Raw genomic sequence first — 56553 nt, 5'->3', positions numbered from 1 at the left:
CCAGACGGGCCGGGTTGGTCGCGAATCTCGGATCGACTGCCAGTTCAGGAGCATTGATGAAGTCGCAGAGCTTTCTGAACTGGCCGTCATTTCCAACCGCGAGAATCACGTGCCCATCAGCGGTTTCGTAGACGTCATAAGGGACGATATTCGGGTGCCCGTTGCCGCGTCTTTGCGGAACATCGCCTGACGTCAGATAGTTGACGCCTTCATTGATCAGCCAGGCAATCTGAGAATCCACCAGCGCCAGATCGATCTGTTGGCCTTCGCCGGTCAGGTCGCGGTGGCGCAGCGCGGCCAGGATTCCAACAGTCGCATACATCCCGCACATCACGTCGGCGATGCCAACACCCACTTTCATGGGGGCGCCCTCGGGGTCTCCGGTCAGCGACATGATCCCGCCATAGCCTTGCGCCATCAGGTCATAGCCGGGCTTGCTGGCATTCGGCCCGGTTTGACCGTAGCCCGAGATTGAACAGTACACGAGGCTTGGAAACTCTTGCGACAGGGTGGCGTAGTCCAGCCCATACTTGGCCAAGCCGCCCGGTTTGAAGTTCTCGATCAGAATGTCCGCGTGTGACGCCAACCGTCTGATTTCCGCCTGACCCTCGGTCGAGGAGATATTCAGCGCGACGGATTTCTTGTTGCGGTTGGCCGACATGAAATAGGCGCTCAGGTCCGAGCGGTTGCCCTCGGCATCGCTCACGTAGGGCGGCCCCCATTGCCGCGTGTCATCGCCCCCGGTTGCCGGGTTTTCGATCTTGATGACGCTTGCACCCAGATCGCCCAGCAGTTGCGTGCAGGTGGGGCCTGCCAGAATCCGGCTAAGGTCCAGAACCTTGACACCCTTCAACGGGCCTTCAGATGCGGCCATCATAGCCTCCACGCTCAACTTCTGCAGCAATCACCGTAAATGTCTCAGCCTTTACAGCAGCTTCCAGTGCGGTGCGCAACTCTGTCCTGTTATGAACCGTATGGCCATTGCCGCCAAAGGCCCGGCCCATGGCGGCAAAGTCATGATGGCCGAAATCGACGCCCGTGTTGCCCATCTGCCGCTGGCGCTGTTTCAATTCGATCAGGGCAAGGCTGGCATCCACGAAGACCAGAAAGATCGGGTTGCCGCCCATTTCAGCCGCTGTCGACAACTCGCCCGCAACCATAAGGAACCCGGCATCGCCCGAGAAGCTGATCACCGGGCGGTCCGGTTCGGCCAGTTTCAGGCCAATGGCCATCGGAACAGCGCAGCCCATGGTGCAGAGCGCCGAGGATTGGATCAACCCGCGTTCTTCGTTGCACGCCCACATCTGGCTCAGCAGAATGCGATGCGCGCCACTGTCGGCCGTGGCCAACGTTTCAGGCGGCAGGACGGCACGGGTTTCGGCAATGACGGCAGCGGGGCCCCAGTTTTCATCGGTGGGGAAGGCCTTTGCCAGCGCGGCTTTGACCTGCGCGGGTTCGTTGCCCGGCCATGTTTCATGGGCCGGGTTGCCTTTGGCAATTGCCTCCAATGTCTCGCCCGTGTCGGCGACAAGATTCAATCCAGCCTGATGCATGTAGTGGTCGTTGACCACGGCAGAGATATCGATGACGCGCTTTTCTTCCGGATCCCAGATCTCACGCCAGCCGGGGCGCATTTCGATCGGGTCATATCCCAGACACAATACCAGATCCGATTGTTCGATCAGAGGCACAAGATGCTTGTCAGCCAGCGGCGACAGCCCCGCGCCACCCAGACACAGTGGGTGATCCTCGGGCACGACACCCTTGGCCTTGTAGGTCGTCACGAAAGGAATACCAAAATGTTCCAGGAACGCCTGCACGACACTGCGCGAGTCGTCATAGAGGACATCCAGGCCGATGATGGCAATGGGGCGTTCGGCCTCGGCCACCCAGCGGCGGGCCTTTTCCAGGCATTCGCCACCGGGGCTGACCGGCGCAACCTTGGCCAGCCGGCGGCGTTTCACGCCGGTAACAGGCGTGTCGGCAACCGAGATCGGGACATCGATATGAACCGGGCCCGGTCGTGGCTGCATGGCCAATGACACCGCCTTGTCAGCAATGACATCCGCGCCTTTGGCTGTCAGCGTATAAGTGCCTTTGGTGATCGAGCGATAAACCCGGCTGTGATCCATGACCTGATGGGTATAGGTCAACGCTTCGTCGGCATCGACGCATCCGGTCAGAACGACCATCGGCACACGATCCTGCAAAGCGTTCGCCACCACATTGATCCCGTTCATTGCACCCGGACCCAGGGTGGCCACCAGAATCGCAGGTGCTCCGTCGCGATGATGAACGGCTTCGGCCATGAACCCGGCAGAGTTTTCGTGCTTGGTCAGATGAAATGTGATCCCAGCCTTTTCCAGTGCGTCGACCAGCGTCAGCACCTCGCCCCCCGGCATCCCAAAGGCGTGACGACAGCCCGCTTCATAAAGACGTTGGGCCAGAAGATCCGCAGCGCGGGGCGAGGGGTCCTGCATCAGTCATGCTCCGAGAAAACTGTTTCGAAGCAGATTGCGGAGGACGCCTCTGGACGCAAGGCGGTTCACGGCAGTGTGACTATTTGACTGCGCGTTCAGCGATCGATTGAAACGTCGTGTCAAGCTCGGCGGCAATATTCAGCAGGTCTTGCCCACCTTCCGGGGCGTAAGGCGCAAAGACAAAGCTGGGGGTCTTGTAAGACAGGGTCGCCGTCCCGTCCTGGTTCTCGGTTACGTAAAACCGGATCGGAGCCTCGATCATCGCGTGGACCGAGGTCTCCAGAACCCGCACGGCGTAGTCATTGTTGAAGGCTCCGATCACGCGATTTCCGGGAATCGAAATCCCACGTGCTGCCGCCGCTTTGGTCGGGCCCGCCTGTGTCACGACGATCAACCCGTTTTCCTTGATCGCGGCTTTGGTTGCGTCAACCAGTTCTGCATACGGTTTCTGGGTTGGGTATACGGCCCAGCCCTCGGGCGCATTCTGAGCCCACAGAGGTGAAGCGATCAGGCAGAGCAGGGGAATGAGAGCTTTCATCAACGCGTCTCCGGTATCTTGCTTTGACCTGTGTGCCAGACTTGAGGGTTCTGCGCAGTCACGAATCCGTGTTCACCGCGCGCTGCTGCCCCCCGCGTTTCTTCAGCAAGTAGATATCCATGATCCAGCCATGGTCGGCTCGGGCGCGGGCGCGTGTGTCAAGGATCCGCTGCGCGACCTGGTCCAAAGGGCCGCTGATCAGCAGTTCTTCTTTCATGCCCACATAGGCCCCCCACCAGATGTCATACTCTGCCATCCTGAGGGACTGGAACGAGCATTCCCCGTCCAGCATGACGGCGACTTTCGAAGCGGCTTCAGGCCAGCCGTCATCCCGGATACGGCGTCCGGTGGTCACGACATAGGGTGCGCCCAGCTCATTGATCGGGATCGCATGAGCCGCGGTCAAAGCCTGCAAGGCCGTGATGCCCGGGATCACCTTTGTGTTGGGCTTGGGGTCCAGCCGCGCCGCGATTCGCAGCGAACTGTCATACAGGGACGGATCGCCCCAAATCAGCAGCGCAATGTGCTGCGCCTCCGGGTGGGCCGCGATCGCCTCCTGCCAGCGCAGTGCAATGGCGTCATGCCATTCGTCTACGCCGCGCAGATAGCCGTCATCCGCCCGGCGCTTGGGAATGTCAAAATAGGCTATCCTTGGCGGTGTCTCGGTTACCCGATCGATGATGTCCTCTCGCAGCCCGGCCAGATCGGCCTTGTTCTCACCCTTGCGGGGGATCAGGATCAGATCGGCCGACCGGATCGCCTGCGCACCCTGAAAGGTCACGTGATCCGGGTTGCCGGTGCCGATGCCAATCAGGCTCAGGTCAATCATCTTCGCACTCCGCCAGCGGCCCGTAAAGGATCAGGGCCGGAGCTGTGCCGATCTCGGATTTCAGCTGTTCGGCCAGGGCACCGATGGTGGCGCGCGTCAGCTTCTGATCCGGGGTCGAAACCGATTCAGCCATCAGGGCGGGGGTATCCAAAGGCAGGCCGTGTGAATGCAGCGCTTCTGCCAGAAGCGGGAAAGTACGTTTACCCATGAATACGACAGTGGTGGCCTGAGAATCGGCCAGTGCGGTCAGGTTCAGATCGTCCGGCAACGCGCCGCTGACGTCATGTCCCGTTACGAACTGCACCCGCCGTGCGGTCAGACGACGCGTCAGAGGAATGCCAGCGGCAGCTGCGGCGGCCACCGCAGACGGGATGCCGGGAATGATCTCGAATTCAATGCCTGCATCACGAAGGGCAACAAGCTCTTCTTCCAGGCGCCCGAACATGCCGCCATCGCCGGACTTCAGCCGCACGACATGCTGGCCGCTCTGGGCGTAGTCCACAAGCAACCGGCTGACATGGTCCTGCTTGGGGGACGGTCGACCAGCCCGTTTGCCCACGCCAACAAGATCCGCGTCTTCGCGCGCGTGGCTCAATATCGGCCCGCTGCTGAGGTCATCGAACAAAACCGCATCGGCCTTTTGCAGGCGATCCACGGCCTTCAGTGTCAGCAATTCCGGATCACCAGGGCCGGATCCGACGAAAGAGACAAATCCGCTCATTCAGATGCCTCCGCAATCAGGTGAAAGAACGTACCGGTGACATTGCCCCGAACAGAGCCGGTCTGAGGCCCTTCTGCGCCTTCGGCATCGAACACACGGGCCAGCGGCGCGTCAGGCTGATCCACGATCGAGGAATAGTGGAACTCGTGCCCGCGCAGCGCCGTATTCTGTGCAAATCCCGGCATCGGGGCCAAGAGTTCCGCTTTGCGATAGCCCAGGTTGAATTTGCGTTTTTGGTACGACGTCACCAGCCCCAGCAGGCCAGCCATTTCATGCCGCACGCCATCCTTGTCGATCAGCGCATGACCCAGCGCCATATACCCACCGCATTCGCCATGCACAGGCCTTGTTTCCGCGTGCTTGCGCAGACCAGCGAGGAACGTTTGGGCAGCAGCCAACGTCCCGGCATGCAGTTCCGGATAGCCGCCGGGCAGCCAGACCAGATCGGCATCCGCCGCCGGCGCTTCATCGGCCAGAGGCGAGAAGGGCAGGATCTCGGCCCCAGCTGCGCGCCAGCCTTCCAGCAAATGTGGATAGGTAAAAGAAAAAGCCGCGTCCCGTGCCAGTGCAATCCGCTGGGCCGGAGGGCGCGGCAGCGCGTCTGACGATGGCCCAATGGGGCCTGAGGAAGCCGCCCGTTTGATCGCTTCCAAATCCACATGTTCGCGCAGAAATGTAGCATATCCCACAATGGCGCTTTCCAGATCCGGGTGTTCGACGGCCTGGATCAACCCCAGATGCCGCTCGGGGAGGGTCAGATCGCCTCGGCGCGGCAGCACACCCAGAACCGGCAGGCCTGCACGTTCCATCCCCAACCGGGTCAGGCGCTCGTGCCGGGGGCTGGCACAGCGGTTCAGAATGACGCCGGCAAAGGGCAGATCGGGGTTGTACATCCTGAACCCCAGCGCGGTGGCCGCCGCAGATTGCGCCTGACCGCCGACATCCAGCACCAGTACGACCGGCCAACCCATCCGTGCAGCGGTCTCGGCGCTCGACCCATGACCCAACTCACCCGGCTTGGCCACGCCATCGAACAGACCCATCGAACCTTCGGCCACCACGATGTCAGCGCCTTCGGCTTGAGATGAGATCGCGTTCAACAGCGGGTCACCCATCGCCCAACTGTCCAGATTAAACGAAGCCCGCCCAGCCGCTGCTCGGTGGAAGGCGGGGTCAATATAATCCGGTCCGCTCTTGAACGGTTGAACGGTCAGGCCATCCTCGGCCAGCGCGCGCAGCAGGCCCAGCATGACCGTTGTCTTGCCCGTGCCCGAGGACGGTGCGGAGATCAGAAGGCCCGGAGGGTTAATCATCACCATGGCTCCAGCTCGACCAGGGGCTCTCGGCGCTTTGCGGGCGATAGCGGCGGTCATAGGTCTTTGAATACAGGCAGCTTTCGTCGAAGCCTTCACCGGCCAGCGCCGGCCCGACCAGGATCAGCGCGGTGCGCGAGATGCTCTCGTCCAGCGAGTCCTTCAACGTGCCCAGCGTCGCGCGGATGATCCGCTCGTCCGGCCAACTGGCGCGGTACACCACGGCCACGGGGCAATCGGCCCCATAGGCTGGGGTCAGATCGGCAATGACCTTGTCCAGATTGCCGATCGACAGGTGAATGGCAAGTGTCGCCCCTGTGCGTGCGAAATTCTCCAACGTCTCGCCTTCGGGCATGGAAGATGCACGGCCCGGGGTCCGGGTCAGAACCACGGATTGCGCCAGCCCGGGCAGAGTAAGTTCGGTTCCCAAAGCCGCCGCAGCCGCCGCAAAGGACGGAACGCCCGGAGTTACGCTGACCGGGATGCCCATTTCCTTGAGGCGGCGGATCTGTTCCCCCATCGCCGACCAGACCGACAGGTCGCCCGAATGCAGACGGGCCACATCCTGGCCGGCCTGATGTGCGGCCTCGATCTCTGCCATGATCTGATCCAGATCCATTGGCGCGGTGTTCACGATCCTTGCGCCTTCGGGGCAGTGGCCGAGGATTTCTTCCGGAACCAGGGAACCCGCATAAAGGCAAACGGGGCAGGATGCGATGATGTCGCGCCCGCGCAGTGTCAACAGGTCGGCGGCGCCCGGTCCGGCGCCGATGAAATGAACGGTCATGTCTGTCCTCCGATGGCAATGGCGCAGGTCGCCAGCCGGTCGTCTGAAATCTGTCTGGGTGAAAGCAGCCGCGCGCCCGGGCCAAAAAGCTTTCCGGCGGCGGCCAATGCGGATGCTTCGGCCACGCTCCCGGTGCCATAGGTGGCGCGGCTGCGGGTCGAGCAGGTGAGTGCGCGTTGACCGGCCAGGTCGGCGGCGGCAACGAAATGCAGAGGAAGGGACAGTTCTTCGGCAAAAACCGTCAGGGCGGAATGACCTTCCTTGTCGGCAACGGTTGCCAGGGCGGTCACCTCCTGGCTCGCCGCCGCAACATTATACGCGGCGCGCAGGCTGCCGACTGTGGCGGTAGACGAGAACCCCAAACCGGCAACGATCATAGCGTTACGCTCCACTGCACCACCGGATAGGCGGATTTCCAGCCGCGGCGCGGTCCAAGCGGCGCCGACTGCGCGAGTTCGATCCGCAGGAGTTCACCGCCCAGCTTCTCATGCCAATGGGCCAACGTAGCCTCGCTTTCCAAAGTCACTGCATTGGCAACCAGGCGCGTGCCGGGCGGCAGGTGCTGGTGCAGCCAGTGCAGCAGGTCTGGATCAAGCCCCCCTCCGATGAACACCACGTCGGGGAATTCCAGCCCGTCCAAAGCGGCGGGCGCGGTGCCATGGATGACATTCAACCGATCCTGACCCAATGCATCGGCATTCCGACGAATGCGCTCAACCCTGTCAGCACGGGGTTCTATGCTGGTTGCGGTCAGGGTCGGATCACACATCAGCCATTCGATGCTGATCGAGCCGGTGCCCCCTCCGATATCCCACAGATGCTCGCCCCGTTGCGGAGCAAGCGCCGAGAGTGTCAGCGCGCGGATCGGGCGTTTGGTGATCTGCCCGTCCGTCTCGAAGATGGCGTCTGGTTTACCAGACGCCTTGGACAGGGCAGGTCCTGCACCGGAAACCTCCAGACCGACGCAGACCGGATGGTCGAACGTACCCAGCAGCGCCTCGGTCAGCGTGACTGTTCGGGTGTTTTCGCGCGGACCACCTAGGGCCTGCATCACATGCAGGGCCGAGTCGGCAAAGCCTGTCTCGGTCAGATACCGTGCCAGTTCCGCCACCGCCTTTCCGTCACGCAGCAACAGGATCGCGTGCGCTCCCGGTGCCAGATGAGGACGCAAACGGGTCAGTGGCGCGGCGTGCAGGCCGAAGGTCAGTGTGCTTTCCAAAGGCCAGCCGAGCCGGGCAGCGGCCAGCGAGAAGGTGGATTGGCCGGGCAGGGCGGTCCATTCACCGGCATCGAAATTGCGCGCAATGACAGAGCCTGCGCCAAACCAGAACGGATCGCCCGAGGCCAGAACAACGGTCTGCCGGCCACGCAATCCTTTCAGGATCGGCAGCCCATCCGAGAACGGCACAGGCCATTCGACACGTTCCGCCCCAGTTTCAAGCAGCAACGACAGGTGACGGGGCGGCCCCATGATCACTTCGGCCCGGTCCAGCACTTGACGGCCGGATGGCGACAGGCCATCAAACCCACCTTCGCCCAATCCAAGAACGGTCAGCCACGGAGATTCAGACATGACAAACCTCCTGATCCTTGGCGGCACGACCGAGGCCAATGCGCTGGCCAAAGCTGTTTCGGAACAAGGGATTGCGGCTGTGTATTCCTACGCTGGACGGGTCGAAAACCCGCGTCCGCAGCCCTTGCCGGTAAGGGTTGGCGGTTTCGGCGGTCCGGAAGGTCTGGCCGCCTATATCCATGAGAATGCCATCACCCATGTCGTGGACGCGACCCATCCATTTGCGGCCCGGATGAGCCGGAACGTGATTGAAGCATGCACCGCGACGCGGACGCCATTGGCCGCGTTGACACGCGCGGCCTGGGTGTCGCAGCCCGGCGATGTCTGGCGTCACGTGCCCGACATCGCTGCCGCCGTCGACGCATTGTCCGGCGATGCTCAGCGTGTCTTGCTTGCAGTTGGCCGAATGCATCTTGAAGACTTTTTGCCCCAGCCTCAACACAGTTACCTGCTGCGCCTTGTGGATGAGCCCGACACTTTGCCCTTGCCGAACGCAGAGGTGGTCGTCGCCCGAGGGCCGTTTACCGAAGCTGACGACCGGGCGCTGATGCAGCGCCACGGCACGCAGTTGGTCGTATCCAAGAACGCAGGCGGCACGGGCGCGCGCGCCAAGCTGGACGCGGCGCGGGCGCTGGGCCTGCCCGTGCTGATGATCGACCGCCCGGTTCTGCCGAAGCGGACCGAGTTTTCGCAGGTCGCACAGGTTCTGGACTGGCTGCTTCATCCCTGATCCTTATCAGGGGTGAAGCGCGGCGTGTAGACGATCGGTGCGCCGTTGCGTTCGATCACACGGGTGCGGGATGACCCCACGATCACCACGGTCTGCATATCCGCCATGTCGGGCGTGGCTTCGGCCAGTGTCGAAATACGCATCTCTTCATCGGCCCGCGATACGGCGCGGGCGAACAGGATCAGACGTTCGGGCTCACACTCTTCACGCAGGATTTCCAGCGTCTTTACAAAGCCTTCCGGGCGGGACTTCGAGCGTGGATTGTAAAAGGCCATCGAGAAATCCGCCTGTGCAGCAAGGCGCAGGCGTTTCTCGATCAATGACCATGGTTTGAGGTTGTCGCTGAGGTTGATGGCGCAGAAATCATGCCCCATCGGGGCGCCCGCGCGCGCGGATGCAGCCAACATCGCCGTGATCCCCGGCAGCACATCGATCTGAAGATCGCGCCATTCCACGGGGCCGTATTCCAGCGCTTCGAAGACGGCTGCCGCCATGGCAAACACGCCTGGATCACCCGAGGACACAACGACCACGCGTTTGCCTTCTGCGGCCATTTGCAACGCGTGTTGCGAACGGTCGATTTCGACCCGGTTGTCACTGGCATGCAGCGTAAGGCCCGGGCGCTCGGCAATACGCGCCACATATGGGATATAGCCCACAACATCGGTGGCTTCGGCTAGCGCGGCCGTTACTTCCGGCGTTACAAGCGCCTCGTCACCCGGCCCAAGACCGGCAATTTTGACCCAGCCGCTCATGGTCGCCGCCCCTGACCGTGCACGACGATGATCGAGAAATACGGGGTAATCTTCTCGCAGGCTTCAGACAGCTTGGTCACCGTCTGGTTTGGCATCTGCGCATATTCCACGATCCATGCCCGGTCATACAGGCCAGCGGTCTTCAGGGCGCGTTTCACCTTGTCGATGTTGCGCCCGATTTTCATCACGACCAGTGCATCGGTTTGAGCCATGCGTTCAGCCAGCGTGTCTTCGGGCAGAGTGCCAACCAGCACGGTCAGAACGTCATCACCCCAGGTGATCGGGTCTCCTGTCGCTGTCCAGGCGCCGGACATGCCGGTAATGGCGGGTACAACTTCGACCGGCGCGTCTTCGCGCAGGCGACTGTAAAGATGCATGAACGAGCCATAGAAGAACGGATCACCCTCGCACAGAACAACCACGTCCTCACCCTGTTCGGACAGGGCCCTGAGATGCTTGGTGCAGTCTTCGTAGAACGCCGCCAGCAATTCGTTGTAGCGCGGATCTGTGACCGGGATCTCGGTGGTCACGGGATATTCCATAGGGAACTCGATCGCACCTTCGGGGATCATCCCGTTGACGATCTTGCGGGCCTGGCCGCTGCGACCGGGTTTGCGGAAGAACGCCACATGCTTTGCATTGCGCAGCAGGCGATCAGCCCGGACGCTCATCAAATCCGGGTCGCCGGGGCCAAGGCCCACACCGTATATGGTGCCCATCTTCATTCCGCCCGGCTTGCGATGGCGTTGACGGCCGCCACCGTGATGGCGCTGCCGCCCAGACGACCTTTGACAATGCAGGATGGCACCGGTTGCGCCTGCCACAGCGCATCCTTGGATTCCACCGCACCGACAAAGCCTACCGGGCAGCCGATGATCGCGGCAGGGCGCGGGCAATCCGCGTCTTCCAGCATGTTCAGCAAATGGAACAGTGCCGTGGGCGCATTGCCGATGGCGACCAGCGCGCCCTCCAGATGCGGCCGCCACAGCTCCAGCGCAGCGGCGGAACGGGTGTTGCTCATCTCGGCGGCCAGCGGGCGTACGCGTCCATCGTGCAGGGTACAGATCACCTGGTTGTCGGCGGGCAGGCGGAAGCGGGTGACGCCTTCGCTGACCATGCGCGCATCACACAGGATCGGTGCACCGTTTTCCAATGCAGCACGGGCCGTTTGCACGAAGCCGGGCGAGAAATGCACGAACTCTTCCAGCCCGACCATACCCGCGGCGTGGATCATGCGAACGGCAACCTGCTCTTCATCGGCATCAAACCGGGCCAGATCAGCCTCGGACCGGATGGTGGCAAAGCTCTCCTTGTAGATCGCTGCGCCATCGGTTTCGTATGTATAGGGCATCAGGTGAAGTCCATGGTCATGAGTGTTTGGGGGTCAAGCCCGCGCTGGCAGGGCTCATCCCCCGCGCGGCCCTGTTTGACAAGATCAAATCGTCCGTTATCGCCTACCAATGTGATGTCCGCAGAACCCATGCGAGCGCATCCCTTGCTACAGCCTGAAACATGGAGGCGTCCGGAAACCCGCGAAGCCAACGCCCGGGCGATGTCGCGCGTCTCTGCCTGCGCCTGCGGGCAGAACGGCGCGCCGGGGCAGGCGTCGGTGGTCATCAACGGATCGGTTCCATCTTCGACAAAGGCCGGGGCAGGTATCGCCGCCCCGCCTTCCAGCAGGATCAGCCGCCACGGGGTGACGCGCAGGGCGCAAGCACCGCTGTCCTCGATCAGATCATACAGCTTGCGCGCCGGCAGCGACCCAAAAGCCGCGCCGTACAGAGCACCCAGTTCGCAGGGGCCGGGTTGAAGCTTTGCGCCAACAGAACCGGGCGCACAGCCTTGCCATTCCTGTGGAAGGGAGTCGATGACACGCGCCATGCGGCGCCTCTCGGGCGTGTAGGTTTCAGCAAACCACATTGCCAGCGCGATCGCGTGGTCAATGGCGTCAGTCTCGGTCACGCTCCGCCCGGTTTCGCACCCGTCAGCGCGCAGGATCAGGCCGTCTGCACCTGTTTCCAGACGAATATCCGCCGAATCCGACGCCAGCAGACGTTCGGGGCCCGTGTCGATGGCAAAGCCGAATTTTGCGGGCAGGGCCGGCAGCTCCGCAAGCCGGTCGATCAGGTCACGGGTCAGTCGAGCGGTCAAATCGCCCGCCTGATAGAGCGGTGTAACCAGAATATTCCGGCGTATCTCGATACCGGGTTCCGCATCCAGCAGGTTCAGCGCGGCAAGCTCTTTGAGCAGGGGCTGGTGGTCTTCCTCTTCCACGCCCCGCAATTGCAGGTTGGCGCGATTGGTCAAATCGATCGAGCCGTTGCCAAAACGGTCCGCCAGATCGCACAGTCCCAGAGCCTGATCGACGTCCAGACGCGCCAACCGGGGCCTGACCCTGACGACCAGACCGTCACCGGACATCATCGGACGATGGGCGCCCGGGCACCAGCCCTGAACAATCGGAGCACTCATCTCAATCCCTCCAGATCAGCCCGGATGGAATTCCGGCGCGTGTTCCAAAGCCCGGCCTCAAGCAGCGCGCGGAACCGGTCCTGCATGGCTTGATGAGCTTTGGGATTGGCCTCTTGCAGGAACGCGTCCACCTCTTCGTTGCCCAGCGTGGCATCATGGTAGAGGTCAAAAAGATGCGGTGCGACCGTGCCGGACAGATGCGCGAATGAGGCCATATGATCCAGCGTTGCCGCGATTTCAGCCGCCCCCCGGAAACCATGGCGTTGCATCCCGGCGATCCAGTCGGGATTTGCGGCCCGGGCGTGGACGACACGGCTGATTTCTTCGCGCAAAGTACGGGCACGCGGATTTTCGGGGTTGGTGTTGTCCAGATGGTAAAGCTGCGCGGTTCCGCCGGCGATCTTCTTGGCGGCGGCAAAACCCGCCTCGTGTGTGGCATAATCGTTGGCCAGAAGAAGATCGGTTTCGGTCAGGTCCTGCAAGTGGACAAAACTGTCTGCATTTGCAACGCGTTGGGTGATGCCGTCCTTGTCCTGCGCGATGTGTTCGCCTTCCAATGCAAAGGAACTGGCCTCAAGCCACGCCTCGCCGGCCTGTGCACGGGCCTCGTCGGTATACACCTCGGAAAGCTCGGTCATGTTGACGCCATAGCTTCCGGGCGCAGGTCCATAGACACGCGCTGCCGGCTCCTGCCCGGCATAGGGGTTCCAGTCCGTCGCTTCATCGCGCGCGGCCAATGCGCGAACCGCTTGGCCAAACAAAGCAGACAACGTCGGGAATACATCCCGGAACAGGCCCGACACCCGCAATGTCACGTCCAGGCGCGGGCGGCTCAGGTCAGTGATCGGCAGAACCTCGATGCCGGAAACCCGCTCGGACCCTTTGTCCCATACGGGTTTGACACCCAGCAGGTGCAGCGCCATAGCGAATTCTTCGCCGGCGGTGCGCATGGTGGCTGACCCCCACAGATCGACGATCAGCCCCTTCGGGTAATCGCCTTCTTCCTGAAGATGGCGTCGCACCAGTTCCTCGGCCAGTTTCACGCCTTGGGCATAGGCCGCACGGGTCGGGACCGACCGCGGATCGGTGGTGTAAAGGTTCCGCCCGGTAGGCAGAACATCTGACCGACCACGATAGGGTGAACCCGAAGGCCCGGCATCGATCCGTTTGCCCTCGAGCGCTTTGATCAGCGCGTCGCGTTCGGCATGGGCTGACGGGGCCGGATCGAAATTGCCCGTCACCTCGGGCACGCGCCCGAAGATGTGCAGCCCGTCGCCAAACTGGCTTTCCTTGATGTCACAGACAAAGCGGTCGATGCGGGTGATGGCCTCGGCGGTGCAGGTTGCCTGATCGAGGCCGAGATCGCTTTCCAAGCCGATGGCCTGCGCCTCATCTCGGATATCTTCATGCAAGCGGTCACGGCGTTTGGGGTCAAGCCCGTCGGCGTTGGAAAACTCATCCAGCAGCGATTCAAGCCGCACCATCCGATCCGGCGTGCCGCTGTCCTTCATCGGCGGTGGGATGTGGCCCAGCGTGACGGCTCCGATCCGGCGCTTGGCTTGCGCGGCCTCGCCCGGGTCGTTCACGATAAACGGGTATATCACCGGCAGATCGCCGATCAGCGCCTCGGGCCAGCAATCGGCAGACAAGGCGACCGATTTTCCAGGCAACCATTCCAGCGTTCCATGCGCGCCGATATGGATCAGCGCATCCGCACCCAACCCTTTGCGCAGCCACAAATAGAAGGCGACATACCCGTGGCGCGGGGTGCGCGAGAGGTCATGATAGTCGTCATCCCGCAGCTCGGGCGTGCCGCGTTCGGGTTGCTGCGCGACCAGCGCCTTGCCGCGTCGCATGGCGGTGAAATGGAAGGCCCCATCGGCACAGGCCGGATCATCTTGGGGCGCGCCCCATACGGTGTGCAGATCGGTGCGCAGGGTCTCGGGCAATTCCGCAAGCGCATCCAGATAATCCCCGAGCGACCACGAAATCCGGGCGTCCAGAAGAGTGTCGGCAATCGGTTCGCCAGTCGCGATGTCATAGCCTTCTTCATCAAGATCCGACAGCATCGCCTCGGCCGAAGCCAGCGCGTCAAGGCCAACCGCATGCGCCATCTGCCAGTCTTTGCCGGGATAGGTGGACAGGATCAGCGCGGGAATCTGATCTGCCTTGGGTTTGTCATTCAGTGCAAGCCAGCCCGATACACGGTCGATGATCGCTTCGATCCGGTCCGGTTCGGGCCGATGTGCAAAGCGCGCGTATTCCAGATGCGGATCACGTTTGCCTGGTTCCTTGAAAGACGCGATTCCCGCCGAAATCCGCCCATCGACCTCGGGCAGTACCACATGCATGGCCAGATCGGCGGGGGACAGCCCGCGTTCCGCCTCGGCCCAGGCTTTGCGGCGCGAGGTGGCGAGAGCGACCTGAAACACCGGCACTCCTGCCGCGTCCAGAGGCGATGTTCCCGACGCGCCTTTGCCCGAAAATGAAGTGGCGTTGACAATGGCGGATGGGTTCAGCGCAACAACCTGGTCCCGCAACCAGTCGGCGGCTACAGGCGCCTTGAGCGACGGGGCAAACAGGCCCACCGCCTCGAACCCACGGGCGCGCAGGCTGCGGATCAGGGCCGCGATCGGGGCGGTGTCCGCCGAGGTCAGGTAAGCGCGGTAGAAGGTGACAAGGATGCGTTTGGCGTTACCTTCGAACGCGGTTTCCACCGGGATTACGCCCCGATCCGGACACCACGCGCCACATTCGGGCAAGGTCTTGGCGCCCATCACCGGCCCGGCATAAAGCCCCGCCGCCAGCGCCATCTGCGCCAGCGCCGCCTGTGCCGCGACCTCGCCGCCGGTATCGCACAGATGCGCCAGCCGCCGCAGGGTGGAAACGGGCAGGGTGGAATAGTCGTCCAGCCGCGTGTCCTCGCGCCCGTCGGCGGGTAGCACCGCCAGCGCGATGCCTTTGGCCTGTGCCAGCGCCAGCACCTGCTGCAACCCGTAGGACCAGTAGGGAACCCCGCCGATCAGACGGATCAGAATGCCCTTGGCGCCCTCCAACGTCTGTTCGACATAGGTATCGACCGACAGGGGGTGTTTCAGCGCCGTCAGGTTGGCCAGCCGCAACGAGGGCATCCGCCCCTCGGGCCCGCCACCACGATGCCAGCCCGCCGCGAAAGCACCCAGGTCGCTGTCCGAAAAGGACAGCACCACCAGATCCGCCGGGCTCTGGCCCAGATCGGTCGGGGTCTCGGTTTCCTCGAGCCCGTGGCTTTCGCGGAAGACGATGTGCATGGGTCTTACTCGGCAGCCTCACGCACACCCACGAGGATTTCGCGGATTTCCGCTTCTTTGATATCGTCATGCTCGGCGATGACGACCAGACGCGAACGGCGTTCTTCGCCGGGTTCCCACGGACGGTCATACTGGTGCCGTACCCGTGCACCGACCGCCTGAACCAGCAGGCGCATGGGTTTGCCCTGAACGGCAGCATACCCTTTGACCCGCAGGATGTTCAGCTCATTCGCCAGACGCTCGATATTGGCCACCAGTTGGGTCGGATCGGCTTGCTCGGGCAACTCGACGATGATGCTTTCGAAATCGTCATGCTCGTGATCATGGTGGCCGTCGTGATGCGAGGGCCGGGCGTCCATGTCATCCTCGGCGGCGGCTTCCAGACCCAACACGACGCGAACGTCCACGGCACCTTCGGCCACTTCGACCACGGGCAGGGGGCGCGGCGCCACGGCGGCGATGATCTCGCGCGCCTTCGCCACGCCTTCGGGGCCGGCGAGGTCGGGCTTGGTCAGCAGGATGATGTCGGCGCACGAGATCTGATCCTCGAACACTTCGGACAGGGGCGTTTCGTGGTCGATCGAGTCATCGGCCATGCGCTGGGCGTCCACCGCTTCGACATTGGGCGCGAAACGACCGGCGGCCACGGCCTCGGCATCGGCCAGAGCAATAACGCCGTCCACGGTGATCTTGGAACGGATATCGGGCCAGTCGAACGCCTTGAGCAACGGTTTGGGAAGCGCCAGTCCCGAGGTTTCGATCAGGATGTGATCCGGTCGCGGCTCCAGCGCCATCAGGGCCTCGATGGTGGGAATGAAGTCATCTGCCACGGTGCAGCAGATGCAGCCATTGGCCAGTTCCATGATGTTTTCCGCCGGGCAATCCGGGATGGCGCAGGATTTCAGGATGTCGCCATCGACGCCCACATCGCCGAACTCGTTGACCACGACAGCAAGGCGCTTGCCCTGCGGGTTCTGCATCAGGTGACGCACCAAAGTGGTTTTGCCCGAGCCGAGAAAGCCGGTGATCACTGTGACGGGGAGTTTTTCGAGGTTCGACATGTCAGGCTCCAATCGGGGGAATGCGCGAGGCACAGTTCTTGCGAAAATGTTCGGGGCGTTCGCGCCATTTCACCAAGCCATCTTCAGTGGCCAGATACTTGGTCGCACCGTCGACAATGACGTCGACATGATCTGTTTCGCTCAGGTTTTCGTACACGAAGGTCCAACGGCCCGGCCCGCCGCGCAATACGATCGAACAGCCTTGATCGCAGTTTGAAAGGCATTCAACGGCTTTCAGGGTGACACCGTCGGGCAGGTCCGCCTGTTCCAGGGCCTTGTGCAACAAAGCGCCCGGGCGTTGCGCGTCATCTTCGACAGGCAGGCCGCGACGGCAGGTGGTACAGACCAGCAACTCGACTGGTGTGGTCTCGGTCATGTCTCTCATCCCCCCAAATCCTCTTCGCGGGGGACGGGGTTTCATGCGGGCCACGATTGGTCACGGACCCGACACCGGAACACCCCGCCCGGTTTCAACTTCGGTTGTTGGCAGGTCTCCCGGCTTGCGGATGCCAGAGGCGGGCCTCTGTCGGATGTCCCGCCTTCCCGGCCTTTGGGCCAGTGGCATTGGGCATCCTCTCCGTTCACGGTCGCGGGGGCGGCTGCGTTTGGCGGCATGACCGTTGACGCATTCCCTTTTCATCGGCTGTCACCGACACCAACGAAAGGGACATGCGGCACCGCTGGCCTGCTTGTCAAGCGAGTCGCGCGCAACAATGATGCAGAGGAGTAGAAAGCGACCTGTGGGCGTCGATGGGCGGCATGTCGTGCGGGGTTCAGCCTGAGATGGGCCCAGAGACCAACGGTATCTCTGCCAGGGTCGTACACTGTGGTGAGCGGGTGGCTCAAGGGAACCTGTCCCGATGATGGGAAAAGACCACCGAATACCCCGGATCCTCTCGCGCTAATAAATGACGTTGATCATGAGCAGCGAGACGACCAGAAACAGCACAGTCATGATCCCTCCGGACCGCACGAAATCCATCACCTTGTATCCTGCCGGCCCCATGATCAAGGCATTTACCTGATGGGTTGGGATGATGAAGCTGTTCGATGTTGAAATGGCGACGGTCAGGGCAAAGACGGCCGGATTCCCGCCAGCCGCTATCGCAATCGATACCGCCAGAGGCACCAGCAGAACCGTGGCCCCCACATTTGACATGACCAAAGAAAAGGCCGTCGCCAGAATGGCGATGCCGGTTTGCAGCGACCATAGCGGCCAGCCGTCCAGAATTATCATGATCTGCTGGGCGATCCACGCAGCGGTGCCTGTGTTCTGTACGGCTTGTCCCAACGGTATGAGGCAGGCGAGCAGGAAAACGGTGTTCCAGCCGACCGCGCGGTATGCCTCATCCACGCTGAGCACACGGGTCAACATCATGCCCACCGCTCCGGTAAGAAGGCAGAGCGAAAGTCGGACATCCGTGAACAGGATCAACGACAGCGAAATGGCGAAAAATGCCAGGGCCCAGCCGACTTTTTGCGGCCTCAGCTCGTCCTGTGGAAAGTCCGTTGTCACAACGACGAAATCCGGATCTCGTTTGATCCGCATCAGGTTGTCCCATCTGGTATGCGCCACGAGCATGTCGCCCGCCTGAAACTTTTCGAGCCCGATCTGAGTGGATTCGTGATCCTCGGTCTCGACATGGCTCAGCGTCTCTTCGCCGCGGTGAATGGCCAGCAGCGACATCCCGTAGGTCTTGCGAAACAAAAGCTCGCGGGGGCATTTGCCGATCAGCTTGCTGTCGGGCGTGATGACCACCTCGGCCACGCCTGCATTGGTTGGGGCGAACTCTTCGACGAAAACGTCCAAGTCGGGAAGAACGGTCAGCCCGTATTTCTCGGCGAATTTCTCGACCTCCCAACGGCGGCCGACGATGGCCAGCCGACACGGCGCTGCAATTTCCGCTGTCAAAACCTGAACCATCGAGGTTTTGCCGCGATAGAAGGTGGAAATGATGTACAGGTGGTTTTCGTGGTTGATGTCGGCCAGAATCTCGCCGACCAGGGGGCTGTCCTCGGGCACCACGACTTCGAACACATCGGCTTTGAGGCCATAAACCCTTTGCAGGTATTCCTGTGTCCCTTGTCCGGTACCCGTATTGTCAGGCTCTTCAGCCTCGGGCAAAACCCAGCGTCCCAACAGCAAAAAGTAACCAATTCCGGTCAGGATCAGAACCGCACCGATCGGCGTGACCGAAAACAGGCCGAAGGGCTCCATTTTCTGAGAGGTCGGCAGACTGTCATTAGCCGTCAGGATCAGATCGTTCAGCAGGATAAGAGGAGACGACCCGACCATCGTCATTGTGCCGCCCAGAATGGCGCAGAATCCCATCGGCATCAGCAGGCGCGACAGCGGTATACCTGACCGTGAAGATATTCGGCTGACAACGGGAAGAAACAGAGCAGCGGCGCCGACATTCTGCATGAACGAGGAAATGACGCCAACGGTTCCGGAGATGATTGGAACGACCCTGCCTTCCGATTTGCCGCCGTATTTGAGGATAACGGCAGCCACCTTGTTCATGATCCCCGTCTTGTCCAGACCAGCCCCGACGATCATGACCGCTATGATCGAGATTACGGCATTGGATGCGAAGCCGTCGAACAGAAGGGTGACATCCGCCAGATTTCCCAGCCCGGGCGCGTAGCTGAGCAAACCTATGAGAACCAGAACCAATATGGCGGAAAGGTCGATCCTGATGATCTCGGAAACGAACAAGAAAACGGTGAAAGCCAGAAGGGTGCAAACGACCCCCATCTCGAAGGTAAAGGCAATGTGTTCCACAATACGTCCAGAACTTTTTCTTTGTTAGATTCCTAGTTCATCCTTCCCTGCTTGTCATGAAGTTTCGTTTTTCGCTCATCTGGGGACATTATATTTCTCAAGGAATGGCGTTTCGAGCAATGGTAAAGACCTTGTTTGACGAACCGGTCAGATGGAGGCGTTTGCCAATTTGCATGAGGCAGCCCCCGAACCTGGCATGTGGGCGGGATGACTTGGACGCCTGGGAACAAAGGCTGACAGTGAGTTTGAGAAGCTCGCTGAATTCATCAGCGAGAATATCGCTGGTGACGGAACCCTAGAGTGTTGGTTGGACAGGCCAGTCCACTATGATGCCAGCAATACTCCCCAAGGTTCTAGCGACGACTTCCCGTGCGTCGTCACCTCTCGAAGTTTGCGCAACAGAGGAGGCGGGTTGTTGGCGCGGAAACGCACTATCAGGCAACTGAAGATATTGGCGATTGTACGAAGCCATAGGGCAAAGCATAGCTAGGGCATCTGTACGGATTTCGAACGCATGCCCATTTGCCATAATGCGCGGCGCGAGGAATAACGATTTTCCGCAAAGCACGAACTACGCGGTTGCGTGCGACTGAATAAAAGAAATTCTCAATATCTACCTTGCAGAAATACGTGTTGCCGCGGTGTGCGTGTAGGGCTGACACGTGACCGCCGCGTCTCAAATGAAAGTAATAGTCTGGGAATAAATGTGCCTTTTCTACCTGTTGCTTCACATCTTCGCCAATTCGACGCCCAAGGTCAGACGGAGCGAAGACAGGTTTTCCATTGAGGCGGAATGAATGCGTATAGTTCTCGAATTTGACGGGCATAGTTGACGACCTTACTCACAAGTTCTGCAGCTTCGTTGGCTATGCGAAGTAGCAAAAATACTACCAGCAGCCACGGGCGCAGTTTGTGAGCAAGGTGGTTGAGTTTAGACGTTTCTTTCATCGTAACTCTCCTTCATGCATAACCAACGGCAACCCACAGCTTCATTCACACGAAGCCGCCAACTAAGAGATCAAATGGATAATCTCAAAGCTAATACTCAAGTATTCCTAAAGGGTTACTATAGGTATCAGCCAATGTAAGCTGCGGGCTATCGCCGTTGACGAATGGAAGCTAGTTCGCGGTGAAGTTGAGTGCAAGGCCAAAAACAAACTTGTTTTGCGCTACCCATTCAAGATCCGCAGTAGTGTATCGCCCTCAATTAAGTCATCGTTCTTTGCCGCCAGCGCTTTCATCGCAATCTCTTCTGTCACCACGTAGTTCTGTCGTTCAACGCCCAAAGCCGCCAGCAGCCCTGCTTCATCCAGTTTACCTGCCGCAAGCATGTTGAACGCCGTTTCCACCACGCCCCCGCCATTTGCCGCCGCTTCCTTCTTCTGGCTTTTTCGCATGTCGCGTCCGCTGTGCATTTCAGCGTTAAGCAACGGGCTGTACTTGCTGTAGTGCTTGTCCAACATCGCCGTGCTGTTGCCCATTTGTTTGCTCAAAGCGTGTGTGCTGATGCCGCGCTTCAAATCCCGCGTCGCATAATAGTGCCGCAAGCTGTAAAGAGTGCGCGATTTGCCGTCAGCGCCAACTTTCAAACCCAAGTCGTCCAACAGCGCATTAAATGCGCGGTTTAAGCTCGCGATATTTGCAACAGCGCCCAAGCGCGTGGTGAATACATGCTGGTCGCTTTTTGTTGCGATGAGCTGAGCGAAGCTGTCATAGCTGAGAGCAGGGTTCAGCTTGCTTTGCCTGTCCAAGTAGCCTTCCACTGTGTCTCGCGCTACTGCGCTTCTCTTTCGCGTTTTCCCGTCTACGTTCACCACCAAATAGCGCTCGCCGTCGTTTTCCTGCCATTCAATGTTGCGCCAACGTAGCCGCAAAGCCTCTGTACCGTGTCGCACGCCAGTGTTTGCCAGAAACAGCACGTAGTTACGCAGCACTTCGCGCGTCGCTGTCGCCTTCTTGTCCTTTGTCTTTTTGTGCCAAGTCCGCAGCGCAGTATAAATCTTCTTGTACTCAGCGTCCGTGAAGCTGCCTCTGCTTTCGCTTTTAACGCCTTTGTTGAGCAGGGTGGGGCGCATGGATTTTACGATCCAGCCGTGCAGTTCTGCTTCGTCCAGTACTCTGTTCAGTGCCGCATTGTGATTATTGATGCCGCTTTGAGAGAACGGCTTTTTATTCGTCTCAGTACGCCATGCGTCAAACTTGGTCAGCATTGCCAAGTCTATCTTCGCTACATCCGTGTCGCCAAAATACGGGATGAGCCAAATGCGCAATGCTGAGAAGTAATCTTTGTAAGCTTGCTTGCCGCCGCCTTCATCAAGTTCGCGCTGCATTCGCGCAATCGCATACTCAGCTACGTGCTTGAATTTGCGTGTTTGTGCAGGGAGGTTGTTTCTAATGCGCGCCTTGGTCTCGTGGTACAACTCAATTGCGCGTTCTTTGGCTTCCTCTAAGTCGTCTGTCTTTGTGCTTTTCACAACACGTTTGCCGTTGTCCAAAGTCAGCCGCACGTACCAATTTTCGCTGCCCTGGCGCTTATCCAGCTTCAGTTTTTTGTGCACATTTACAGTGGTAACGCCGTAGCTCATCGCGTGCTGCTTCGCCTAGTTGCCTGTTTTTTCTCAGTATACGGCAAAAGGTCTCAAAATGCAGCCGAATCTGCACGCGGACTGTGTACGAATTGTGCACCAAAATAGAGAAGCTACATCTTGTGGTAATTAGTTATTTTTCGTGGGTAGCATACAAGATCTTGGAGGCGAGTACCGGAATCGAACCGGTGTACACGGATTTGCAATCCGCTGCGTCACCACTCCGCCAACTCGCCTTTTCAAGTAATATCAAATACTTGCCGTGGTGTGCGTGGGGTTTTAGCAGCTTTCCCAAGGGGCGTCCAGAGGATTGCGCGCAATTTTGACGACGAGATTGAAATTTGCCGAAGCCCGCAACCGAAAACGCTCAGGCGCAGGGGGGTTGCGTCAACAGGGCCGTTGCTGGGCGGTTCAGGATGTGGCACAAGCCGGTTAACTTTGGGAATGACTCGAGAGATCCTATGACAGATTTCGCTGCCCGGCGCCGCACTATGGTTGATACGCAAATCCGACCTTCGGATGTTACAAAGTTCCCGATCATTGAGGCGATGCTGAATGTCCCGCGCGAAAACTTCGTACCTGACGCACAGCGTGAGGCGGCCTATGCCGACACTGTGATCGATCTGGGCAACGGGCGCTGTATGCTCGAGCCGAGAACGCTCGCTAAAATGCTGGATGCGCTCAACATTTCAAACGACGAGATGATTCTCGATATCGCTCCGGCGACAGGGTATTCCACTGCGGTTGCCGCGCGTATGGCCCAGTTGGTTGTTGGTGTGGAAAGCGACGACTCGCTGGCGTCCGAGGCGCAAAGCCTGTTGGCTGAGGCGGATGTGGACAACGCCATCATCCACGTCGGTCCTTTGGACCAGGGTGCGGCTGAACACGGTCCTTACGATGCGATCATGGTGCAGGGCGGTGTTGAACGGGTTCCCGATGCTCTGTTGGATCAGCTCAAGGAACATGGCCGGATCGCCTGCCTGTTTGTTGAAGGAAATCTTGGGACCGTGCGGATCGGTCGAAAGACCGGAGGCCGGGTCAGCTGGCGGGATGCCTTCAACGCCAGTGCACCGATACTAGAGAGCTTTTCGGCGGAGTGTGCATTTTCGCTATAGTTCGCCGATAGATTCTGCTGGCGCCTTGATTAGTTGAAAAGAAGACCGCAAACTGCCTTCAGGGCAGTGTAATTTCGTTTGAGAGGATTTCGGTATGCGTGGTTCAGCGACAGGCAAGCTGGTCAAGGCATTCGCAGTGACCGCAGGGCTTGCCATCAGCGTTATGCCAGGGCGTCCGGCGTGGGCTGACAACATAACAGACGCCTTCATCGGCGCATACAACACAAGCGGCTTGCTGGAGCAGAACCGGGCGCTTCTGCGCGCGGCAGATGAAGACGTGGCGATCGCGCTTGCCGCATTGCGGCCGATCATCAACTGGACCGTGCAGGTCAGCCAGGACTATACCCGGTCTCGGACCAACAATGTGGTCACGACGACCGAGCCATCCAGATTTTTTGCCGGGCTGGGGCTGACCCAGCTTCTGTATGATGGTGGTGCCTCGGTTCTGGGCAAGCAATCGGCGCAGGAAACGGTTCTGTCGACACGGCAAACCCTGATCGATATTGAACAACAGGTGCTTATCCGCGCTGTGAATGCTTACCTGGGCGTGCTGCTTCAGGAAGAAACAGTCGCAATTCGCCAGAACAACGTGGATGTTTCGGCGGAAGAACTTCGCGCATCGAATGACCGCTTCGAAGTCGGCGAAGTGACGCGCACGGACGTTGCGCTTTCCGAGGCGCAGTTGGCAAGCTCGCAGGCGGATCTTGCGGTTGCACGCGGTGAATTGAGCATTGCGCAGGCTGAATATGTCAACGCGGTCGGCAAGGCGCCAGGGCGGACGGCTGGTCAACCAAGCCTGCCCAATCTGCCGCGGAGCGAGGCAGAGGCGATCAGCCTCGCGCAACGCAACCACCCGGCGATTCTGGCGGCGCAGCATCAGGTCCGGGCCTTTGATCTGATTGTCCAGCAACAGCGGGCCAACCTTGGGCCGAATGTCAGCCTGAACGCGGATGCGGGCGTGCGGGAGAGCTATGACAACAACGACTATGTGAATGACGCAACCGTTTCGCTGGACTTTACACAGCCGATTTATGCCGGCGGCCGGTTGGCCGCGAATGTGCGGCGTGCCATGGCAAACCGGGATGCGTCTCGTGCGAACCTTCTGAACGTGCAAAAGAACATCATACAGGGCGTCACGGACCGGTATGCGGCGTTTCAGGCGGCCAGCGCCAGCCTCAGGGCTTCGACGGAACGGGTTCGCGCATCGCGGGTCGCGTTTGATGGCATCAGGGAAGAAGCGACCTTGGGTGCCCGGACCACCTTGGATGTTCTGAATGCTCAGCAGGATTTGCTGGACGCGCAACTGGCCGAAGTGGCGTCACGAACGGAACGATCCCGCGCAGCGTTTCAGCTGTTGCAGGCGCAGGGCCTTTTGACGGCGGAACGTCTGGGCCTGGCGGTTCAGATCTATGACCCGACTTTGTATTACAACCTGGTCAAGAAAGCCCCCGCGCGTGTCAGCAAACAAAGCAAGGATCTGGATCGAGTCCTCAAAGCGTTGCGTCGGGACTAACCGGCAATACTATTTGTTGTAGGGCTCGGATTGTTTGGCTACACTCGATCCAACGATAGAGCGGTAGAGAACAATGTCTGATAATGTCGTGAAAGCAGGGATCGAAGACGTTCTGTCTTCGGTCAAACGTCTGGTCAGTGAAGACAGTCGCGGTAAATCCTCCTCGGATCAAAAGGGTGCAACGCGCAAGCCGGGGCGTTTGGTGCTGACGGACGCGCTGCGCATCAGCAAACCTGCTCAGCCCGAGATCATGCCCGCCAAGCCGTCTCCTGATGTTGCCGACTCGGCCAAGCCGATGCTGCTGCGTGCCTGCGACATCGTCAGGGCAGGTGATCCTGCCAACACTGCGGATGACGCGACCGAGGGGCATTCCGCGGAAACCGGCTCAACCGATGATCCCGCGATCAGCCTGAGTGCCAAGATCGAAGCGCTGGAAGCGGCGATTGCGCAAACCGAGGATCAATGGGAGCCGGATGGCGACAGCGCAGACGCCTATTCCGGCACACCGACGCATTCCCTGCCGTGGAACGTCGAAGAGGAGTTTGCGGCCGCAAGGACCGTCGTTCTGACTGATCAGGAAGATACGGACGATCCTCAACCCGACTCCGCTTCGATACAAAACGCAGAGTTCATCCGGGCGGGACGACCGGCTGAATCCGATCGTGCCACTGAAGTCGTTGAAGACGTTTCGACAACGGATTTGGATGAAGAAACATTGCGTGAGCTGATCGCGGAAGTTGTCCGTCAGGAGTTGCAAGGCGCGATGGGCGAGCGGATCACGCGAAACGTGCGCAAAATGGTGCGGCGGGAAATCGCCCGCGCGCTCGCCGCGAAAGATCTGGGATAAGATTCAGCCACGCTGTGGTGGCTGCGCCAGGCTCAGCATCAGGTCAAGATTCATGTGGCGCTCCAGATGATCGGCCAGATCATCCAGCGCCTGCTCTACACCGTCTTCGTAGGCAATGTCCGACGTCACGCCCAGCGTTGACAAATAGCGGGCGCGAAATGCGTCTGACGAGAAAATGCCATGCAGATAACTGCCCTTGACCCGGCCGTTGCTGCTGGCGGCGCCTTCTGGTCTGCCTTCGATCTCAAGCCATGCGCGGGCGCGGTCCGGGCCGTCGGTATGGCCCATGTGGATTTCGTACCCGCTGACCGGTTCCCGGTCGGGCAGGGCATGGGCCGAACGCAGGATGACCTGTTTCTGGCCGCCCATGACGGTATCGACGTTCAACAATCCCAATCCATCAACCTTACCCGGTCGGCCATCCACGCCATCGGGATCGGAAATGGTTTTGCCCAGCATCTGATAGCCGCCGCACAATCCAAGGACATGGCCGCCCCGGCGAACATGGGCATAGAGGTCGATATCCCAGCCCTGTGCGCGGAAATAGCTCAGGTCTCCGATCGTGGATTTGCTTCCGGGCAGCAGAACAAGATCCGCATCGCCGGGCAGGGGACGTCCGCCTGGAATGACCTCGACGCTCACGCCGGGCTCAGCAGACAACGGATCGAGATCGTCGAAATTGGCCATACGCTCCAGTTGGGGCACAACGACCTTGCACGCGCCGCCTGTATGGGAGCGGATGTCCATCATGTCTTCGGCCGGCAGTTTCCAGGCGTCGTGAAACCATGGCACGACCCCAAGGCAGGGCCAGCCAGTTCGGGTCGAGATATCATCACGGCCTTCGTCGAACAGGGACACGTCGCCCTTGAAACGGTTGATGGCAAAACCCCTGATCTGCGCCACGTCGCCTTCGTCCAGCACGGCCTGAGTGCCAACGACCTGCGCAATCACCCCGCCACGATGAATGTCCCCGACCAGTACAACAGGTATGTCCGCTGCACGGGCAAATCCCATATTGGCGATGTCACCTTTGCGCAGGTTGGTCTCAGCCGGGCTGCCAGCGCCCTCGATCAGAACCAGATCAGCGTCGGCGCAGAGCCTGTCAAAACTTTCCAACGCTGCGCCCAGCAGCTTGGATTTGTCCCTGCGATAGTCACCGGCCTTCATCGTGCCAGCGCGCTGCCCCTGAACGATGATCTGCGCGCCGGTATCGGTTTCAGGTTTCAGCAGAATAGGGTTCATGTCCGTGTGGGGTGCCCGCTTTGCCGCACGGGCCTGAAGGGCCTGTGCGCGGCCAATTTCGCCGCCGTTTTCGGTGACGGCAGCATTGTTCGACATGTTTTGCGGTTTGAACGGCGCGACCCGAAGCCCCCGACGCGTGTAGGCGCGCGCCAGCCCGGCCACCAGAACCGATTTTCCGACATTGCTGCCGGTGCCTTGAATCATGATGGCGCGAACCATGTTTTGTCTCCTATAAGTCTGGGCGCAGATGATCTGATTTGAGCCGAAAGGGAAAGCCCCGGATGAATACGCCAGCGCATCTTTTGATCGGGGCTGCCGTGTTTGCCCGGCCGCCGCAAGGACGTATCCTCTGGGCTGCGCTCCTGGGAGCTTTATTGCCGGATCTGTCCCTATACGTGATGGCGGGCGTGTCCCTGTTTGTTCTGGGCGTTCCCGAACAGGTGGTCTTCGGGCAGCTTTACTATTCCCCGGCTTGGCAGACCGTATTCGCCATAGACAATTCCTTTATCCTCTGGGGGCTGGCATTCCTGCTGGCACTCTGGAGAGGTTGGCATGTTCTGGCTGTCGGCGCAGCGGCGGGTCTGTTGCATCTTGCGACAGATTTCCTGCTTCATGCGGGCGACGGACGGCCACAGTTCTGGCCCGTCAGCGACTGGGTGTTTCACAGCCCTGTCAGCTATTGGGACAGCGATCATCATGCCTTGTGGGTGGCGCCGGTTTCAGCCTTTGTCTGTCTGGCCGCATATGCTTTGCTGTGGCAGCGTGGATTGCCGGTTTGGGGCAAAGCCCTGTTCGCAACCATGCTGGCGGCTGAATTCTGGGTGGTGCGGCAATGGTTGTTGTTCTTTTGAGCCATTGGCTTCATGCCTGACGATCAGGCATAGAAAAACGCGCTCTGATAGGCAGAGCGCGTTTGTTCAATCCAAATCCGCCCTGATTCAGGCAGCTTCGGCTTGCTGTGCAGCGTTGCGGCGTTCGCTTTCTTCACGCGACAGGGCAACCGAGGTGCGGACACCGCGTCCAACGAATTCCATCAATCCGCTGACAACCCGCTCGTTCGGGTCAATTCCTGCGCAGGACAGCACTTCGCGCCCATCGCGCGAACGCGCCCAGCGGGCGATTTGTTCGGGGCCGTTGCCGTATTTCTTGTCATCGGCGATAGCATCATCAAGCGCAGCCAGGACAACGGCCGCGAAAAGTTTGCGCGCACGATTGCCTTGCTCATTGTTAAAGGCAGTGCCGTCAACGAAATCTCTCATCTCGTCTTCCTTGTTGTTCTTGCTCTTGCATTTTCGGCGTGAGGGTCCTTATGACCTATTAGGTGCGATTCGGATACAGCTAAAATGCATAGTTGCGTTGCGTCACTTGCATGGCTTGCTGCAAGTGCAGCACTAGGTGTCGTTGTCTTGTCAGGTGTGATCCCGCCAGATATAGGGACCGCAACTGATGCATCAACCGTTTGTGAAGGATTTATGTAATGCCCAAGATAAATGGGAACGAAATTCGCCCCGGCAATGTGCTTGAGCATAACGGTGGCCTGTGGGCAGCGGTCAAGGTTGACCACGTAAAGCCGGGCAAAGGCGGGGCTTTTGCACAGGTGGAACTGCGCAACCTGCGCAATGGCTCGAAGCTGAACGAACGCTTCCGCTCGGCGGACAAGGTTGAACGCGTGCGTCTGGAACAAAAGGATCAGCAATTCCTGTACGAATCCGACGGGATGCTGGTGTTCATGGATTCTGAAACCTACGAACAGATTGAATTGCCAGCAGAATTGCTGGGTGACCGTCGTCCGTTTCTGCAAGATGGCATGACCATTGTTGTCGAATTCTACGAAAGCGAGGCGCTGAACGCGACGCTGCCGCAGAAAGTGACCTGCAAGATCGTCGAGACCGAACCGGTGGTGAAAGGTCAGACCGCGGCGAATTCGTTCAAGCCCGCGCTGCTGGACAATGGCGTGAAAGTCATGGTTCCCCCCTTCATCGGCCAGGACGAAATGATCGTCGTGAACACTGAAACTATGGAATATTCCGAACGCGCGTGACGTTTCGTCACGTTACGCATCAGACCGCGCAGGCACCCGCCGCGCGGTCTTTTCTTATGCGTTGGGTCGATGGCGATAGCGGGTTGGATCCGGGCCGAACAATTCCAGCATCAGTTCGTACTTGATACGATTGGCACTGACCTGACGATAGAATGCGATCAGAAAGGCAGTGGGCCCCTGAATGCGGCTGAGCCCACTGGTGGCGGCAACCACGGTGCCGACATCCGTTTTCCCTTGCAGGACCAGATATCCCCCCAGCATCAGGATGCCGACGGTGCCGGCCCCGTTGATAACGCTCAGCAGGAACTTTGCCGACAGCTTCCACAGGAACATCCGCCGACGCGTGTCGTAAATGTCATCGAACATGGTGTTGATGTCCCGCTCGACGGCTTCGATATCCTCGGTCGTAAGCCGGTCCGTGGCACTGCGCAGAATGCGAACGCGTTCCGCCACGAACGCGTTCACTTTGCGCTGCGAGGCCAGTACGATGATGATCTGCGGAACGATCATTGAAAGCGCAATCAGCCCCAGACCTGGTTGCGTGGATGAGATATAGCCGATGACGCTGATCAGCGTTCCGATCTGAACGACCGGATCCGAGAAAGCGCCGCCCGCAAATTTCCCCAATTCTTCAGCCTCAGCCGAGATGGCTGTGGTCATGGTGCCCTTGCGAAGGTCTTCGCCGGTTTCCTTCAGGTCGGTCGAGCGCCAAAGCAAGCGCTGGCGGATCAGGCGTATCATATCTTCACCCAAGGTTCCGGCGCGAAACCCCAGCACCCATTTCAGTGCCAGGCTCAGCAGGATGACCGCCATCATGCCAATGCCCAACTGGATCAGTTTCTCGATCCCGACATCATCGGAGGTCAGGTGGTTGATGATGTCGCGCTGAAACTCCAGCGGCACGGCGGCAAGGCCTGCAATGGCGATGGACAGCAGGATGAGTATGATTTGCCGCCCGGCACTGGCGCGCCAGATCGCGGAGTAAAGTCGAAACATGCGGGTATCCGGTTTGCCCTGTTTGCCTGCACTGTGGCAGTGCAGGACAACGGGTTCAAACTTTACGATGCAAGCTGCTGTGCCGGACGTGCCGTTTAGGCAACAAGGTTGGTTTAGTCCTCTAGGCGAACGGTGGCATCACCGGCCTGCATCTCTCCGCTTGCGCGATCAAATCGCAGGTACGCAATCCCGTGCCCGCCTGACTGTGTGTACAAAGTCCCGACAGGTTTGCCATTTGCCGTGATTTCGGTCCCTGCCGGAGTAGAGCCCCGAACGGCGACACGTCGCAGACCTTTGCGCAATTCGGTTTTGTGCTTCATACGCGCAGTCACTTCCTGTCCGACGTAGCAGCCCTTTTTGAAATCCACGCCATTAAGTGCTTCGAACCCGGATTCCAGGATATAACTGTCCGGGGTCAGCTCAATGCCTGACTCGGGAATGCAGTGCCGGACGCGCAGCGCATCCCAGTTGGTTCCGTCATCGCCCTCGGGTTCTGTGGAATAGGTGCGCCAGCCCATGTCCGGATGGCGGGGATCGGGCAGGGCGGTTTCCGGCGCAGCCTTGGTGCCGCGTTGCAGGTTCAGATAGGTTCCCTCGATCGTCACATCCGCACGCAGCTTGTACATCGTCAGACGTTTGACCAGATCATCCGCAAGGTGTTCGGCCACATCCAGAAGAACGCCATCGCCATCTCGTTTCAGGAAGAAATCCGCCAGGTACTTGCCCTGCGGTGTAAGCAGAGCGGCGTAGACCAGCCCGTTGTCCAACCCTTTAATGTCGTTTGTAATCAGATCCTGCAAAAAGCTTTCGGTATCCGAGCCGGACAGGCGCAGTATGCGGCGGGTGGGCATGGCTTGGTCCTCGTCATTTCCTCAGGCCTCGTGATATAGGAAGTTCCGATGCCAAGACCAGAGGTTATCAGACGTGCCCGCACCCATTTCCGTTGTGATTCCGACCTTTGATGCCGCTGACGTCTTGCCGGCCTGCCTCGAGGCCCTGATGGAAGGGCTGCATGGCGGATTGATCCGAGAGTTGATCGTCAGCGACGCATGCTCAACCGATCACACGCTGGATATAGCGGAAGAGGCCGGCGCGAAGGTTGTGACCGGCCCGCCCTCCCGAGGTGGTCAGCTGCGCCGGGGCTGCGCGCAGGCCAAAGGGGATTGGTTGCTGATCCTTCATGCGGACACTGTGCTGCAACAGGGATGGAGCGAGACCGTGAGCGCCCACCTGCCTTCGGGCAAACCGGCTGCTTTTCGGCTGGCGTTCCGCGCGCGCGGGATCGCGCCGGCCTGGGTGGCTGGCTGGGCCAATCTGCGCAGCAGGCTGCTGGGACTGCCTTACGGAGATCAGGGATTGCTGGTTCCGCGTCACGCGTATCAATCGGCAGGCGGGTTTCCGGACCAGCCGTTGATGGAAGATGTGGCTTTGGTGCGCGCGTTGCCAAAGATAACGGTGCTGAATACTCGCGCCTTTACGAGTGCGGAGCGGTATGAGCGGGCGGGGTGGATTCGGCGCGGTGCTCGGAACCTGTGGACTCTTCTTCGTTACTTTCTGGGGGCTGATCCGCAGGTTCTGGCGCAGGCTTATCGACGTTGAACGTGGTGCGCAGCTCGACCACGGATTTGCCAAGCCGAAACGGTGCCGCAAAACTGACAAGGCATAGGGCCACGATTTGCAGGACAAGAATATGAGCATTGTCCTGTAGGTATTCCCATTCTTCTTTCAGCTTCCCGACCTGCGCGATCAGGTCGTCGTAGCTCTGCGCAAGTATCAGATAGTCGCCCGCAATCGCGGGAACCTTGCGACGCATGTTGTCAATGGCGGTCTGTGTGCTTTCGTCCAGTGAAGTGAAGACAAGGAACTGGTCGATGTCAAAAGCATCGGCCTTGGCGGCCATGTCACGTATGTCGTCCATTTCATCCTTGGACTGACCCCCAACCAGGAAGTGAAGCCCCTGTAAGGGCGCCACTTCGTTCGTAACCGCAATAAACAGGGGCAGTTCCGAGTTGCTGGCGGTCGAAGCTGAAAGGAATTCAACCTTTTCGCATAAAACGGCGGTGTCGGGATCATAGGCCGGATCACAGAACCGCAGGCGAAACCGGGCCGCATCCCTGTCAAATGCCAGCGTTGCGGCATAGGCCACGTCGATCTGTCGGTCCAGACGCGAGCTGTCCGACGAATAAAGTCCGGCCAAGACAGCGACCAACGCCCCGATGCCACCCAGCACAACCCATACCAGATCAGCCAACTTCCACGCCCGGTGCCCTGCCGGTTTGCGAAACAGAAAGGCAGTGCCGATTGAGCCGATGACAAAGAACAGGATCAGCAGGGGCAATTGATTGTCGGTCACAAAACTCATGGGTCCGATCTTAGGACCTGTGACCCGTCCTGCAACAGGGATCACGGGCAGTTGTAACGTCTTTCCATATCCCCATACTGGAAACAGCGCAGGGGGGACTTCGATGACCAAGGAAATCGTTCTTATCCACGGAGCATTTGCCGGACCTTGGTGCATGCAGGATTACGCGGCCTTTTTGCGGGACCGAGGTTGGACAGTTCACCTTCCTGCCTTGCGTTACCATGACGGTGATCCGAAAGCGGACCCCGACCCGGGTCTGACCGATACCAGTGTCATGGACTACACCAATGACATCGCCGGTTTTGTTCAGGGGCTGGACCGCAAACCTGTCATTTTGGGGCATGCCATTGCCGGGGTGGTGGCACAGCAAGTGGCGTCTCGTGGTTTGGCCAGTGCCATCGTTCTGATCAATCCCAATGCGCCCTGGGGCACCTTGCCCGAAACCGATGACGAACGGGCTGTACCGCGCACCTTGATGGAAGGCGGCCCGTTCTGGAAGCAGCCGATGCGGGTCGGGTTCGATTTGATGGCCCCGTTTGCTCTGAACAAGATGGATGAGGCGCAGCAACACGCTGTATTCGACCGATTGGGCGCGGAAAGCGGGCGCGTGATGTTTGAAATGTTCTTTTGGATGTTCGATGACCATCACGCAATCAAGGTTGATTTCGACAAGGTTGACTGCCCGGTTCTGGTGGTCTCGGGTGCCGAAGACAGGGCTGTCAACCCCGATACCTGCCGCGCACTGGCAACGCGCTATGGGAATCGCGGAACCTTTTTGCTGGTCGAAGAACATGCGCATTTTCTGTTCATGGAACCGGGTTGGGAAGGGCCGGCCTCGAAAATCGAGACCTGGCTGACAACCCAGGTGACCTGAAACGGGCTTGACAACAATCCACCCTTTGCAGACATGGCGCCGAGTGAATGGGGCAGTTGACCCTTTTGGCGCGAAACTTATGCGGGAAAGGTCCGGACATGACCCTGTTCGTTGTCCTTGTTATTCTTTCGGCTGCTTTGCTGCACGCGGTGTGGAATGCAATCGTGAAGACAGCGGCGGATCGAACCACCATGCTGGGTTTGGTCGCTTTGGGTCAAGTGCTGCCTGCGGCAGTCATGGTGATGGTGCTGCCGCTGCCGAACCCAGAGAGCTTTATCTACATCCTGCTCTCGACCATTGTGCATTTCGGCTATTACTTCATGCTGGGTAAAGCCTATCAGCATGGTGATCTGAGTGTGGTCTACCCCATTGCCCGTGGAATTGTCCCGGCGCTGGTTTCGCTTTGGGCAATGTTCCTGGTCGGAGAAGTGCTGCCATTTCAGGCCTGGACCGGTATCGCCCTGATTGCCGCGGGCATCCAGCTGAGCAATTGGAAAGCTCTGCGCTCGGGCGTTGGGCGCAGCGCACTGATGTTTGCGCTGGGCACCGGGTTCTGCATTTCGATCTATTCGGTCGTTGACGGGATCGGCGTTCGGCTGTCGGGCAACACGCTCAGCTATTGGGCGTGGGGGGCGTTTCTGCACCTGTTCATTGCCGGGTTTGTCGGGGTTCGGAAACGTGCGACCCTCAAAGACCTGCCAGCCAAAGTTTGGATGATCGGTATTCTTGGAGGGCTGGTATCGATGACGGCTTATGGTCTGGTGCTGTACGCCAAGAATTTCGCACCGCTGGGCGCGGTTTCGGCGCTGCGGGAAACTTCGGTCATCTTTGCCGCACTGATCGGGTTCGTATTCCTCAAGGAAGGCAACTGGGCGCGACGGTTGGGTGCCGCGGTGCTCATGGCCGTGGGCGTCGCCCTGATCGGATTGGCTGTCTGATCCGGCTGAAAAGCCTTGGGCGACAGTGATGTCTCTGGCTTAGCGGCCGACCTGAAACGTGCTTTGTGGCTTCCAGTGCATGGTGCCCTTGTCGCTGCTCACGCATCGCAGCAAGCGTTCCTCGCGCGTGTTGATCGTTTCTGTGACGGTGTTGTCGCCAAAGATCACGATGAAGGAGTCCGGGGAATAAGCCAGCCCCTTGTAATAGCAAAACCGTGTTTCCGCCCCGTCCGGGATCGGAGATGCCAGGCTGAGCGTCTGTTGCGCCGGGGCCTGGGTTGCCAGCATGGCAAAGGCCAGCCCAATAGTCAGTGTTTTCATGTCGTCCTCTCGTCCTGCAAATCTGTTGTCGATCAAAAAGGGTTTGGACGCCCGGACCTCAATCATGGTTTTTTGTTTCAGCAAGTTTGAACGGGATCAACGGGTTAGGCAACGAAAATCCTACAAGCACAGTGACAACCTCAGGGGCCGGTTTTTTCGAACGCTCATTTCTGTGGTAACATGGCCGCATTGTTTCAGGAGAATTGAGAGATGTTCAGACCCTCTGTGGAAGCGATTATGGATGTCATGTCCCAAAAGGATTACGTGGTTTTCGACACCCCAACTGTCGATTGGAACCTGAACATAGTGGGCATTCGCGCCCACCCGGTTTCACCCAAGAAATTCGATGATGTCATGACGGTGTTCCACCGGTTTCTTGGCGTTTGGGATATTGCCTATTACCCGATGACGGCCGATCCCAGCGATCACTACCTGAAGAACCCGATAAACCCGGATGGGACGGCCATTCTGGCGCCGGGGCAATATCGGTCCTGCTACAAGATCGATATTCATAAACGAGGGCGGCCCGGAGGCCACAAGGCGCTGTGTCAAAGGCTGGGAAACGTTACCGTGTTTCGGGACAACAACAGGGATGGAAACCTGAACCTTGTTAATCCTCAAAGTGGGATGTTCGGCATAAATCTGCACAAGGGGCCAAACAACGGTGACGATGACACTGCGAATTCGATCTATTCCGCCGGGTGTCAGGTATTCGCGGATCAGCGTCACTTTGCCGAGTTTCTGCTGAAATGCGAAGCCGGGCGCGACGCGTTTGGCAACAAGTTCACCTATACGCTGCTGGATCAGGCAGATTTCGAATAAGGCGATGCTTTGCGAAGGTTCCGCAAGCGCCGGGGCAGGTCAGGGGCTTTGGTCTTGCCCGGACCCCAAACCGGGCCTTGGCCCTAGGTCTCGACTTCGGCCTGAAGGTCTCGGAAATACCGGATGGTTGCGTGCAGCCCTTCTTTCAGTTGCACTTTGGGTTCCCAGCCCAGCAGGGTCCGCGCCAGAGTGATATCGGGCTGGCGCTGTTTCGGGTCATCCTCTGGCAATTCCTTGAAACTGACAGGGGTCTCGGCCCCCACAATGGCCTGCACTTCGTGGGCCAGTTCGTTCATCGAGAATTCGTTGGGATTGCCCAGATTGACCGGGCCAGTGACGTCCGGGCCGGTCTCCATCAGACGGATGAATCCTTCGATCAGATCATCCACGTAACAGAATGACCGGGTTTGCGTACCGTCGCCAAAAATCGTGATCGGCTCGCCGGTCAGGGCCTGCATGATGAAGTTCGACACGACGCGCCCATCGGCGGGGTGCATTCTGGGCCCGTAGGTGTTGAAAATGCGGGCCACTTTGATCTCAAGCCCCATCTGCCGGTGGTAATCGAAGAACAAGGTCTCGGCGCAGCGCTTGCCTTCGTCATAGCACGAGCGCGGGCCAACCGGGTTGACGTTGCCCCAATAATCTTCGGTCTGGGGATGGATGGTCGGATCGCCATAGACCTCGGAGGTCGAGGCCTGAAATATCTTGCATTTCAAGCGTTTCGCCAGACCCAACATGTTAATCGCACCATGCACGCTGGTCTTGGTCGTCTGCACCGGATCGTGCTGGTAATGCACGGGCGAGGCCGGACAGGCGAGGTTATAGATCTCGTCCACTTCCACGAAAAGCGGGAAGGTCACATCGTGGCGCATGAACTCGAAACGCGGGTTGTTGTGCAGATGGTCGATATTGCGCTTGGTGCCGGTGAACAGGTTGTCGACGCACAGAACCTCGTGCCCCTGATCCAGAAGCCGGTCGCACAGATGCGAGCCCAAAAACCCGGCCCCACCGGTTACGAGAACACGTTTTCGACTGTCATAAAGGCGGGCCATTGCAAATCCTTAATCGTTAAATCCGAGTCTGCTGGCCATAAACAAGCCGGTTATTGATCCGATTTGCAAACTAAAGTGGCTTGTTTTGCAGTATCCTGTGGTTTCTTGAGGCACCTGTTGTTTCGCTGCGCCAATCAAATAGCCAAAAGCTGATGCGAGGGTTTATGAAAGCGGTCAACACGCGCATGGGCGCGAGGGTAGTGAGACCATACAGAACTGTAGGTTGAGGCCGCAGTCAGATTAAATGCAGTGGTTCTCTCAGATTTGGGTACAAGCACTAAGATTTACGGTCTCGACATGAATTTTGACATGCGCTTTAAGGTGAAAATTGCTGGGGTTGGCAACTTCAGAGTTCATCGTAAAAACGAAGTATCAGAGTAGGCGAGCACATAAATCTAAATGAGCGACAGAAAGCTTCTTCCAGAGGGAACGCAGGTCTTAGCTGACAGTGTTTCTTTACACGCACGAGCGGCAAACAGAGTCTTTTTCTTGATGGTTTCGCTCACCATTTTGGTTTCCTTTGGGCACGTGGATAAGGAAGTAATCTCCTTATTTGGTTTAAAAGTTCAAGAGCCGCTTGTTCGAAAGTACGTCGTGTTCATAGTGATGATCGTCAACGTTAATTATGCCATGAACAGAGTTCTTATGATCGATGCTGCTGATGCATATTTTGCATTCATTCGTGCGAACAGTCCTTCGGAAGTACTGTTCAGGCATCCTTCAAACAACAAATCATTTACCCGAGCTGACGTGATGCACCGATTGCATGCGTCTTCGATTGATCGAGTTTACCCTGTTTTTTCCGTTCTTTCGTCCAAGCATAAGAACATGATGACTGCTATCCTTAGGCCGGCAATAGAAATAGTATTAGTATCAGTTCCTTATGTCGCTTTGTTGCAACTTGTTCAGATTGAGCTGTTCGGATCTAATATCTACACACTAGTCTTCGCGCTTGTTTTTACTGCGACGGTAGTTGCTTCGATAATGATGTTGCTCCGTGGTCTGGGTTGGACGTTGGAAGCACGTGATCGCCCAAATACATAGATCGGTTTTTCGTCACTATACGATCTTGACAATCCTCAAACATCCAGCTCCTCCACAAACCGCGCGTTCTCTTGAATGTATTGGAACCGCAGTTCGGGTTTTTTGCCCATCAGGCGCTCGACCAGATCGCCGGTCTCGCCGGGTTCGTCCTCGTCAATGGTGACGCGGATCAATTTCCGGGACGCGGGGTCCATCGTGGTCTCTTTCAGGTCCTTGGCGTCCATCTCGCCCAGACCTTTGAAACGCGACACGTCGATCTTGCCCTTGCCGCCCAGACCTTTTTTCAGCCATTCGTCCCGCTCGGCCTCGTCCAGACAATAGACGCGTTTGGCACCCTGCGTCAGGCGGTACAAAGGCGGGCAGGCCAGGTACAGGTGACCCGCGTCAATCATCGGGCGCATCTGGGTGAAGAAGAATGTCATCAGCAAGGACGCGATATGCGCGCCGTCCACGTCGGCGTCGGTCATGATGATGACCTTGTCATAGCGCAGGTCGTCGAGGTTGAACTTGCTGCCCAGCCCAACGCCCAGCGCCTGCGTCAGGTCGTTGATCTCGGCATTGGTGCCCAGTTTCGAACTGGCTGCGCCCAGCACGTTGAGGATCTTGCCGCGCAAGGGCAGCAGGGCCTGCGTTTTGCGGTCGCGCCCCATTTTGGCCGAGCCGCCCGCCGAGTCGCCCTCGACGATGAATAGTTCGGTGCCTTCGCGTGTTGAACTGGAACAGTCCACCAGCTTGCCGGGCAGGCGCAGTTTCTTGGTGGCCGATTTGCGCTGGGTTTCCTTTTCCTGACGGCGGCGCAGGCGTTCTTCGGCCCGCAGGATCAGGAAGTCGAGGATCGCGCCGGCGGATTTCGTGTCGGCGGCCAGCCAGTTGTCGAAATGGTCGCGGACCGCGTTTTCCACCAGCCGTTGCGCTTCGACCGTGGCAAGGCGGTCTTTGGTCTGGCCCACGAATTCGGGTTCGCGGATGAAGCATGACACCAGCGCGCAGCCCCCGGTGATCAGGTCGTCGCGGGTGATCTGCGCGGCCTTCTTGTTGTTGATCAACTCGCCATAAGCCTTGATCCCCTTGAGGATCGCGGCCCAGAACCCGGCCACATGGGTGCCCCCTTCGGGCGTCGGAACGGTGTTGCAGTAGGACTGGATGAAGCCGTCGCGCGAGGGCGTCCAGTTGATCGCCCATTCCACCTTGCCTGGGGTTCCGAATTTCTCCTGAAAGTCCACGGTGCCGGCAAAGGGCTGCTCGGCATAGGTCGACGATCCGTTCATCGTTTCTTTCAGGTAGTCCGACAGGCCTCCGGGGAAGTGGAAGGTGGCCTCGGTGGGGGTTTCGCCGTCGTCGATGGCGGATTTCCAGCGGATTTCCACGCCCGAGAACAGGTAGGCCTTGGAGCGGATCGACTTGAACAGGCGCGCGGGTTTGAACCGGTGGTGTCCGAATATCTGGTCGTCAGCGTGGAAGGTGACTGTGGTGCCGCGCCGGTTGGGGGCGGCGCCGACCTTTTCGACAGGTCCCAGCGGGACACCGCGCGAGAAACGTTGTTCGTACAGTTGCTTGTCGCGGGCGACCTGAACGACCATCGAATCCGACAGCGCGTTCACCACCGAGGCGCCCACGCCGTGCAACCCGCCCGAGGTCTGATACGCTTTGCCCGAGAACTTGCCGCCCGCATGCAGGGTGCACAGGATCACCTCGAGCGCGGATTTGTCAGGAAACTTGGGGTGCGGATCGATCGGAATGCCGCGCCCATTGTCGCGCACGGTCAGGGCGTAATCGGCGTGCAGTTCCACCTCGATCCGGTTGGCGTGGCCGGCCACGGCCTCGTCCATCGAGTTGTCGAGGATCTCGGCCACCATATGGTGCAAAGCGCGCTCATCCGTGCCGCCGATATACATGCCGGGTCGCTTGCGGACCGGTTCCAAACCTTCGAGCACCTCGATCGAGGAGGCGTCATAAGTTGTGGTCGCTTCTGGCGTCAACAGATCGTCGGGCATGGGTGCTGCTCTTGTTTTTGAGTTTCCCCCATTATGGCAGGTGATGTGGTCCGGGGGAAGAGGGGCGCGAGGTGTTGTGGGTGGTTTAAAGGCGCGGGGCCGCGGTTTGCTTGCACAATTTGGCGGACGTCACGATCGGCGGTCTTGCTTGAAACCACCACCCCCGGCCATGGCGCGGGAAGGTTCTGTACTGCTGTTATCGCTAGATGGTCGGGGCCTGTATTCCCTTCGCATTTTTCACGGCAAACCCGTCCGATACAACCAGCGACACGTCAAATACCGTTATGCGATCGGATGCAAGTCAGCCTTGCGACGCCTCGGGCTCATTGACGGAATCGCATTAAAAATATATCGTGAAGGCAGACTCCCAAATTATCTTTCTATTGGTTCCAAGCGTTCAAGAGTTACGTTTATTCGTAATTGGAAGGCTGCTATGGCTACGTTTCAGGACGTTCAGGCAGCAGTGCATGATATTGCTGCCCGTTTGAATGTCACCCCAGAGCTTGCTCGTGCTGCGCTGATTAACCCCGTGTTGGCGCTTGAGGAACTTGGGTTCGATCTGGATCTTTCAGGTCGGCTCGAGCTGGAGGACAGGGCGCGGTTTTCCAAGAAACAGATCGTCGAACGCAAAAGCTTGCGGAAAAAGATTTTCGCCGCGTCCGGGCATGAATTTGACCCCGGGCAGGAACAGGATCTGGCTGTGGTGCTTTTCGACGAGTTGAAGCTGGTCGATGATGCTTCAAAACGCCCTGACCTGTCTCCGTTGTCCTTGCCGACGCGAAAAGTGCGTTCTTCCACCTCCAAAGTGAAGGTGGCCAAGGTCAAGGCATCGGAAATCGCGCGCCGGTTTCCCGGGAAAGCCAAGGGCAAATCCGTCGCCGGGCTCGATCCAAGTCTGATCGAGCCCGCGAAGATTCCCGACCCGCTGGAAGCACTGGGCAAGGCGCACAAAATCATCGCTCCGTTGCTTGCCTACCGGCAACTTGATGCGTCGACACCGCGTTTTGCGACCGAGGCGCTGTATCGTGCCGTGCGAACCGGGAAACGCAGGCTGGTCAATATCACGCCCCGCGCCGTTGTTACCGGCACTGCTTGAAGACACCCGGGCGCGATTCCCTCGCGCCGTCAGACCGAGGACGTCAGGATGGCAAATACAAGAGGATATGAAGTTGTCGTCGAAGCCTCGGAAGAGGTCCTGCGAAAGGTCATTCGGGGGGCGTGGAAGTCCGCGGAATGCGACGATGATCCCGGCGATGAAGGCCGCATTCCCGAATTCATGGATGTTGCCGCAGGTGAAACCTTTGGCGGTTTCGTCGTAGCTGACGGTTCGGTTCAGATTCCCGAAGACCAGTTGGACGCCAGCCTGCGCCCGGACATCACCGGTGCCGAAATTCAACTTGGTGTCCTGATCCAGATCGAAATCGAAAATCCCCCGGTTCCTTCCGCGCAAATGCTGACGATGACGGCCGATCTTGCTGCGGCTGCGCCGATCGGTCTGATCCCCGGGCGGCAGGATGTGGGATGGCTGTTGGACGGTCTGCCTCGCAGCCAGGTGTCCGCAACGCTGACCAGCGGCGATCCGATTGCGTCCAACATCGAATTGTTCGCAAGTGAATTCGTGGACAAAGCCTATGAGAACGGTGGCCCCGGCGGACCGATTGACCCGGCCTTCCCATCCATTCCCCATGTCATCGATGAGACCGCGCTGCCATTTGCCTTGGGAGCGTTGACGACGGATGTCCATGCGGAAATCTTCAACGACGACTCGGTTGCGGCGCACGATATTGAAACCACCGTGTCCGGCGGTGACATAACCATTTCGCTGCCGGTCTATCTGCGGATGTTCAACATTGTTGTCGGTCCGGCCGTACAGCTCTTTTTCAATCCGCAGGATCCCATGGGGATCGAAACGCGGATCAACATCACGGCACCTTTCAGCCGGGTCGGTTCAGAGTTCCGCACGGATTTGAATGCGGCCATCGTCACCGTGGACGCGATCAATCCGGCCGGTCCGGAATATGGGCCAGAGGGTGACAACTATATCGATAACCGCGATCAGCTTGCGGCAATCCCGTTGGTCGCGATTGACCTCGACGCCCAGATTTCCAGCGAACTGGTGTCGCGCGGGCAGGAACTGGCCAGTGGCCTGGGCGAGATTTCCATTGCTGCCCCGACCGTGGCCGAGATCGAAGAATTCATCGGCGACTTCTTTCACCGGGATCTGGAAGCACGCGACTTCGTTTACATCTGGGGACCGGAGGCAACGGACGAAGAGTTTGAAGTCGACAGTATCACCGTCGGAGTGACAAACGAGTTTCTGGCCATCGCCTTGAACGATGATGGTGGCGGTGACGTGGGCGGGCTTGCCAATTTCATTCCGGCCGACAGGGATTTTGCAATTGCCATCAGCGCGGCCCAGGTCGAAGCATCGATTGAAACGGCGCGCATCGAAGCCGAGTTGTCGGATGATGACCTTCCGAAGACGTTTACACCTGACGGGCGCGAAGTCCGGCTGACCGATCTGGACGTGAGCCTCAGGGCGGGGGCGATCAGAATATCGGGCAAAGTGACGGTCGTGGATGCGATCCTGGGCAGCATTGATGTGGATGCCGACTTTTTCAACGACGTCGGTTTGCGCTGGCAGCCGAACGGTTCGCTGGGCCCAGACGGCGGGCAGCAAATGGATCACTTTGAAATCGACAGCGATGTCGATCCCGAAGAATCCGTGCTGCTTTGGGTGCTGACGGCAATCGCCGCGATACTGTCGTTCGGCGCTTTCGGAATTCTGGGCGCACTGGTCGTTGTGATCGTGGCCCTTGTCGTCCGCGGTATTGCCGAAAGCATGGGCAGCGAAATCCTGTCAGATGAAGTTACGAATACGGTTACGGGCATCACCGGCTGGCCGGAAAACCTTGCCAGGATCGGGCGGGTCGAAGCGGTATTCTCGGACCCGATCGTGATTGATACCGACGGTCTTGAAATCGCCGGAGATTTCACTGTCATAAGCAGTTGCGAAGCAACGGATGTCGTCCCGGCGGATTCGGGTGGGGCACGGTCGGGTGCGGCCGCATCGGCCATGTCGCTTGCGGCTGTGAATGAACATCCTGACGCGGGGTACGAATGGTTGCCGGGTGACGGGACACCGGCCGCGGTCTTGCCCTCGATTCAGCATGTCTATGCGGCAAGTGGCGTCTATACCGCAAAACATGCGCTGACGATCAACCAGCCGGGCGGCGCGCGCAGTCGCAGTTTCTCGCTTGTTACCGTCGAAAACGTGCCGCCGACAGTGGATGCCGGACCGGATCTGACGGTGCAGGAGGGCGAAGAGGTCACTCTGGTCGCACGGTTCCGAGACGTCGAATACCCCGACACCCACGAATCCATGTGGTATTTTGGTGATCACCACGCGCCCAAACCCGGCGTGATTTCTGAAACCAATGGTCCTCCTGCGGCGACAGGCACGTCGACCGTGACCCATGCCTGGTGCGACAATGGCGAATACACGGTCACGGTGCGTATTCGCGACGTCAATGGGGGCGAAGCCATCGACACCCTGCGTGTCACCGTTACCAATGTTCCGCCCAAAGTCGAAGCTGGCCCGGATCTTTATGCGTATGTCTGCACACCGATCACGCTTGTCGCCGATTTCCGGGATCCCGGCTGGTGTGACACGCATACAGCCAAGTGGGATTTCGGCGATTGCAGCGAACCCCGCACCGCCCTGATCGAGGAGACGAACGAGCCACCGGCAGCCGAAGGCACGGCGACCGCCTCACATATCTATGAAAACTGTGGTGACTTCCGGGCCATCTGTACCGTCATGGATGACGATGGCGCCTTTGGTCAGGATGACCTGACCGTCCGGGTCGTGCATCTGCTGAATCCCGGTTTCGAAGATGGTTTCCGTTCGCTTCCGTCGGGCAATGTCGGTCGGTTCTGGACACCCTATGCATGGCTGACCGACTTGGCAGCCTTTCACGCCGGAAAGGGAAATCCCGTTCCGCAATTGGCCCCGATCCCCGCCGATGCCTTTGACTGCGAAGGTTGCATCGTCCGGACCGGCGACAGGTCCCAACGGGTCATCGCGCAGCGCGGCCTTCGTGTTGGCCTGTGGCAATCGCTCGGTTCGAACCCGGGATGGGACTATGAGTTCTCGTGTTGGTTCACAACAGAAGCCCGCAGTGCAGGCAGCTATGCTTTGGGGTTGGACCCGCGCGGTGGTGATGATCCGCGGGCACCCTGGGTGGAATGGTGGACTGGCGACCTTGACGGTGCCTGGCGCCAATTGCGGGGCCGCGTGACGGCGGAAGCCGAAGCCGTAACGGTATTTCTGGAATTCAGCGGAGATGATCCGCGCAACGATGTGCTTGGGTACATTGATGATTGTGCGTTCATCGCGATTCAACCGCATTGCCCTGACCAGCCGAAGCCCGATCCGGAAACTCCCCCGCGTGAACGTTGCATTGATTTTCGCGGCCAGAAACTGCCTTCCCGCCATCCGGTATTGAACGTTGGCGGAGTGCGGTTCCTGCCGACCAAAGGCAGCCTTCTTCAGATCATTGGCGGGTTCCAGCCGCAAGGCACACCCAAGCTGTTGCTTTCTATCGCCGGTGTTTTTGCCCATCTGCCGGTCGTCGCTGACTGGGCCCGCCTCAAGCTGAGCTTTGCTGGCGGAAAGCCCATAACGATCATCGCACTTGATGCGGCGGGCAATGTCCTGACGACCCAGACAGGAACGCAGCAGCAGGGGGTGCAGGTCATCGAGATTCAGGCAAGCGGCATGGTTACAATCGCCATGCGCGCGCAGGAAGCAGCGTTGATCGAACTGTGTTTCCGGCCGGAACACCCGCGCAGTGCGCCTTCGGCAGAGCCTGAACCGGGGCCAGGCATTGTCGTTAACCCGCGCTTCGATCGTGCCGTCGCCCCGGCTATGTTCAGCGTGGCGGCGATCGAGGAGGATGGCACCGTGACCGGAACCAACAGCAACCGTCCGTTTGGTTTGTCCGAGGCGGCGTGGGGCAAGCTGGACACGCAGCTGCAATCGGAATTGGCGAAGGCCGTAACAGACGGTGGTGATGGGCACTCGGTGCAGGTCATATTGCGCTTGGCGCCAGACACGGAAGGCAATGCGCCCTCTTTCCGGCGCGCCGAAACAAAGGCACGCGAAGATTACTTCCGCCGACGCACACGGCCCCTGGTCGGTACTCTGGAAAACCTGGGCGGTGCCGGGATTACCGAACTGTGGCTGATCGACAGTGTTGCCGTTGAACTTTCGCCCGGGGCCATCGCGACAATGGCCAACGATCCTTCCGTGGTGATGATCACCCACTCCACCGAGCGCCAGGCCATTCCTGAAAACCCCATAAGACCATGATCCAAAGGAGCACGAAATGACCGAGTTAAGCCGGGAACACGTTGATCGCTTCGAAAGAGCGGAACGTCGTGAAATCGAGAAGCTTCGTAGCGAGTTTGGCAGCGAGTCCATCTCTAAAATGGACAGCATTGTTCTGCGCGACCTCTTGGCCAACCGAAAAGAGGCGCGCCTGAACGCCCTGCTTGGCCAAACGGAAACAGCCCAGCTTCCCCGGCATCGTGTGCTGGTCTTGCTGCGAAGCGGCAGGACATCACCTGATCGCGCGCCCCGTGCGTTCGACCGGCGCCAGCGCCGCCGTTCGATCATGCAACATCGCCGCCATGGCGAAGACGTGGTGGGAAAGATTGCCAAGAGCTTTGGCGAGCGTGAAATCGAGGTCGAGCAGACCTTTTGGCTGAACCACAGCCTGGTGGTCTGGGCCGATGATCAGCGCCTGACAGATATTGCCGGGCGCGCCGATGTTCTGAAGGTGGCTCATTGCAAGAATCAAATCCTGATTGATCTGGATAACAGCCGTCCGCTTATCAATGCCGATGTCGTGGAAGCCAGCGGGATCAACGGAGGCGAAGTGGATGTTGCCGTTCTGGATACGGGGGTGGACCAGACGCATCCTGAACTTGCCGGGAATTTTGGCACGCAACAGGATTTTACCGGCGAGGGGCTGGGCGATCTGAATGGGCACGGTACGCATTGCGCGGGCGTTGTTGCCAGCAATGGCGCGATGTTCCGTGGTGTCGCCACGGGGGCGGTCATTCACGATTACAAGCTTTTGAACCAATTCGGCAGCGGCAACGCTCCCAACTGCGTTGCGGCAATTCAACAGGCCGTGGCGGACGGGATGGATGTTCTTTCCAATTCTTGGGGCTTTTCACACAGAAACGGCAATTGGGTCGATCCGGACGGGACATGCGTTTTATGTGTCGCCGCTGATGCGGCTTCGACCGCCGGGGTGACCTTCGTGGTGGCCGCGGGCAACGAGGGCAATGACAGTTGCGGCACCTATGACACGCGCATTCGCTGTCCGGGTATTGCGCAGAGCGTGATTACCGTCGGGGCAAGCGATGATAGTGACAACATGGCCGGCTTCTCCAGTCCCGGACCAACGCCGGATGGGCGCGACAAACCGGATGTCACCGCCCCCGGCGTGGATATCGTGGCATCGCGATCCGCGACCGGCAATGACATGAACGGCGGCGCGACGGTGATAGATCCGCTTCATCTCGAGGCCAGCGGCACCTCGATGGCTTGCCCCCATGTCGCCGGGGTCGCGGCGCTGATGTTGCAGCGAAACCCGACACTGCTGCCGGCTGACATCAAGGCAGTTCTCATGGCCACCGCCGTCGATATCGGCGCACCGACCACGCAGCAGGGTGCCGGGCGTGTGGATGCTCGGGCGGCGGTCGGCTCGGTCTGATTTGGATATTTTGGAACGGAGGATACGAACGTGGCAGACTATGAACAGCGGATGCAGCCGGAAGAGGGTGCAAAGGCAGTCGAAAAACTGGCCGAAGATGCTTTGGCGGGTTTCAAGGCGGACGCCAAGAAGGAATATGCTGAACTGGTCAAGCAGTACGAGGGCGCCAGTGCAACGGTTGGTGTTTTTGGTATGGGGTCGGTCGAAGTTTCGGTGATGAGCGGTGAAGTGCATATCAACCCGAACCAAAAACACAAAGGGAAGGGCCGGGGCGTCGGCGCGATCTCACCGGAAGCACTTGTAGCCATTTCCGAAGGCAGGATGACTGTGATCGACGCCTTCCACCGTGGAGAGATTGTTGTTCGCGCCGAGTCCGCAGCGTTGCACGAAGGCTATGACAGTTTCATCAGGAACTCCGAAGCGGCGCTCAGGTCGAAGCGTTTGCAGAAGACGCTGGCGCAGTTCCGCAAGATCGCGGATGTCTGACTGGTTGCAAGACGAACAGGTCCGGGCCACGATACCCCAGGTTGAAGCATCCATGTTGGATGCCGTCGCCTCGGACCAGCCGGGGTTCGAAGAGATTGCACACTGGCTTATCGGGGCCGGCGGAAAACGGTTGCGGCCAATTCTTCTGCTGCTTACAGCACGAAGCCTCACCGACACAGAAGGCCGCAAGCGCGCAATTCAGGCGGCGGCGGCTGTCGAAATGATCCATGTGGCGTCGCTCTATCATGACGATGTCATGGACCGGGCCGAACTTCGGCGTGGAGCGGAAAGCGTGAACCGTCGCTGGTCTTCGCCCATCGCCAGCTTCGCCGGAACATTCATTCTGGCCCGTGCAATAAACCTGTTGGATTCCGTCAGCCCCACAGCCTCCGAGCTGGCCGGCAAACACTGTGCCGCGCTGTGTCTTGGGCAGTTGCGCGAAGCAGAAAACGCCTACAACGCCGATTGGACCATTGAAGAGCATCTTGAAATGCTTGAGGGCAAGACGGCCGAACTGTTTGTCCTCGCCGCATCGCTGGGGGCGCTGTTGGCTGACGTAAGTGATCAGGATCGAGACGCGCTGATCACCTATTCAAAGTGCCTTGGCCTTGCGTTTCAGCTTCGCGACGATGTTCTGGACTACATTGCAAGCAGTGCGGAACTTGGGAAAGGGTCCGCCTCTGATCTGCGCGAAGGGGCGTATACGATGCCGGTGCTCCTGTGCCTGGGTCAGAACGGTCAGGCCGCCGATGAATTGCGGGCCAGGTTGAGGCTGGCCGACATGCAGGATGCGGATATTTCGCGTGCTGTAGAGATCATTCGCAATTCGGGCGCGGTCGAAGCTACGGAACAGTTGGCGCGGCACAAATCTGAAGCGGCCGTCAGGGTCATTGCCGGGCTTGACGATCATGTGCTGCGCGACTCGCTGGCAAACCTCGCCCGGCTTTCTGTCGAAAGGCGGGCCTGACATGGACGGCTACGGCCCTTTTGCCGACGATCTGCCGCTTGCGACGCCCAAGGAGGCCGCGGCCGAGACTTGGGACGCCATCATTGTCGGTGCGGGGCCCGGCGGCAGCGCTGCCGCCATCGAACTGGCACGCAGAGGTCGAAAGGTCATTCTGGTCGACCGTGAGGATTTCCCTCGGGACAAAAGCTGTGGAGACGGAATCACCCGGTCCGGCATCTCTCAGTTGAAACGCCTCGGCATTCTGTCCGCGCTAACCGATCAGCAGGAGGTCGAAGGTGTGCGCGTCCATATGCGCAACAGGGGCCACCGTGATTTTCGATACGAGGGCGAAGACGACTATGGGCTGGTTGTGCCCCGTTTGATACTGGATGACTGTCTTTTGCGTCAGGCCCGTGCGGAAGGTGCGGCTTTCATGCCGAAATGCCGCGCCGACGATCTGGTAACGGATGAAAGCGGGACTGTCACAGGCGTCAGCGCGCACATGCAGGATGGCACGACAGTGGTTCTGACCGGGTATACGGTCATCGCCGCAGACGGGGCCGCGTCTCGATTGGCGAAAGCGGCGGGATTGCGGGAAACACCCGAGCAAGGCTATGGCACGGCGCTTCGCGGTTATGTCGATGGCTGCGGTGATACTCCGCCACTGCTCGAAATAATGCTGCCGTTGACTGATGTTACGGACCGGTATTTGTTGCCGTCCTATGGCTGGGCGTTCCCAACGGGGAAGGGAACTGCAAATGTCGGTGTCGGACTGTTCTGTCGGGCGTTTGACACCAATGTCAGGTCACTTTTCGATCAATTTCTGGACGTGCTCCGCAAGGATTATCCAGAATATTCGGGCATTCAATTGTCCGGTATGACCTTGGGGGCACCGCTGAGGTTCGATTTCGCACCGGAACGTGCCGCCCATTCGGGTATGTTGCTGGTTGGGGACGCCGCCGGTCTTATCAGCCCGTTTACAGGCGAAGGAATCAGCTTTGCGCTGGAATCCGGTGCGCTTGCGGCGCAAACCACTGATCGGTGCCTCCGCACCGGGGCAGGCCCCTGGGTGGCAGCGGAAGACTATGCGCTTCTGCTGGGTGATCGCTTTGCCGGGTACTTCACGCTCGGGAACCGCGCAAGCCGCCGATACGAGTTCATCTGGCGCGTGTTGGACGATACGTTCGAAAGCGAAAAGCCGGTTCACAACATGCTGCGCCGCGCCGTTTTGGTGCCTGAAGGCACTGGCGGTGATGTGGAAAGCGCCATGTTGGATGACGTATCGCCCCTTGTGCGAGTGCCCGAGATGCCGCTTGGGGACGACCTGCGCGATGTGGGCGCACGCCTCAATCACATCGTGCGCACCGATTGGCCGTTTCTGACGCGCATGTCCTTCGCGGGCAAGCGGGCTGACATGGTTGCCTTTCGACCTTCGCTGTTGCTTTTGCTGACGTCCTATCTGGGTGATGTCGAGGCAAAAAGACGTCGTGCCGCGGCCACGGCGCTGGAACTCGCGTATTTGGGATTTCTTGCCCAAAGCGGCATTCGGGGGATCGAGGCTGCGGCAGCAACAGCCGACGCCAAGGCCAACTGGGGCGACAAGCTTGGGATACTGACAGGCGACTACTTGTTGGCGAAAGCACACGAAGTCGGCGCACGGGACTGCCCGGATCTGGTGCCATCAATTCTGAGCGCCATGGCCTCGGCATGTGAAGGCCGAGTGTCCGAGCTTCGGACCGCATGGCAACCGGATCTGGCGGTCGAAATGCGCATCGCGCAGATGCGGCAATGTATGGCTGCATTTTTTCGACTGCCTTGCGAACTCGGTGCGATGCTTGCCGAACAAAACGATCTGTCAGTCGCCCTTCGCGATTATGGCGAAAATCTTGGCCTGGCTTACCTGCTGACCGAGGATGAACTTGCCCTGGACCGCCCTGCGGGCAGCACACCTTTTGCGTCAGACCTTTCCAGCGGGCTATTCAGCGTGCCTGTTCTTGAGGCGGCCCAGCGGCAAACGGGGGGCGCGGCAGCCCGTGCTTTCCTCAGTCACTGCGACCCCGCGCGGTTTTTGGCAGAGCTTTCCCCGGCCACGCGCCATATCAAGAGGCAGCAATTGCCTGAAGAATACCGCGATCAGGCAATCGCAGCGCTCAGCCCCGTGCCACGGGGCGGCGTGGCAAAATCGCTTTCGGCGCTCGCAGGCTACGCGGTCAGCCGGCAGGTTCCGAAACGCCGCGTGCTGTAAAGGTGAGACGCAGGTTCCGAGGTGTCCCGTCTTGGTCCGAAGCGCGATCCAGTCCTTGTTGGGCACTTCATTCGGGGGGCGAGGTATCCGTCGATTGCACACACTTCAGAGGGGCAGTTCAGGTCCTGTTCTGATGCCGTTTGAATTCCGCCTGTGACGATTTCCAGCCGTGGTACAATTTGGTTCGATAGTGCCGACACAGCGCCTCAAGGATAACCGCCTCTTCTGCGGCAGTTCCCCAGTGAAGGATCCGGTTGATGGACATATGAGCGAGGCTTCCCAGAATGTCGGCCAAGCTGCTTCCCAACCGGCCATCCTGTTCTTCTCGTTGGAGACGTCCGAGATCCGGATGAAGCCTGGCCGCACGTGCGTTCCAGCGCGATGGCCGCGAATGAATGCCCTTGCCCACACCAAGTTCACTCAGAACAACGCACGCACTTTTCCATTCCTTTCCAGTGGCCCGCCGCGCAATCCGGCGCGACGCCGGGCCGCCGCCGTAGTATTGTGAACAGCGCTCGGAGATCGCCAGCCGAACACCTGTGGGCAGTTCCAAATCCTCAAACATGGCATCGATACTGGCGACTGACGCCATCCATCGCCGGGATCGGCTGATCTTCGGATCGTTAAGCACGTCAAGCGCAGCGATCGAGTCGGCGCCGAATATCCTCTCGCAGGCGCCGAGCCCCAGTTCGGGGCTCAGCACCACGCGGTTGAAGGCCTTTGCGTTTCTGACCAGCGCGTTCATCGCCGGTCTGGGTGGGGCGTTCTATGTCCATTACCTGGGCTCGCTTGCACCGCGGGCCCTGTTCGACATCAACTTTCTCTTCACCATCATAGTTGCGGCATTGCTGGGCGGAACATCGACCATCATCGGCCCCATGATCGGTGCGTTCTTCATGACGTTCCTTCTGGAATACCTGCGTCCCGTGCTTCCCGGGGCTGAACGGTATTTCGTCTACGGTGCTATCGCACTGCTTCTCTACATGTATCAGCCAAAGGGATTGGTTGAACTTGCTCAACGCGGCTTTCAACGGCTGCGGAAAGGGGGGCTGACATGACCGTTGCGCTGAAAGTGTCTGGTCTCGTCAAACGGTTCGGCGGGCTGGTGGCCACGAACGATCTGTCCTTTTCCCTGCAAGAAGGAGAGTCGCTGGGCCTGATCGGACCGAATGGCGCGGGAAAGACGACGGTTTTCAGCCAGATCATGGGTGAGCTGCGGCAGAACAGCGGTACGATCGAGCTGTTCGGGCAAGAAATCTCGGCGCTGTCGACGCCACAACGTATTCGGGCCGGGGTCAGTAGAACCTATCAGATACCTCGGCCGTTCGGCGACATGAGTGTTGCAGAAAACATCAGGGTGGGCCTGATGCCGGACGATATCTGGCGCATGATCGTTTCGCCGCCGGATACGGACAGGGAAAAGGAACTTGCGCTGAGTGTCGGGTTCACGGAAACGGATCTGAGCAGCTCACCCGCCGAATTGGCCATGGGTGATTTGCGCAAGCTCGAAATGGCCCGAACCATGGCCACGGCACCGCGTGTCATGTTGCTGGATGAGGTGTTTGCAGGTCTGACAGTAGGTGAAATCGCGCAGATTTCCGATCTCATACAATCCATGCGCAAGGACGGGATGACCTTTTTGATCGTCAGCCATGACTTGCCGGCGCTGGAACCGCTGATCGACCGCGCCATCGCCATCGAGCGGGGCACCATGATTGCCGAAGGCGCGTTCAGCGACGTGATGAACGACACGGCCGTTCAGGCCTCGTACTTGGGGAGCGTCTGATGTCCTATCTGGAAATTGAGAACCTGTCCGCGTTTTACGGCAAGGCGCAGGCGTTGACCGATATTTCGATCACGGTGCAGCCCGGCGAGATTGTCGCCGTGGTCGGCCCGAACGGCGCAGGTAAATCCACCCTGTTGGACAGCATCATGGGCCTTGTGAAAATCGAAGGGGACATCCGGTTGCGCGGGCACAGCCTTGCTGGTCGTGCCCCTTCGGAAATCGTGCGTCACGGGGTTGGCTATGCGCCCGAGCGGTTCAACCTGTTTCCCTATATGTCAGTGCGCGACAACCTGATGGTGGGCGCATTCACCGCACGAGACGACATCGAAAGCAACCTTGAGATGGTGCACAAGCTTTTCCCGCGACTGCAAGAACGGGAAGGACAGGAGACATCGACCCAATCCGGCGGGGAAAGGCAGATGGTGTCCTTTGGCCGGGCCTTGATGACCAGCCCGGAACTGCTGCTTGTCGATGAGCCCACAATTGGCCTGGCCCCGAAAATCTGTCACGAGATTGCCGAGGTCGTGCGTCAGCTGAACAAGGAATACGGGCTGACCGTTGTGATCACCGAACAGAATGCCAATTTTGCCCTGTCGCTTGCCAGCCGCATTTATGTGCTGGAGTCCGGGCGGATGCAGACGTCGGGCACGGCTGACGAATTGCGGAATGACAAACGCTTGCTCGAGGCCTATTTCGGCGGCCATTGAGCGGCGTGGTTGGCAAGCCGGGCAGGTGCTGTCCGGCCATTCGATGGCGGGTGATTTCAGTTTCAGCCAAGCGCGTCCAGAACCTCGGCGCTCACTTCTATGCCATGGGCTTCGGCGGCTGCCCGTTTTTCAAGGCGACCGTCGCCCGGAACCCGGGCGGACCCGTTGCCGGAAATCTCGGCGCAGATGCGGGCGACATATTCGTTGAAGGCCGCGTTGCCGAACCGGCTGGGATCAATTGCAATCAGGGTCGCTCCTCCTTTGATGTTCAGGGCGCCGAAGGACTCGCGTTCTTCGTTGTCCACGGACAGGGTTCCACCGGCCAGTGCTGCGCCCAACACCTCAACCATGAAGGCGATCGCGGCCCCCTTATGCTCTCCGAATGGCAATAGGCTGCGGGTTTCGAGGATGGCATTCGGGTCTGTTGAGGGTTCGCCCCGGGGATCAAGACCGGCAGGGCGGGGCAGGTCGTGCCCCTCGGCAGCGGCCATGCGGATATCCATAAGGGCCACCATGGACGAGGCCTGATCCCAGACCACGGGCGCGTCGCCGTCACGCGGGCAGGCAAAAGACATCGGGTTGGTGCCAAAAACCGGGCGAACCCCACCTTGCGGAACCACCATGGACAATGAGTTGATCACGGCAAAGGCCACCAATCCGGCTTCGGCCAAGGGTTCGGTGTCAAACCGCAAGGCACCCAGATGGTGGCAGTTTGCACAGGTGAACGCGGCAATGCCGTTTTCCCGTGCCATCGCGATCAGATCCTCGCGGGTTTCTGCCGCTGCAACCTGATAATACCCGTTGTCGGCGTCACAGCGCAAAACGCCCGGGGCAACCTTTTCGGTCTTGGGCTTCGCGTGCCCGTTGGCATAGCCGGACGTGAAGCTTTGGACATAGACCGGCAACATGCGCAACCCGTGACTGCGCGGGCCGTCCCGTTCAGACCGGGTGACGATATCGGCAAGTACATCACTGCTGCGCGAGTCCGCTCCGGCAGAAACAAGAACCGATTTGGCCAAGTCCCGAACTTCGGCAAGAGAAAGCGTTTTTGTCGGTTGTTCGGTCATCCGTTCGAGTCCAGTCTTTCTGTTTTCGCACTCAAGCGCGCGGGCGTGTGTTTGCGGGATCGACAGCACATGTGTCGATGACCACGGCGTCGCGCATCTCATTGTGGACCAGCACCTGCATTTTCGTTCCGGGCGCCATCATGTTCTGTGGCACTAGTGCCATCGCAATGTCGTGGTTGCAATAATAAGAGAACCCGCCCGAGGTGACACGGCCGATCAGCTTGCCCCGAGCGTAGACACCCTCGTCAAACATCACCGATGTTTCGCCAAAGGGCAGTTTCAGCGTGACCAGCCGCCGGTACGTGCCTTCCTTTTTCTGTTTCAAAAGAGCGGCCTTGCCTGTGAAGTCGCGACCTTCGGTTACCACGAACCGATCAAGGCCGGCCTCGTATGGGGTCATGCCCTTGCAAATCTCGCGATTGATGGCACGATATGATTTTTCAAGGCGCATGGATTCCAGTGCCTCAAGCCCGAAAGGTTTTACACCGGCCTTCAACAGCAGGTCGACAAGATGGCGGTTGTAACCGACCGGGTGATGAAGTTCCCACCCCAGCTCGCCGGTATAGGACACTCGAAGCAGATGAACGCCCTTGGCGTACCCCACTTCACCCATTTGCGCAGAAAGCCAGGGGAAGGTTCCGTTCGACAGATCATTGTCGGTCAGCGGTTGCAGGATCTCTCGTGCCATGGGGCCTGCCAGAGCGATCACGCCCAGTTGTTCTGAAACATCTTCAAGAATGACAGAGCTGTCATCGGGCAGCAAACGTTGCAGTTGATCCCAGTTGTAGGCGCACCAGTTCGGGGTGGAGACCAGGTAAAAATCATTCTCGGCGTAGCGGGCGACCGTGTATTCCGCATCCATGCCGCCCTTTTGGTTCAACAAAAGCGACAGGGTCATTCGCCCCACTTTGGGCAGCCTGTTCGCCATAACGCCATCCAGCCATTTGGCAGCCCCCGGTCCGCGCACGGTGAACTTGGTCATCGGCGACATCTCGATGAACCCGGCCACGTCACGGGTGGTGCGCACCTCTTCCTGAACGCGTTCCATGTGGTTGGTGCGTCGGAAGGAATGTTCCGGAACAGCTTCCTTGCGCGATTTGGCGAACCAGCGCGGAAACTCATATCCGTTGAAGCTGGTCCAGACGGCGCCATGCGCGCTCAGCAGATCGTAGGACCCCATCGTTTTCATCGGGCGCGCGCCGGGAAAATCTTCTCCGGGGATGTGCGCGTTCATGTGGGTGCCCCACGTTTCGCACACCTTGTCCATGGTCCACCGCTTGGACGCGTAATCCGAAAAACGGCGGGGGTCGAGTTCGGACATGTCCATGCCCGGATCCCCATCGACAATCCAGCGGGCCAGACGTTCACCAACGGTTCCACCCCACAATATGCCGCCGGGCATGCCTTCGGCCAGCCACAGGTTTTCATGCCCCGGTGCGGGTCCCGCAAGCGGCAACTCGTCCGGTGTCATCTGGAACGGACCTCGGGTGTTGGCCTTGATACCCACCTCACCAAGTGTTGGAACCCGCTCGATGGCACGCTCCCACTGCGTTTGGACCGCGTCGAAATCTTCGGGCAAGAGGTCGGCGCCAAAGTCAGGCGGCACGTGATCTTCGGCGAATAGCTTGAGGTCTTTGGTGAACTCATAAGGGCCGAACTGAATGCCGCCCACATCTTCGCGCAGATAGGCGCCGTAATCTTCATCCCGCAGGATCGGGAACTCGGGCAACCCTTGTGCACGGCGTTCTTTCAGCAGCGGAACGGTGTCCGTTGTCCAGTATTGGTGAACGATTGGAATGCAAGGCAGATCCAGGCCAACACGGCGCGCGTTTTCGCGGGCATAGTTTCCGGTCGCGAAGACAAGATGTTCGCAAGTGATCTCACCCTGATTGGTTGTCACCTTCCAATGACCGTTTTCCAGTTTTTCATAAGCCAGCGCTTCGGTGTTCTGAAACACTTTGGCGCCTTTCTCGCGCGCCAGCCTGGCCATTGCCATGGTGATGTCGGCCGGGTTCACATAGCCGTCCTCGGTATGCAGGATGCCACCGCGAATATGTTCCGATTGGTTGAGCAGAGGGTGCAGTTCGGCGATTTCCTCTGGTGTCAGCAGTTTGCAGGGTACACCGGCAGCTTCGGCAATCGAGACATAGGACAGGAACTCGTCCCAGCGTTCCTGCGTATTGGCGACGCGCAACTGACCCACCTGGCGCAGCCCGACCGAAGCGCCGATCTTCTTTTCGACTTCGGAATAGATGCGGATGGTCTCCATCGTCATCTTCGAAACGTTGTGGGACCGCACAAAGGTGACCAGCAGACCTGCCGCATGCCAGGTGGAACCGGAGGTCAACGTGGTTCTCTCAAGCATGACCGCATCGGTGCAGCCGTGCTGCGTCAATCCATAAAGAACCGAAGCCCCGACGCATCCGCCGCCAACGACAACAACTCTGGCATGTGACTGCATTCGCTGAATTCCTTCTTGCGACTGATTTCGTTTTCAGACGGACCGTCAGCATGAAATCAGTAAACCCAGAACTGCTTGAACTGTTCACGTGAAGTCAGCGTCAGACAATTCGAAAAATTTTCGGGCCCAGCTTAGTTGAATTAAACCTTGGTCGTGAGTGCTGATGATTCCACGCGTTCTGTGAGGGTTTTCATAAAATTAAGTGCCATCTCTTGCTTGGCCTTGTTATGTTAGCGCAAACTGTGCTGATAAGGTCTGACATGGGTTCAAAGTGCTTGGTGGCACCATCAGCCTGTGCTGCATTTAGGGGGAAAACGCGTGTATCTCGGTCTGGATTTGGGGACGTCAGGTCTTCGGGGAATTGTGGTCAGCGAAGAGGGTAACGTCGTTGCCGAAGCCGAAGCAGGTGTCGTGACATCTACGCCGCGCCCCGGTTGGTCAGAACAAGATCCGTCCGATTGGGTAGAAGCCTGTCAAAACGTCGTTGCCCAATTGCGTGCGTTGAACGGTGCCGCATTTTCCGCGGTGCGCGGCGTCGGTCTAAGCGGCCACATGCACGGTGCCACGTTGCTGGATCGGGATGGCAATGTGCTGAGGCCCTGTATCCTTTGGAACGACACGAGATCAGCACAGGAAGCTGCGGAGCTGGATGGTCTGCCATCGATGCGCGCGATCACCGGGAACATCGTTTTTCCGGGTTTCACGGCACCCAAGCTGGAATGGGTGCGCGGGCATGAGCCTGACATGTTTGCGAAGACATCCAAGGTGTTGCTTCCGAAAGATTATCTGCGTTTCTGGCTCACCGGTTCCTATGTCAGCGACATGTCCGACAGCGCCGGTACGGCGTGGCTGGACGTCGGAAAACGTGAATGGTCAGACACTGCGCTGGATCAAAGCCATATGCGCCGGGATCAAATGCCAGAGCTGGTTGAAGGCAGTTCGGCAGGCGGAGAACTGCGATCAGAGATCCTTCGGCAATGGGGCCTG

Annotated in this window: 50 protein-coding genes, 1 tRNA gene, 1 pseudogene and 1 riboswitch (2 of these 53 cut by a window edge); of the genes and pseudogenes, 21 read left to right on the top strand and 31 right to left on the bottom strand. The window is 59.2% G+C overall.

The window, feature by feature from the left end:
- The 9 genes from ACR0DJ_RS09605 to cbiE all read right to left on the bottom strand — a co-directional run.
- A protein-coding gene (locus ACR0DJ_RS09605) for a CaiB/BaiF CoA transferase family protein (RefSeq protein WP_480684713.1) crosses the window boundary here: on the bottom strand, positions 1-874 show its 5' portion. 311 nt of this gene lie to the left of the window's left edge; the window shows 874 of its 1185 coding nt (coding positions 1-874); it begins with the start codon at positions 872-874; its stop codon lies beyond the left edge, outside the window.
- Entirely contained in the window at positions 861-2480 is a 1620-nt protein-coding gene (locus ACR0DJ_RS09600) for a thiamine pyrophosphate-binding protein (protein ID WP_480684712.1), read from the bottom strand. Before ACR0DJ_RS09600 ends, ACR0DJ_RS09605 begins: the two co-directional genes overlap by 14 nt.
- Positions 2481-2559: 79 nt before the next feature.
- Positions 2560-3018, bottom strand: coding sequence for a DUF302 domain-containing protein (locus ACR0DJ_RS09595; protein WP_171206616.1), 459 nt, complete (start codon positions 3016-3018; stop codon positions 2560-2562).
- A 58-nt stretch (positions 3019-3076) separates the two neighbouring features.
- Positions 3077-3847 carry a precorrin-6A synthase (deacetylating) gene (gene cobF, locus ACR0DJ_RS09590; RefSeq protein ID WP_480684711.1) on the bottom strand — a complete coding sequence of 257 codons (771 nt, stop codon included), beginning with the start codon at positions 3845-3847 and terminating at the stop codon, positions 3077-3079.
- On the bottom strand, positions 3840-4568 hold the full coding sequence (gene cobA, locus ACR0DJ_RS09585; protein ID WP_480684710.1) for a uroporphyrinogen-III C-methyltransferase: 729 nt from the start codon (positions 4566-4568) through the stop codon (positions 3840-3842). The genes cobF and cobA overlap by 8 nt, the downstream gene beginning before the upstream one ends.
- Positions 4565-5887: a cobyrinic acid a,c-diamide synthase CobB gene (locus tag ACR0DJ_RS09580; RefSeq protein ID WP_480684709.1), complete on the bottom strand. Its 1323-nt coding sequence runs from the start codon at positions 5885-5887 to the stop codon at positions 4565-4567. Before ACR0DJ_RS09580 ends, cobA begins: the two co-directional genes overlap by 4 nt.
- Entirely contained in the window at positions 5874-6668 is a 795-nt protein-coding gene (gene cobM, locus ACR0DJ_RS09575; protein WP_480684707.1) for a precorrin-4 C(11)-methyltransferase, read from the bottom strand. The genes ACR0DJ_RS09580 and cobM overlap by 14 nt, the downstream gene beginning before the upstream one ends.
- The gene (locus ACR0DJ_RS09570) at positions 6665-7045 is read right to left on the bottom strand and encodes a cobalamin biosynthesis protein (protein WP_480684706.1); all 381 of its coding nucleotides are present in this window, start codon (positions 7043-7045) and stop codon (positions 6665-6667) included. The genes cobM and ACR0DJ_RS09570 overlap by 4 nt, the downstream gene beginning before the upstream one ends.
- Positions 7042-8241: a precorrin-6y C5,15-methyltransferase (decarboxylating) subunit CbiE gene (cbiE, locus tag ACR0DJ_RS09565; RefSeq protein WP_480684704.1), complete on the bottom strand. Its 1200-nt coding sequence runs from the start codon at positions 8239-8241 to the stop codon at positions 7042-7044. Before cbiE ends, ACR0DJ_RS09570 begins: the two co-directional genes overlap by 4 nt.
- Here cbiE and ACR0DJ_RS09560 point away from each other — a divergent pair.
- Complete coding sequence (locus tag ACR0DJ_RS09560; RefSeq protein ID WP_480684703.1) at positions 8240-8971, top strand: cobalt-precorrin-6A reductase; 732 nt, start codon at positions 8240-8242, stop codon at positions 8969-8971. The two genes, cbiE and ACR0DJ_RS09560, sit on opposite strands and share 2 nt — an antisense overlap.
- Here the strand turns inward: ACR0DJ_RS09560 and cobJ are convergent.
- The 11 genes from cobJ to ACR0DJ_RS09505 form a co-directional block, all read right to left on the bottom strand.
- Positions 8962-9726, bottom strand: a complete 765-nt coding sequence (gene cobJ / locus ACR0DJ_RS09555; protein WP_257600331.1) for a precorrin-3B C(17)-methyltransferase — start codon at positions 9724-9726, stop codon at positions 8962-8964. The two genes, ACR0DJ_RS09560 and cobJ, sit on opposite strands and share 10 nt — an antisense overlap.
- Positions 9723-10451: a precorrin-2 C(20)-methyltransferase gene (locus ACR0DJ_RS09550; RefSeq protein WP_170347200.1), complete on the bottom strand. Its 729-nt coding sequence runs from the start codon at positions 10449-10451 to the stop codon at positions 9723-9725. Before ACR0DJ_RS09550 ends, cobJ begins: the two co-directional genes overlap by 4 nt.
- Positions 10448-11077 carry a precorrin-8X methylmutase gene (locus ACR0DJ_RS09545; protein ID WP_480684702.1) on the bottom strand — a complete coding sequence of 210 codons (630 nt, stop codon included), beginning with the start codon at positions 11075-11077 and terminating at the stop codon, positions 10448-10450. The genes ACR0DJ_RS09550 and ACR0DJ_RS09545 overlap by 4 nt, the downstream gene beginning before the upstream one ends.
- Positions 11077-12198: a cobalamin biosynthesis protein CobG gene (locus ACR0DJ_RS09540; protein WP_480684701.1), complete on the bottom strand. Its 1122-nt coding sequence runs from the start codon at positions 12196-12198 to the stop codon at positions 11077-11079. The genes ACR0DJ_RS09545 and ACR0DJ_RS09540 overlap by 1 nt, the downstream gene beginning before the upstream one ends.
- Positions 12195-15488 carry a cobaltochelatase subunit CobN gene (gene cobN / locus ACR0DJ_RS09535; protein ID WP_480684700.1) on the bottom strand — a complete coding sequence of 1098 codons (3294 nt, stop codon included), beginning with the start codon at positions 15486-15488 and terminating at the stop codon, positions 12195-12197. The genes ACR0DJ_RS09540 and cobN overlap by 4 nt, the downstream gene beginning before the upstream one ends.
- Positions 15489-15493: 5 nt before the next feature.
- Positions 15494-16549: a cobalamin biosynthesis protein CobW gene (gene cobW / locus ACR0DJ_RS09530; protein ID WP_480684699.1), complete on the bottom strand. Its 1056-nt coding sequence runs from the start codon at positions 16547-16549 to the stop codon at positions 15494-15496.
- A gap of 1 nt (position 16550) precedes the next feature.
- On the bottom strand, positions 16551-16925 hold the full coding sequence (locus ACR0DJ_RS09525; RefSeq protein ID WP_170347195.1) for a DUF1636 family protein: 375 nt from the start codon (positions 16923-16925) through the stop codon (positions 16551-16553).
- 92 nt (positions 16926-17017) lie between these two features.
- Positions 17018-17224, bottom strand: a riboswitch (cobalamin riboswitch).
- Between the two features lie 226 nt (positions 17225-17450).
- Positions 17451-19307 carry an SLC13 family permease gene (locus ACR0DJ_RS09520; protein WP_170347250.1) on the bottom strand — a complete coding sequence of 619 codons (1857 nt, stop codon included), beginning with the start codon at positions 19305-19307 and terminating at the stop codon, positions 17451-17453.
- A gap of 783 nt (positions 19308-20090) precedes the next feature.
- Positions 20091-20282 carry a hypothetical protein gene (locus ACR0DJ_RS09515; protein WP_480684698.1) on the bottom strand — a complete coding sequence of 64 codons (192 nt, stop codon included), beginning with the start codon at positions 20280-20282 and terminating at the stop codon, positions 20091-20093.
- A 221-nt stretch (positions 20283-20503) separates the two neighbouring features.
- Positions 20504-21919 carry a tyrosine-type recombinase/integrase gene (locus ACR0DJ_RS09510; protein WP_480684697.1) on the bottom strand — a complete coding sequence of 472 codons (1416 nt, stop codon included), beginning with the start codon at positions 21917-21919 and terminating at the stop codon, positions 20504-20506.
- A gap of 162 nt (positions 21920-22081) precedes the next feature.
- Positions 22082-22155 (bottom strand) — tRNA-Cys (locus ACR0DJ_RS09505).
- A gap of 225 nt (positions 22156-22380) precedes the next feature.
- Here ACR0DJ_RS09505 and ACR0DJ_RS09500 point away from each other — a divergent pair.
- The 3 genes from ACR0DJ_RS09500 to ACR0DJ_RS09490 all read left to right on the top strand — a co-directional run bounded on the left by ACR0DJ_RS09500 (position 22381) and on the right by ACR0DJ_RS09490 (position 25394).
- Entirely contained in the window at positions 22381-23034 is a 654-nt protein-coding gene (locus ACR0DJ_RS09500) for a protein-L-isoaspartate O-methyltransferase family protein (RefSeq protein WP_170346475.1), read from the top strand.
- A gap of 94 nt (positions 23035-23128) precedes the next feature.
- On the top strand, positions 23129-24547 hold the full coding sequence (locus ACR0DJ_RS09495) for a TolC family outer membrane protein (protein ID WP_480684696.1): 1419 nt from the start codon (positions 23129-23131) through the stop codon (positions 24545-24547).
- A 73-nt stretch (positions 24548-24620) separates the two neighbouring features.
- Positions 24621-25394, top strand: coding sequence for a hypothetical protein (locus tag ACR0DJ_RS09490; RefSeq protein ID WP_480684695.1), 774 nt, complete (start codon positions 24621-24623; stop codon positions 25392-25394).
- A 3-nt stretch (positions 25395-25397) separates the two neighbouring features.
- On the opposite strand, the gene ACR0DJ_RS09485 is transcribed toward ACR0DJ_RS09490, so the two are convergent.
- Positions 25398-26855 carry a cobyric acid synthase gene (locus ACR0DJ_RS09485; protein ID WP_480684694.1) on the bottom strand — a complete coding sequence of 486 codons (1458 nt, stop codon included), beginning with the start codon at positions 26853-26855 and terminating at the stop codon, positions 25398-25400.
- Between the two features lie 62 nt (positions 26856-26917).
- On the opposite strand from ACR0DJ_RS09485, the gene ACR0DJ_RS09480 reads away from it, so the two are divergent.
- Positions 26918-27487, top strand: coding sequence for a cobalamin biosynthesis protein CobQ (locus ACR0DJ_RS09480; RefSeq protein ID WP_480684693.1), 570 nt, complete (start codon positions 26918-26920; stop codon positions 27485-27487).
- An 87-nt stretch (positions 27488-27574) separates the two neighbouring features.
- On the opposite strand, the gene ACR0DJ_RS09475 is transcribed toward ACR0DJ_RS09480, so the two are convergent.
- Entirely contained in the window at positions 27575-27895 is a 321-nt protein-coding gene (locus ACR0DJ_RS09475; protein WP_037310273.1) for a DUF6280 family protein, read from the bottom strand.
- A 218-nt stretch (positions 27896-28113) separates the two neighbouring features.
- On the opposite strand from ACR0DJ_RS09475, the gene efp reads away from it, so the two are divergent.
- Positions 28114-28677, top strand: a complete 564-nt coding sequence (efp, locus tag ACR0DJ_RS09470) for an elongation factor P (protein WP_170346480.1) — start codon at positions 28114-28116, stop codon at positions 28675-28677.
- Positions 28678-28731: 54 nt separating this feature from the next.
- Here the strand turns inward: efp and ACR0DJ_RS09465 are convergent, their stop codons facing one another.
- Both ACR0DJ_RS09465 and ygfZ read right to left on the bottom strand, forming a co-directional pair.
- Complete coding sequence (locus tag ACR0DJ_RS09465; protein WP_257600394.1) at positions 28732-29673, bottom strand: ABC transporter transmembrane domain-containing protein; 942 nt, start codon at positions 29671-29673, stop codon at positions 28732-28734.
- Positions 29674-29786: 113 nt separating this feature from the next.
- Complete coding sequence (ygfZ, locus tag ACR0DJ_RS09460) at positions 29787-30524, bottom strand: CAF17-like 4Fe-4S cluster assembly/insertion protein YgfZ (protein WP_480684692.1); 738 nt, start codon at positions 30522-30524, stop codon at positions 29787-29789.
- A 73-nt stretch (positions 30525-30597) separates the two neighbouring features.
- Between ygfZ and ACR0DJ_RS09455 the strand changes: the two genes are divergently transcribed.
- Positions 30598-31272: a TIGR04283 family arsenosugar biosynthesis glycosyltransferase gene (locus ACR0DJ_RS09455; RefSeq protein WP_480684691.1), complete on the top strand. Its 675-nt coding sequence runs from the start codon at positions 30598-30600 to the stop codon at positions 31270-31272.
- Positions 31273-31279: 7 nt separating this feature from the next.
- Here the strand turns inward: ACR0DJ_RS09455 and ACR0DJ_RS09450 are convergent.
- Positions 31280-32035, bottom strand: a pseudogene (locus tag ACR0DJ_RS09450) (hypothetical protein); the annotation flags it as partial.
- A gap of 103 nt (positions 32036-32138) precedes the next feature.
- Between ACR0DJ_RS09450 and ACR0DJ_RS09445 the strand changes: the two are divergent.
- Both ACR0DJ_RS09445 and ACR0DJ_RS09440 read left to right on the top strand, forming a co-directional pair.
- Positions 32139-32909, top strand: a complete 771-nt coding sequence (locus tag ACR0DJ_RS09445; RefSeq protein WP_480684690.1) for an alpha/beta hydrolase — start codon at positions 32139-32141, stop codon at positions 32907-32909.
- A gap of 98 nt (positions 32910-33007) precedes the next feature.
- The gene (locus ACR0DJ_RS09440) at positions 33008-33847 is read left to right on the top strand and encodes an EamA family transporter (RefSeq protein WP_480684689.1); all 840 of its coding nucleotides are present in this window, start codon (positions 33008-33010) and stop codon (positions 33845-33847) included.
- 39 nt (positions 33848-33886) lie between these two features.
- Here ACR0DJ_RS09440 and ACR0DJ_RS09435 read toward each other — a convergent pair whose 3' ends face one another.
- Entirely contained in the window at positions 33887-34168 is a 282-nt protein-coding gene (locus ACR0DJ_RS09435; protein ID WP_170346485.1) for a hypothetical protein, read from the bottom strand.
- A gap of 210 nt (positions 34169-34378) precedes the next feature.
- On the opposite strand from ACR0DJ_RS09435, the gene ACR0DJ_RS09430 reads away from it, so the two are divergent.
- The gene (locus ACR0DJ_RS09430; RefSeq protein ID WP_170346486.1) at positions 34379-34990 is read left to right on the top strand and encodes a hypothetical protein; all 612 of its coding nucleotides are present in this window, start codon (positions 34379-34381) and stop codon (positions 34988-34990) included.
- An 83-nt stretch (positions 34991-35073) separates the two neighbouring features.
- On the opposite strand, the gene ACR0DJ_RS09425 is transcribed toward ACR0DJ_RS09430, so the two are convergent.
- Positions 35074-36042: a UDP-glucuronic acid decarboxylase family protein gene (locus tag ACR0DJ_RS09425; RefSeq protein WP_480684688.1), complete on the bottom strand. Its 969-nt coding sequence runs from the start codon at positions 36040-36042 to the stop codon at positions 35074-35076.
- 399 nt (positions 36043-36441) lie between these two features.
- Between ACR0DJ_RS09425 and ACR0DJ_RS09420 the strand changes: the two genes are divergently transcribed.
- Complete coding sequence (locus ACR0DJ_RS09420) at positions 36442-37086, top strand: hypothetical protein (protein ID WP_480684687.1); 645 nt, start codon at positions 36442-36444, stop codon at positions 37084-37086.
- Between the two features lie 35 nt (positions 37087-37121).
- Here the strand turns inward: ACR0DJ_RS09420 and parE are convergent, their stop codons facing one another.
- A complete protein-coding gene (parE, locus tag ACR0DJ_RS09415; RefSeq protein ID WP_480684686.1) occupies positions 37122-39080 on the bottom strand; it encodes a DNA topoisomerase IV subunit B in 1959 nt (652 codons plus the stop codon).
- Between the two features lie 169 nt (positions 39081-39249).
- On the opposite strand from parE, the gene ACR0DJ_RS09410 reads away from it, so the two are divergent.
- Genes ACR0DJ_RS09410 through ACR0DJ_RS09385 form a run of 6 tightly spaced genes read left to right on the top strand, consistent with a single transcriptional unit; the run spans position 39250 to position 49545 of the window.
- A complete protein-coding gene (locus tag ACR0DJ_RS09410) occupies positions 39250-40176 on the top strand; it encodes a hypothetical protein (RefSeq protein ID WP_480686247.1) in 927 nt (308 codons plus the stop codon).
- A gap of 48 nt (positions 40177-40224) precedes the next feature.
- On the top strand, positions 40225-44454 hold the full coding sequence (locus ACR0DJ_RS09405; protein WP_480684685.1) for a PKD domain-containing protein: 4230 nt from the start codon (positions 40225-40227) through the stop codon (positions 44452-44454).
- A gap of 16 nt (positions 44455-44470) precedes the next feature.
- The gene (locus tag ACR0DJ_RS09400) at positions 44471-45868 is read left to right on the top strand and encodes a S8 family peptidase (protein WP_480684684.1); all 1398 of its coding nucleotides are present in this window, start codon (positions 44471-44473) and stop codon (positions 45866-45868) included.
- Positions 45869-45898: 30 nt separating this feature from the next.
- Positions 45899-46354 (top strand): hypothetical protein, encoded by a 456-nt coding sequence (locus tag ACR0DJ_RS09395; RefSeq protein ID WP_425077979.1) that lies wholly within the window; start codon positions 45899-45901, stop codon positions 46352-46354.
- Complete coding sequence (locus tag ACR0DJ_RS09390) at positions 46347-47321, top strand: polyprenyl synthetase family protein (protein ID WP_480684683.1); 975 nt, start codon at positions 46347-46349, stop codon at positions 47319-47321. The genes ACR0DJ_RS09395 and ACR0DJ_RS09390 overlap by 8 nt, the downstream gene beginning before the upstream one ends.
- Before the next feature lies 1 nt (position 47322).
- Positions 47323-49545 (top strand): geranylgeranyl reductase family protein, encoded by a 2223-nt coding sequence (locus tag ACR0DJ_RS09385; protein ID WP_480684681.1) that lies wholly within the window; start codon positions 47323-47325, stop codon positions 49543-49545.
- Positions 49546-49663: 118 nt separating this feature from the next.
- Here ACR0DJ_RS09385 and ACR0DJ_RS09380 read toward each other — a convergent pair whose 3' ends face one another.
- Positions 49664-50176, bottom strand: a complete 513-nt coding sequence (locus tag ACR0DJ_RS09380) for a lantibiotic dehydratase C-terminal domain-containing protein (RefSeq protein ID WP_257600404.1) — start codon at positions 50174-50176, stop codon at positions 49664-49666.
- Here ACR0DJ_RS09380 and ACR0DJ_RS09375 point away from each other — a divergent pair.
- The 3 genes from ACR0DJ_RS09375 to ACR0DJ_RS09365 are packed head-to-tail and all read left to right on the top strand — an operon-like array spanning position 50109 to position 52038.
- Complete coding sequence (locus tag ACR0DJ_RS09375) at positions 50109-50603, top strand: ABC transporter permease subunit (protein ID WP_425077982.1); 495 nt, start codon at positions 50109-50111, stop codon at positions 50601-50603. The two genes, ACR0DJ_RS09380 and ACR0DJ_RS09375, sit on opposite strands and share 68 nt — an antisense overlap.
- Complete coding sequence (locus ACR0DJ_RS09370) at positions 50600-51331, top strand: ABC transporter ATP-binding protein (protein ID WP_425077983.1); 732 nt, start codon at positions 50600-50602, stop codon at positions 51329-51331. The genes ACR0DJ_RS09375 and ACR0DJ_RS09370 overlap by 4 nt, the downstream gene beginning before the upstream one ends.
- On the top strand, positions 51331-52038 hold the full coding sequence (locus ACR0DJ_RS09365) for an ABC transporter ATP-binding protein (protein ID WP_480684680.1): 708 nt from the start codon (positions 51331-51333) through the stop codon (positions 52036-52038). Before ACR0DJ_RS09370 ends, ACR0DJ_RS09365 begins: the two co-directional genes overlap by 1 nt.
- Before the next feature lie 62 nt (positions 52039-52100).
- Here ACR0DJ_RS09365 and ACR0DJ_RS09360 read toward each other — a convergent pair whose 3' ends face one another.
- Both ACR0DJ_RS09360 and ACR0DJ_RS09355 read right to left on the bottom strand, forming a co-directional pair.
- Positions 52101-53105, bottom strand: coding sequence for an Ldh family oxidoreductase (locus tag ACR0DJ_RS09360; RefSeq protein WP_480684678.1), 1005 nt, complete (start codon positions 53103-53105; stop codon positions 52101-52103).
- A 31-nt stretch (positions 53106-53136) separates the two neighbouring features.
- Positions 53137-55566, bottom strand: a complete 2430-nt coding sequence (locus ACR0DJ_RS09355; protein WP_480684676.1) for a GcvT family protein — start codon at positions 55564-55566, stop codon at positions 53137-53139.
- Between the two features lie 318 nt (positions 55567-55884).
- Between ACR0DJ_RS09355 and xylB the strand changes: the two genes are divergently transcribed.
- Positions 55885-56553, top strand: partial view of a xylulokinase gene (gene xylB, locus ACR0DJ_RS09350; RefSeq protein WP_480684675.1) — the 5' portion only. Its footprint extends 789 nt past the window's final position; the window shows 669 of its 1458 coding nt (coding positions 1-669); it begins with the start codon at positions 55885-55887; the stop codon falls past the right edge of the window.

This window comes from Ruegeria sp. BF10 (assembly GCF_056538725.1).
This window is presented reverse-complemented; position numbering and strand designations above follow the sequence as displayed.

What these genes read in the sequence shown, in the direction of transcription:
- ACR0DJ_RS09600 (WP_480684712.1), bottom strand. Translation starts at nt 2,480, where the DNA reads ATGCAGGACCCCTCGCCCCGCGCTGCGGATCTTCTGGCCCAACGTCTT.
- ACR0DJ_RS09595 (WP_171206616.1), bottom strand. Translation starts at nt 3,018, where the DNA reads ATGAAAGCTCTCATTCCCCTGCTCTGCCTGATCGCTTCACCTCTGTGG.
- cobF (WP_480684711.1), bottom strand. Translation starts at nt 3,847, where the DNA reads ATGATTGACCTGAGCCTGATTGGCATCGGCACCGGCAACCCGGATCAC.
- cobA (WP_480684710.1), bottom strand. Translation starts at nt 4,568, where the DNA reads ATGAGCGGATTTGTCTCTTTCGTCGGATCCGGCCCTGGTGATCCGGAA.
- ACR0DJ_RS09580 (WP_480684709.1), bottom strand. Translation starts at nt 5,887, where the DNA reads ATGGTGATGATTAACCCTCCGGGCCTTCTGATCTCCGCACCGTCCTCG.
- cobM (WP_480684707.1), bottom strand. Translation starts at nt 6,668, where the DNA reads ATGACCGTTCATTTCATCGGCGCCGGACCGGGCGCCGCCGACCTGTTG.
- ACR0DJ_RS09570 (WP_480684706.1), bottom strand. Translation starts at nt 7,045, where the DNA reads ATGATCGTTGCCGGTTTGGGGTTCTCGTCTACCGCCACAGTCGGCAGC.
- ACR0DJ_RS09560 (WP_480684703.1), top strand. Translation starts at nt 8,240, where the DNA reads ATGACAAACCTCCTGATCCTTGGCGGCACGACCGAGGCCAATGCGCTG.
- cbiE (WP_480684704.1), bottom strand. Translation starts at nt 8,241, where the DNA reads ATGTCTGAATCTCCGTGGCTGACCGTTCTTGGATTGGGCGAAGGTGGG.
- cobJ (WP_257600331.1), bottom strand. Translation starts at nt 9,726, where the DNA reads ATGAGCGGCTGGGTCAAAATTGCCGGTCTTGGGCCGGGTGACGAGGCG.
- ACR0DJ_RS09550 (WP_170347200.1), bottom strand. Translation starts at nt 10,451, where the DNA reads ATGAAGATGGGCACCATATACGGTGTGGGCCTTGGCCCCGGCGACCCG.
- ACR0DJ_RS09545 (WP_480684702.1), bottom strand. Translation starts at nt 11,077, where the DNA reads ATGCCCTATACATACGAAACCGATGGCGCAGCGATCTACAAGGAGAGC.
- ACR0DJ_RS09540 (WP_480684701.1), bottom strand. Translation starts at nt 12,198, where the DNA reads ATGAGTGCTCCGATTGTTCAGGGCTGGTGCCCGGGCGCCCATCGTCCG.
- cobN (WP_480684700.1), bottom strand. Translation starts at nt 15,488, where the DNA reads ATGCACATCGTCTTCCGCGAAAGCCACGGGCTCGAGGAAACCGAGACC.
- cobW (WP_480684699.1), bottom strand. Translation starts at nt 16,549, where the DNA reads ATGTCGAACCTCGAAAAACTCCCCGTCACAGTGATCACCGGCTTTCTC.
- ACR0DJ_RS09525 (WP_170347195.1), bottom strand. Translation starts at nt 16,925, where the DNA reads ATGACCGAGACCACACCAGTCGAGTTGCTGGTCTGTACCACCTGCCGT.
- ACR0DJ_RS09520 (WP_170347250.1), bottom strand. Translation starts at nt 19,307, where the DNA reads ATGGGGGTCGTTTGCACCCTTCTGGCTTTCACCGTTTTCTTGTTCGTT.
- ACR0DJ_RS09515 (WP_480684698.1), bottom strand. Translation starts at nt 20,282, where the DNA reads ATGAAAGAAACGTCTAAACTCAACCACCTTGCTCACAAACTGCGCCCG.
- ACR0DJ_RS09510 (WP_480684697.1), bottom strand. Translation starts at nt 21,919, where the DNA reads ATGAGCTACGGCGTTACCACTGTAAATGTGCACAAAAAACTGAAGCTG.
- ACR0DJ_RS09500 (WP_170346475.1), top strand. Translation starts at nt 22,381, where the DNA reads ATGACAGATTTCGCTGCCCGGCGCCGCACTATGGTTGATACGCAAATC.
- ACR0DJ_RS09495 (WP_480684696.1), top strand. Translation starts at nt 23,129, where the DNA reads ATGCGTGGTTCAGCGACAGGCAAGCTGGTCAAGGCATTCGCAGTGACC.
- ACR0DJ_RS09490 (WP_480684695.1), top strand. Translation starts at nt 24,621, where the DNA reads ATGTCTGATAATGTCGTGAAAGCAGGGATCGAAGACGTTCTGTCTTCG.
- ACR0DJ_RS09485 (WP_480684694.1), bottom strand. Translation starts at nt 26,855, where the DNA reads ATGGTTCGCGCCATCATGATTCAAGGCACCGGCAGCAATGTCGGAAAA.
- ACR0DJ_RS09480 (WP_480684693.1), top strand. Translation starts at nt 26,918, where the DNA reads ATGAATACGCCAGCGCATCTTTTGATCGGGGCTGCCGTGTTTGCCCGG.
- ACR0DJ_RS09475 (WP_037310273.1), bottom strand. Translation starts at nt 27,895, where the DNA reads ATGAGAGATTTCGTTGACGGCACTGCCTTTAACAATGAGCAAGGCAAT.
- efp (WP_170346480.1), top strand. Translation starts at nt 28,114, where the DNA reads ATGCCCAAGATAAATGGGAACGAAATTCGCCCCGGCAATGTGCTTGAG.
- ACR0DJ_RS09465 (WP_257600394.1), bottom strand. Translation starts at nt 29,673, where the DNA reads ATGTTTCGACTTTACTCCGCGATCTGGCGCGCCAGTGCCGGGCGGCAA.
- ygfZ (WP_480684692.1), bottom strand. Translation starts at nt 30,524, where the DNA reads ATGCCCACCCGCCGCATACTGCGCCTGTCCGGCTCGGATACCGAAAGC.
- ACR0DJ_RS09445 (WP_480684690.1), top strand. Translation starts at nt 32,139, where the DNA reads ATGACCAAGGAAATCGTTCTTATCCACGGAGCATTTGCCGGACCTTGG.
- ACR0DJ_RS09440 (WP_480684689.1), top strand. Translation starts at nt 33,008, where the DNA reads ATGACCCTGTTCGTTGTCCTTGTTATTCTTTCGGCTGCTTTGCTGCAC.
- ACR0DJ_RS09435 (WP_170346485.1), bottom strand. Translation starts at nt 34,168, where the DNA reads ATGAAAACACTGACTATTGGGCTGGCCTTTGCCATGCTGGCAACCCAG.
- ACR0DJ_RS09430 (WP_170346486.1), top strand. Translation starts at nt 34,379, where the DNA reads ATGTTCAGACCCTCTGTGGAAGCGATTATGGATGTCATGTCCCAAAAG.
- ACR0DJ_RS09425 (WP_480684688.1), bottom strand. Translation starts at nt 36,042, where the DNA reads ATGGCCCGCCTTTATGACAGTCGAAAACGTGTTCTCGTAACCGGTGGG.
- ACR0DJ_RS09420 (WP_480684687.1), top strand. Translation starts at nt 36,442, where the DNA reads ATGAGCGACAGAAAGCTTCTTCCAGAGGGAACGCAGGTCTTAGCTGAC.
- parE (WP_480684686.1), bottom strand. Translation starts at nt 39,080, where the DNA reads ATGCCCGACGATCTGTTGACGCCAGAAGCGACCACAACTTATGACGCC.
- ACR0DJ_RS09410 (WP_480686247.1), top strand. Translation starts at nt 39,250, where the DNA reads ATGGCGCGGGAAGGTTCTGTACTGCTGTTATCGCTAGATGGTCGGGGC.
- ACR0DJ_RS09405 (WP_480684685.1), top strand. Translation starts at nt 40,225, where the DNA reads ATGGCAAATACAAGAGGATATGAAGTTGTCGTCGAAGCCTCGGAAGAG.
- ACR0DJ_RS09400 (WP_480684684.1), top strand. Translation starts at nt 44,471, where the DNA reads ATGACCGAGTTAAGCCGGGAACACGTTGATCGCTTCGAAAGAGCGGAA.
- ACR0DJ_RS09390 (WP_480684683.1), top strand. Translation starts at nt 46,347, where the DNA reads ATGTCTGACTGGTTGCAAGACGAACAGGTCCGGGCCACGATACCCCAG.
- ACR0DJ_RS09385 (WP_480684681.1), top strand. Translation starts at nt 47,323, where the DNA reads ATGGACGGCTACGGCCCTTTTGCCGACGATCTGCCGCTTGCGACGCCC.
- ACR0DJ_RS09375 (WP_425077982.1), top strand. Translation starts at nt 50,109, where the DNA reads ATGGCATCGATACTGGCGACTGACGCCATCCATCGCCGGGATCGGCTG.
- ACR0DJ_RS09370 (WP_425077983.1), top strand. Translation starts at nt 50,600, where the DNA reads ATGACCGTTGCGCTGAAAGTGTCTGGTCTCGTCAAACGGTTCGGCGGG.
- ACR0DJ_RS09365 (WP_480684680.1), top strand. Translation starts at nt 51,331, where the DNA reads ATGTCCTATCTGGAAATTGAGAACCTGTCCGCGTTTTACGGCAAGGCG.
- ACR0DJ_RS09360 (WP_480684678.1), bottom strand. Translation starts at nt 53,105, where the DNA reads ATGACCGAACAACCGACAAAAACGCTTTCTCTTGCCGAAGTTCGGGAC.
- ACR0DJ_RS09355 (WP_480684676.1), bottom strand. Translation starts at nt 55,566, where the DNA reads ATGCAGTCACATGCCAGAGTTGTTGTCGTTGGCGGCGGATGCGTCGGG.